Source organism: Paracoccus sp. SCN 68-21 (genome assembly GCF_001724535.1).
In the GTDB taxonomy this organism is placed as follows: domain Bacteria; phylum Pseudomonadota; class Alphaproteobacteria; order Rhodobacterales; family Rhodobacteraceae; genus Paracoccus; species Paracoccus hibiscisoli.
In genome coordinates this window covers 1-51,292 of sequence record NZ_MEES01000016.1, presented here as the reverse complement: position 1 = coordinate 51,292, position 51,292 = coordinate 1, and the positions used below count along the sequence as shown (strand labels likewise).

General features: G+C 66.0%; 60 protein-coding genes and 1 tRNA gene. 42 read left to right on the top strand and 19 right to left on the bottom strand.

Features of this window, described 5'->3' with window-relative positions:
• On the top strand, nt 1-283 hold a 283-nt coding region (locus ABS73_RS07310; protein ID WP_502686049.1), incomplete at its 5' end, for an EF-Tu C-terminal domain-related protein.
• Nucleotides 284-345: 62 nt separating this feature from the next.
• Here ABS73_RS07310 and ABS73_RS07305 read toward each other — a convergent pair.
• The gene (locus tag ABS73_RS07305) at nt 346-1,602 is read right to left on the bottom strand and encodes a glycosyltransferase 61 family protein (RefSeq protein ID WP_286693421.1); all 1,257 of its coding nucleotides are present in this window, start codon (nt 1,600-1,602) and stop codon (nt 346-348) included.
• A gap of 299 nt (nt 1,603-1,901) precedes the next feature.
• Here ABS73_RS07305 and rpsJ point away from each other — a divergent pair, with 299 nt between their 5' ends.
• The 20 genes from rpsJ (at nt 1,902) to rpmD (ending at nt 11,268) form a co-directional block, all read left to right on the top strand.
• Entirely contained in the window at nt 1,902-2,210 is a 309-nt protein-coding gene (gene rpsJ / locus ABS73_RS07300; RefSeq protein WP_042247848.1) for a 30S ribosomal protein S10, read from the top strand.
• Between the two features lie 11 nt (nt 2,211-2,221).
• Entirely contained in the window at nt 2,222-3,112 is an 891-nt protein-coding gene (gene rplC, locus ABS73_RS07295; protein WP_277019978.1) for a 50S ribosomal protein L3, read from the top strand.
• The gene (gene rplD / locus ABS73_RS07290; protein ID WP_136857776.1) at nt 3,112-3,732 is read left to right on the top strand and encodes a 50S ribosomal protein L4; all 621 of its coding nucleotides are present in this window, start codon (nt 3,112-3,114) and stop codon (nt 3,730-3,732) included. Before rplC ends, rplD begins: the two co-directional genes overlap by 1 nt.
• A complete protein-coding gene (locus ABS73_RS07285; protein ID WP_277019981.1) occupies nt 3,729-4,025 on the top strand; it encodes a 50S ribosomal protein L23 in 297 nt (98 codons plus the stop codon). The genes rplD and ABS73_RS07285 overlap by 4 nt, the downstream gene beginning before the upstream one ends.
• A 95-nt stretch (nt 4,026-4,120) precedes the next feature.
• The gene (gene rplB, locus ABS73_RS07280) at nt 4,121-4,960 is read left to right on the top strand and encodes a 50S ribosomal protein L2 (RefSeq protein WP_136857774.1); all 840 of its coding nucleotides are present in this window, start codon (nt 4,121-4,123) and stop codon (nt 4,958-4,960) included.
• Between the two features lie 3 nt (nt 4,961-4,963).
• On the top strand, nt 4,964-5,242 hold the full coding sequence (gene rpsS / locus ABS73_RS07275) for a 30S ribosomal protein S19 (protein WP_131574401.1): 279 nt from the start codon (nt 4,964-4,966) through the stop codon (nt 5,240-5,242).
• Between the two features lie 5 nt (nt 5,243-5,247).
• Entirely contained in the window at nt 5,248-5,628 is a 381-nt protein-coding gene (rplV, locus tag ABS73_RS07270) for a 50S ribosomal protein L22 (RefSeq protein WP_042247864.1), read from the top strand.
• Nucleotides 5,628-6,338, top strand: a complete 711-nt coding sequence (gene rpsC, locus ABS73_RS07265) for a 30S ribosomal protein S3 (protein WP_136857773.1) — start codon at nt 5,628-5,630, stop codon at nt 6,336-6,338. The genes rplV and rpsC overlap by 1 nt, the downstream gene beginning before the upstream one ends.
• Nucleotides 6,339-6,351: 13 nt before the next feature.
• Nucleotides 6,352-6,765 (top strand): 50S ribosomal protein L16, encoded by a 414-nt coding sequence (gene rplP, locus ABS73_RS07260; protein ID WP_045982159.1) that lies wholly within the window; start codon nt 6,352-6,354, stop codon nt 6,763-6,765.
• Nucleotides 6,766-6,958: 193 nt separating this feature from the next.
• Nucleotides 6,959-7,165, top strand: coding sequence for a 50S ribosomal protein L29 (gene rpmC / locus ABS73_RS07255; RefSeq protein WP_277019990.1), 207 nt, complete (start codon nt 6,959-6,961; stop codon nt 7,163-7,165).
• 12 nt (nt 7,166-7,177) lie between these two features.
• The gene (gene rpsQ, locus ABS73_RS07250; protein WP_136857771.1) at nt 7,178-7,423 is read left to right on the top strand and encodes a 30S ribosomal protein S17; all 246 of its coding nucleotides are present in this window, start codon (nt 7,178-7,180) and stop codon (nt 7,421-7,423) included.
• A gap of 77 nt (nt 7,424-7,500) precedes the next feature.
• On the top strand, nt 7,501-7,869 hold the full coding sequence (gene rplN / locus ABS73_RS07245) for a 50S ribosomal protein L14 (RefSeq protein ID WP_022708219.1): 369 nt from the start codon (nt 7,501-7,503) through the stop codon (nt 7,867-7,869).
• Nucleotides 7,869-8,174, top strand: a complete 306-nt coding sequence (rplX, locus tag ABS73_RS07240; RefSeq protein ID WP_136857770.1) for a 50S ribosomal protein L24 — start codon at nt 7,869-7,871, stop codon at nt 8,172-8,174. Before rplN ends, rplX begins: the two co-directional genes overlap by 1 nt.
• Complete coding sequence (gene rplE / locus ABS73_RS07235) at nt 8,174-8,734, top strand: 50S ribosomal protein L5 (protein ID WP_136857769.1); 561 nt, start codon at nt 8,174-8,176, stop codon at nt 8,732-8,734. Before rplX ends, rplE begins: the two co-directional genes overlap by 1 nt.
• A gap of 19 nt (nt 8,735-8,753) precedes the next feature.
• A complete protein-coding gene (rpsN, locus tag ABS73_RS07230; RefSeq protein WP_136857768.1) occupies nt 8,754-9,059 on the top strand; it encodes a 30S ribosomal protein S14 in 306 nt (101 codons plus the stop codon).
• 10 nt (nt 9,060-9,069) lie between these two features.
• Nucleotides 9,070-9,468, top strand: coding sequence for a 30S ribosomal protein S8 (rpsH, locus tag ABS73_RS07225; protein ID WP_286693422.1), 399 nt, complete (start codon nt 9,070-9,072; stop codon nt 9,466-9,468).
• Nucleotides 9,469-9,478: 10 nt separating this feature from the next.
• Nucleotides 9,479-10,012, top strand: a complete 534-nt coding sequence (gene rplF / locus ABS73_RS07220; protein ID WP_136857766.1) for a 50S ribosomal protein L6 — start codon at nt 9,479-9,481, stop codon at nt 10,010-10,012.
• Nucleotides 10,013-10,024: 12 nt separating this feature from the next.
• A complete protein-coding gene (gene rplR / locus ABS73_RS07215; protein WP_277019998.1) occupies nt 10,025-10,384 on the top strand; it encodes a 50S ribosomal protein L18 in 360 nt (119 codons plus the stop codon).
• Between the two features lie 116 nt (nt 10,385-10,500).
• Nucleotides 10,501-11,070, top strand: coding sequence for a 30S ribosomal protein S5 (rpsE, locus tag ABS73_RS07210; RefSeq protein ID WP_136857764.1), 570 nt, complete (start codon nt 10,501-10,503; stop codon nt 11,068-11,070).
• A 12-nt stretch (nt 11,071-11,082) separates the two neighbouring features.
• Nucleotides 11,083-11,268, top strand: coding sequence for a 50S ribosomal protein L30 (gene rpmD / locus ABS73_RS07205; protein ID WP_136857763.1), 186 nt, complete (start codon nt 11,083-11,085; stop codon nt 11,266-11,268).
• Between the two features lie 61 nt (nt 11,269-11,329).
• Here the strand turns inward: rpmD and ABS73_RS07200 are convergent, their stop codons facing one another.
• Complete coding sequence (locus ABS73_RS07200; RefSeq protein ID WP_277020001.1) at nt 11,330-11,959, bottom strand: hypothetical protein; 630 nt, start codon at nt 11,957-11,959, stop codon at nt 11,330-11,332.
• A 228-nt stretch (nt 11,960-12,187) separates the two neighbouring features.
• On the opposite strand from ABS73_RS07200, the gene rplO reads away from it, so the two are divergent.
• From rplO to ABS73_RS07115, 17 genes are all read left to right on the top strand, one after another.
• The gene (gene rplO, locus ABS73_RS07195; RefSeq protein ID WP_136857761.1) at nt 12,188-12,664 is read left to right on the top strand and encodes a 50S ribosomal protein L15; all 477 of its coding nucleotides are present in this window, start codon (nt 12,188-12,190) and stop codon (nt 12,662-12,664) included.
• A 110-nt stretch (nt 12,665-12,774) separates the two neighbouring features.
• Nucleotides 12,775-14,145: a preprotein translocase subunit SecY gene (secY, locus tag ABS73_RS07190; protein ID WP_136857760.1), complete on the top strand. Its 1,371-nt coding sequence runs from the start codon at nt 12,775-12,777 to the stop codon at nt 14,143-14,145.
• Between the two features lie 66 nt (nt 14,146-14,211).
• On the top strand, nt 14,212-14,793 hold the full coding sequence (locus tag ABS73_RS07185; protein ID WP_277020004.1) for an adenylate kinase: 582 nt from the start codon (nt 14,212-14,214) through the stop codon (nt 14,791-14,793).
• A gap of 155 nt (nt 14,794-14,948) precedes the next feature.
• Entirely contained in the window at nt 14,949-15,317 is a 369-nt protein-coding gene (gene rpsM, locus ABS73_RS07180) for a 30S ribosomal protein S13 (RefSeq protein WP_277020006.1), read from the top strand.
• A 12-nt stretch (nt 15,318-15,329) separates the two neighbouring features.
• Nucleotides 15,330-15,719, top strand: a complete 390-nt coding sequence (rpsK, locus tag ABS73_RS07175; RefSeq protein ID WP_042247912.1) for a 30S ribosomal protein S11 — start codon at nt 15,330-15,332, stop codon at nt 15,717-15,719.
• A gap of 114 nt (nt 15,720-15,833) precedes the next feature.
• On the top strand, nt 15,834-16,850 hold the full coding sequence (locus ABS73_RS07170; RefSeq protein ID WP_136857757.1) for a DNA-directed RNA polymerase subunit alpha: 1,017 nt from the start codon (nt 15,834-15,836) through the stop codon (nt 16,848-16,850).
• Nucleotides 16,851-16,958: 108 nt separating this feature from the next.
• Nucleotides 16,959-17,378 carry a 50S ribosomal protein L17 gene (gene rplQ, locus ABS73_RS07165; protein WP_136857756.1) on the top strand — a complete coding sequence of 140 codons (420 nt, stop codon included), beginning with the start codon at nt 16,959-16,961 and terminating at the stop codon, nt 17,376-17,378.
• Nucleotides 17,379-17,664: 286 nt separating this feature from the next.
• Nucleotides 17,665-18,276, top strand: a complete 612-nt coding sequence (locus ABS73_RS07160; RefSeq protein WP_136857755.1) for a helix-turn-helix transcriptional regulator — start codon at nt 17,665-17,667, stop codon at nt 18,274-18,276.
• Between the two features lie 58 nt (nt 18,277-18,334).
• On the top strand, nt 18,335-18,925 hold the full coding sequence (locus ABS73_RS07155; RefSeq protein ID WP_277020011.1) for an acyl-homoserine-lactone synthase: 591 nt from the start codon (nt 18,335-18,337) through the stop codon (nt 18,923-18,925).
• Nucleotides 18,926-18,987: 62 nt separating this feature from the next.
• Nucleotides 18,988-20,304 (top strand): replication-associated recombination protein A, encoded by a 1,317-nt coding sequence (locus tag ABS73_RS07150; RefSeq protein ID WP_277020013.1) that lies wholly within the window; start codon nt 18,988-18,990, stop codon nt 20,302-20,304.
• A 164-nt stretch (nt 20,305-20,468) separates the two neighbouring features.
• Nucleotides 20,469-21,524, top strand: a complete 1,056-nt coding sequence (locus ABS73_RS07145; protein WP_277020014.1) for an RluA family pseudouridine synthase — start codon at nt 20,469-20,471, stop codon at nt 21,522-21,524.
• Complete coding sequence (locus tag ABS73_RS07140; protein ID WP_277020016.1) at nt 21,521-22,177, top strand: HAD-IA family hydrolase; 657 nt, start codon at nt 21,521-21,523, stop codon at nt 22,175-22,177. The genes ABS73_RS07145 and ABS73_RS07140 overlap by 4 nt, the downstream gene beginning before the upstream one ends.
• A complete protein-coding gene (locus tag ABS73_RS07135; protein WP_277020018.1) occupies nt 22,174-22,887 on the top strand; it encodes an ATP12 family chaperone protein in 714 nt (237 codons plus the stop codon). Before ABS73_RS07140 ends, ABS73_RS07135 begins: the two co-directional genes overlap by 4 nt.
• Nucleotides 22,888-23,057: 170 nt before the next feature.
• Nucleotides 23,058-24,083: an amino acid ABC transporter substrate-binding protein gene (locus ABS73_RS07130; protein WP_136857747.1), complete on the top strand. Its 1,026-nt coding sequence runs from the start codon at nt 23,058-23,060 to the stop codon at nt 24,081-24,083.
• Between the two features lie 120 nt (nt 24,084-24,203).
• Nucleotides 24,204-25,460 carry an amino acid ABC transporter permease gene (locus ABS73_RS07125; protein ID WP_277020021.1) on the top strand — a complete coding sequence of 419 codons (1,257 nt, stop codon included), beginning with the start codon at nt 24,204-24,206 and terminating at the stop codon, nt 25,458-25,460.
• Between the two features lies 1 nt (nt 25,461).
• Nucleotides 25,462-26,916, top strand: a complete 1,455-nt coding sequence (locus ABS73_RS07120) for an amino acid ABC transporter permease (protein WP_277020023.1) — start codon at nt 25,462-25,464, stop codon at nt 26,914-26,916.
• 12 nt (nt 26,917-26,928) lie between these two features.
• Nucleotides 26,929-27,714 carry an amino acid ABC transporter ATP-binding protein gene (locus tag ABS73_RS07115; RefSeq protein ID WP_136857743.1) on the top strand — a complete coding sequence of 262 codons (786 nt, stop codon included), beginning with the start codon at nt 26,929-26,931 and terminating at the stop codon, nt 27,712-27,714.
• Between the two features lie 39 nt (nt 27,715-27,753).
• On the opposite strand, the gene ABS73_RS07110 is transcribed toward ABS73_RS07115, so the two are convergent.
• The 10 genes from ABS73_RS07110 to rpmH all read right to left on the bottom strand — a co-directional run bounded on the left by ABS73_RS07110 (nt 27,754) and on the right by rpmH (nt 35,794).
• Nucleotides 27,754-28,272 carry a SixA phosphatase family protein gene (locus ABS73_RS07110; protein WP_277020025.1) on the bottom strand — a complete coding sequence of 173 codons (519 nt, stop codon included), beginning with the start codon at nt 28,270-28,272 and terminating at the stop codon, nt 27,754-27,756.
• An 83-nt stretch (nt 28,273-28,355) separates the two neighbouring features.
• Nucleotides 28,356-29,255 (bottom strand): acetylglutamate kinase, encoded by a 900-nt coding sequence (gene argB, locus ABS73_RS07105; protein WP_136857739.1) that lies wholly within the window; start codon nt 29,253-29,255, stop codon nt 28,356-28,358.
• A gap of 64 nt (nt 29,256-29,319) precedes the next feature.
• Nucleotides 29,320-29,970 (bottom strand): ribosome biogenesis GTP-binding protein YihA/YsxC, encoded by a 651-nt coding sequence (gene yihA, locus ABS73_RS07100; protein ID WP_277020027.1) that lies wholly within the window; start codon nt 29,968-29,970, stop codon nt 29,320-29,322.
• Nucleotides 29,967-30,728 (bottom strand): MOSC domain-containing protein, encoded by a 762-nt coding sequence (locus ABS73_RS07095; protein WP_277020029.1) that lies wholly within the window; start codon nt 30,726-30,728, stop codon nt 29,967-29,969. The genes yihA and ABS73_RS07095 overlap by 4 nt, the downstream gene beginning before the upstream one ends.
• Nucleotides 30,725-32,581, bottom strand: coding sequence for a membrane protein insertase YidC (gene yidC, locus ABS73_RS07090; RefSeq protein ID WP_277020031.1), 1,857 nt, complete (start codon nt 32,579-32,581; stop codon nt 30,725-30,727). Before yidC ends, ABS73_RS07095 begins: the two co-directional genes overlap by 4 nt.
• 150 nt (nt 32,582-32,731) lie before the next feature.
• Nucleotides 32,732-34,015, bottom strand: a complete 1,284-nt coding sequence (locus ABS73_RS07085; RefSeq protein ID WP_277020033.1) for an EAL domain-containing protein — start codon at nt 34,013-34,015, stop codon at nt 32,732-32,734.
• Nucleotides 34,016-34,085: 70 nt separating this feature from the next.
• Nucleotides 34,086-34,973, bottom strand: coding sequence for a tRNA 2-thiocytidine(32) synthetase TtcA (ttcA, locus tag ABS73_RS07080; RefSeq protein WP_277020034.1), 888 nt, complete (start codon nt 34,971-34,973; stop codon nt 34,086-34,088).
• Complete coding sequence (gene yidD, locus ABS73_RS07075) at nt 34,957-35,220, bottom strand: membrane protein insertion efficiency factor YidD (protein ID WP_136857728.1); 264 nt, start codon at nt 35,218-35,220, stop codon at nt 34,957-34,959. The genes ttcA and yidD overlap by 17 nt, the downstream gene beginning before the upstream one ends.
• The gene (gene rnpA, locus ABS73_RS07070; protein ID WP_502686048.1) at nt 35,217-35,609 is read right to left on the bottom strand and encodes a ribonuclease P protein component; all 393 of its coding nucleotides are present in this window, start codon (nt 35,607-35,609) and stop codon (nt 35,217-35,219) included. Before rnpA ends, yidD begins: the two co-directional genes overlap by 4 nt.
• 50 nt (nt 35,610-35,659) lie before the next feature.
• Nucleotides 35,660-35,794, bottom strand: a complete 135-nt coding sequence (rpmH, locus tag ABS73_RS07065) for a 50S ribosomal protein L34 (RefSeq protein WP_042247969.1) — start codon at nt 35,792-35,794, stop codon at nt 35,660-35,662.
• Nucleotides 35,795-36,044: 250 nt separating this feature from the next.
• On the opposite strand from rpmH, the gene ABS73_RS07060 reads away from it, so the two are divergent.
• From ABS73_RS07060 to ABS73_RS07050, 3 genes are all read left to right on the top strand, one after another.
• Nucleotides 36,045-37,466 (top strand): sensor histidine kinase, encoded by a 1,422-nt coding sequence (locus ABS73_RS07060; protein WP_277020037.1) that lies wholly within the window; start codon nt 36,045-36,047, stop codon nt 37,464-37,466.
• Nucleotides 37,467-37,561: 95 nt separating this feature from the next.
• Nucleotides 37,562-37,638: transfer RNA gene (locus tag ABS73_RS07055), tRNA-Arg, on the top strand.
• A gap of 1,106 nt (nt 37,639-38,744) precedes the next feature.
• Entirely contained in the window at nt 38,745-39,941 is a 1,197-nt protein-coding gene (locus ABS73_RS07050; RefSeq protein WP_277020039.1) for a Hint domain-containing protein, read from the top strand.
• A 10-nt stretch (nt 39,942-39,951) separates the two neighbouring features.
• Here ABS73_RS07050 and opgC read toward each other — a convergent pair whose 3' ends face one another.
• From opgC to ABS73_RS07015, 7 genes are all read right to left on the bottom strand, one after another.
• Nucleotides 39,952-41,091: an OpgC domain-containing protein gene (gene opgC, locus ABS73_RS07045; RefSeq protein ID WP_277020041.1), complete on the bottom strand. Its 1,140-nt coding sequence runs from the start codon at nt 41,089-41,091 to the stop codon at nt 39,952-39,954.
• Entirely contained in the window at nt 41,088-43,199 is a 2,112-nt protein-coding gene (gene mdoH / locus ABS73_RS07040) for a glucans biosynthesis glucosyltransferase MdoH (protein ID WP_286693420.1), read from the bottom strand. The genes opgC and mdoH overlap by 4 nt, the downstream gene beginning before the upstream one ends.
• Before the next feature lie 2 nt (nt 43,200-43,201).
• Nucleotides 43,202-44,755 (bottom strand): OpgD/OpgG family glucan biosynthesis protein, encoded by a 1,554-nt coding sequence (locus ABS73_RS07035; RefSeq protein WP_277020045.1) that lies wholly within the window; start codon nt 44,753-44,755, stop codon nt 43,202-43,204.
• A gap of 129 nt (nt 44,756-44,884) precedes the next feature.
• Nucleotides 44,885-47,131 (bottom strand): phosphoenolpyruvate--protein phosphotransferase, encoded by a 2,247-nt coding sequence (ptsP, locus tag ABS73_RS07030; protein WP_277020047.1) that lies wholly within the window; start codon nt 47,129-47,131, stop codon nt 44,885-44,887.
• 57 nt (nt 47,132-47,188) lie between these two features.
• Nucleotides 47,189-48,445 carry an aspartate kinase gene (locus tag ABS73_RS07025; RefSeq protein WP_136857464.1) on the bottom strand — a complete coding sequence of 419 codons (1,257 nt, stop codon included), beginning with the start codon at nt 48,443-48,445 and terminating at the stop codon, nt 47,189-47,191.
• A gap of 72 nt (nt 48,446-48,517) precedes the next feature.
• Entirely contained in the window at nt 48,518-48,925 is a 408-nt protein-coding gene (locus tag ABS73_RS07020) for a DUF1178 family protein (RefSeq protein ID WP_277020049.1), read from the bottom strand.
• Between the two features lie 34 nt (nt 48,926-48,959).
• Nucleotides 48,960-50,135 carry a 3-deoxy-D-manno-octulosonic acid transferase gene (locus ABS73_RS07015; protein ID WP_286693419.1) on the bottom strand — a complete coding sequence of 392 codons (1,176 nt, stop codon included), beginning with the start codon at nt 50,133-50,135 and terminating at the stop codon, nt 48,960-48,962.
• A 283-nt stretch (nt 50,136-50,418) separates the two neighbouring features.
• Between ABS73_RS07015 and ABS73_RS07010 the strand changes: the two genes are divergently transcribed.
• On the top strand, nt 50,419-51,228 hold the full coding sequence (locus ABS73_RS07010) for a hypothetical protein (protein WP_277020053.1): 810 nt from the start codon (nt 50,419-50,421) through the stop codon (nt 51,226-51,228).
• Nucleotides 51,229-51,292: the final 64 nt, after the last annotated feature.

Genomic DNA, 51,292 nt, shown 5'->3' with positions numbered 1-51,292 from the left:
GCACACGACCTTCGAGGCCGAGGCCTATATCCTGACCAAGGAAGAGGGCGGCCGCCACACGCCGTTCTTCGCGAACTACCGCCCGCAGTTCTACTTCCGCACGACGGACGTGACCGGCACCGTCAAGCTGCCCGAGGGCACCGAGATGGTGATGCCCGGCGACAACCTGAAGTTCGAGGTCGAGCTGATCGCGCCGATCGCCATGGAAGAGAAGCTGCGCTTCGCCATCCGCGAAGGCGGCCGCACCGTCGGCGCAGGCGTCGTGTCCAAGATCATCAAGTGATCTGACCCAAAGACAGACGGAAAGGGCCGCCCCAAGGGGCGGCCCTTTTTGCATTCGGGCCGTCAGGCCACGCCCATCCGGGTTAGGACCGCCGACATCCGGTCCAGCGTGGCGACGCGGTCGATGTCGCTGCGCGCCAGAATCGCGTCGCGCCACAGCTGCGCATCGCGGGCCTCTGCTGCGGCAAAGCGGTCGCCGTCCCAATGGGGGGCCAGCTCCACCCCATATCCGCGCAGGATGCCGAACAGGCGCTGCGGCGCAAGGAAGGTGATCCCGTGGGGCAGCATCTCGGACCCGCCCAGATGGATCGGGGCCGCGAATCCGCGGATGACCGGGGCGTAATCCAGCCGGGTGCAGCGCGGCTGCAGCTGGGCGCGGGCCATGGTGCTGTGCGGCCTGCGGCGCAGCACCAGGATGGTCTGATCGACCCGGCCCAGCAGCTGGCGTCCGTGCATCGCCGAGCCTTCGGCAAAGATCAGCAGCCGCGCCCCGGCATAAAGCGCCATCTGGCGCATCAGCCCCTCGCGGCCGGGGTCCATGATCGCCACCCCGGCGGCGCGTAGGGCCTCGACCAGGGCGGCCTCGCCCGCATGGGCGCCGCTGCCGCGGGGCAGCTGCCCCATGCGGGTCACATACAGCGCCCGGTTGGGGACCGGCTCCAGTCCGTGCAACCCCGGCAGCTGGTCCAGCAGATCCAGATGCCAGTCGGGCGGGGGATGGGCGCTCATGTGTTCGGTCTGCGGGGTGACCGTCAGGCGGCCCGCGACCATCGGCCGGGTGACCAGGCGCACCCGGTCGGGGCGCAGGCCGAACCACGCGGTCATGTCCCAGAAATAGCCGGGCACCTCGCGGCCCAGCTTGCCGGGGGGCAGCAGGAACAGCGCCTCGGCGCCGGGGTGGTGATACAGCGCGCCGGGCAGGCGGTTCAGATGCTCGGCCGCGAGATGGCCGAAATGGAACAGGCAGCGCCCGCCCCAGATGACCGGACGGTCCAGCCGCGGTCCGGGCCTGCGCGCGGGCGTCGCGTTGATATCGGCGGGGGTGTCGTGGATCAGGTGTCGGACCAGCGGCGTCGTGTCGAAATCGGGCCAGACGGGGCCGCCGTCGGACAGGACCTCATGGTGCAGGCGGCGGGCCGGCACGACGGGAATGTCGTCCAGCAGCAGGGGCGGGGGCACGGGCAGGCCGGGCGCTGCCCTCCGCCAGTCGATCGGCGCGATGGTCGAAGCCGGGCGCGCCGCCGCGCCGGGCAGCCGCCCCAGCACCGCCACCCGCGCCTGGCGCAGGGCGTCCAGCAGGGCGGGCCTGCGCCGGATCATGCCGATCAGCCTGTGCCGCATATCCGGTCCCCCCGCAGCCTTGTGCGCCCTGCGCGACATAGCGCCCGGCCCCGGGACGCACAATCGCCAGGATAGGCACGCCATGCCTTGACCTGCGGGGGGCAAGCCGTTAAGGCAGCGCAATCGTGACCGGTCTGATGCCTGATGGCAAGAATCGGTCGCCTTGTCACGGGCCGCCACCCAAGGGCGGCCTGCTGTTATTTTTACGGTCCGATGCTGGCCCCGCGCGGTGCGATGTCAGCCTCTCGACTGGAACTCCCCGCAAGAGGGATGTCTTTATGCAAAGCCAGAATATCCGGATCCGGCTGAAGGCCTTCGATTACCGCGTGCTGGATGCCAGCACCCAGGAAATCGTGAACACGGCCAAGCGCACCGGCGCGACCGTCCGCGGCCCGATCCCGCTGCCGAACAAGATCGAGAAATTCACCGTCCTGCGTGGTCCGCACATCGACAAGAAGTCGCGCGACCAGTGGGAAATCCGCACGCACAAGCGTCTGCTGGACATCGTCGACCCGACCCCGCAGACCGTTGACGCCCTCATGAAGCTCGACCTCGCCGCCGGCGTGGATGTCGAGATCAAAGTCTGAGGAGGCCGATCATGTTGCGTACTGGTATCATCGCCAAGAAACTGGGCATGACCCGTCTGTTCCTTGAGGACGGCCGTCAGGTTCCCGTCACCGTCCTGCAACTGGACGGTCTGCAGGTCATCGCGCAGCGCACCGCCGCGACCGATGGCTATACCGCCGTCCAGCTGGGCGCCGGTGAGGCAAAAGCAAAGCGCACGACCGCAGCCATGCGCGGTCACTTCGCCAAGGCCTCGGTCGCGCCCAAGCGCAAGATCGTGGAATTCCGCGTCGCGGAAGAGAACCTGATCAATGTCGGTGAGGAAATCACGGCTGACCACTATTTCTCGGGTCAGTATGTGGACATCGCTGGTATCTCGATCGGTAAGGGCTTTGCGGGCGCCATGAAGCGTCACAACTTTGGCGGTCTGCGTGCCTCGCACGGCGTGTCCGTCAGCCACCGTTCGCACGGTTCGACCGGCCAGTGCCAGGACCCCGGCAAGGTGTTCAAGGGCAAGAAGATGGCAGGTCACCTGGGTGCCGTCCGCGTCACCACGCAGAACCTGCAGGTCGTGCGCACGGACAGCGACCGTGGCCTGATCATGGTCAAGGGCTCGGTTCCGGGCTCCAAGGGTGGCTGGGTCACCGTCAAGGACGCCGTCAAGAAGGCGACGCCCGAGAACCTGATCTATCCGGCCGCCCTGCGTTCCGCCGCGAACGAGGCCAAGCGTCTGGCTGAAGAAGCCGCCGCCGCCGCCGCCGCCGAGGAAGAAGCAGCCCGCGAGGAGGCCGCCCGTCTGGCCGCCGAGCAGGAAGCCGCCGCCCTGGCCGAGGCCGAAGCCTCGATCCAGTCGGACAAGGACGCCGTCGATCCCAACGCGGAAGAGCCGGCCTCCAATGACGACGCGCCGGAAGGAGACAAGTGATGAAACTTGATGTGATCAAGCTGGATTCCGGCGCAGCCGGGTCGATCGATCTGGCCGACGACATCTTCGGCCTGGAGCCGCGCGGCGACATCCTGCAGCGCGTCGTGCGTTGGCAGCGTGCCAAGGCGCAGGCCGGCACCCACTCGGTGCTGGGCCGGTCCGAGGTCAGCTATTCGACCAAGAAGATCTATCGCCAGAAGGGCACCGGCGGCGCACGCCACGGCTCGCGCAAGGCGCCGATCTTCCGCAAGGGCGGCGTCTACAAGGGCCCGACCCCGCGGTCGCACGCCTTCGATCTGCCCAAGAAGGTTCGTGCCCTGGGTCTGCGTCACGCGCTGTCGGCCAAGGCCACCGCGGGTGAACTGGTGATCATCGAGGATCTGAACCTCGCCGACGCCAAGACCGCAGCCGTCGCCAAGGCCGTCCGCGAGAACGGCTGGAAGCGCGTGCTGGTGATCGACGGTGCCGAAGTGAACGAGAACTTTGCCCGTGCCGCCCGCAACATCGAAGGCGTGGATATCCTGCCGTCGATGGGTGCCAACGTTTATGACATCCTCAAGCGTGATACCCTGGTCATCACGCGCGCTGGTGTCGAAGCTCTGGAGGCTCGTCTGAAATGAGCGCGAAAGCCGAACATTACGACGTGATCGTCAAGCCGATCATCACCGAAAAGGCCACCATGACGTCCGAGAACAACGGCGTCGTGTTCCAGGTCGCCAAGGATTCTAACAAGCCGCAGATCAAGCAGGCCGTCGAAGCCCTGTTCGGCGTCAAGGTGAAGGCGGTCAACACCACCATCACCAAGGGCAAGACCAAGCGCTTCCGCGGCCAGCCCGGCCGTCGCAGCGACGTCAAGAAAGCCTATGTGACGCTGGAAGCCGGCCACAACATCGACGTCTCGACCGGTCTCTGATAACCGGACGCGATCAGGCCGCCCCGGAGCGATCCGGGGTGGCCGCATTTGACTGAAACGGACCTCCTCGGTCCAAAGCAACGGAAGACAGAAAGATGGCATTGAAGTCGTATAAGCCGACGACGCCTGGCCAGCGTGGGCTGGTTCTGATCGACCGTTCGGAGCTTTGGAAAGGTCGCCCGGTCAAGAGCCTCACTGAGGGTCTGACCAAGAAAGGCGGCCGGAACAACACCGGACGGATCACCATGCGTCGCCAGGGTGGCGGCGCAAAGCGCCTGTATCGCATCGTCGATTTCCGGCGCACCAAGTTCGACATGGCGGCCACGGTCGAGCGGATCGAGTACGATCCCAACCGCACCGCCTTCATCGCGCTGGTCAAGTACGAAGACGGCGAGCAGGCCTATATCCTGGCGCCGCAGCGTCTGGCCATCGGTGACAAGGTCGTCGCCGGCGCCAAGGTCGACGTCAAGCCCGGCAACGCCATGCCCTTCAGCGGCATGCCGATCGGCACGATCGTCCACAATGTCGAGCTGAAGCCCGGCAAGGGCGGCCAGATCGCACGTTCGGCAGGCACCTATGCCCAGTTCGTGGGTCGTGACGGCGGCTACGCCCAGATCCGCCTGTCCTCGGGCGAGCTGCGTCTGGTGCGTCAGGAGTGCATGGCCACCATCGGTGCCGTGTCGAATGCCGACCACTCGAACCAGAACCTCGGCAAGGCCGGTCGCAACCGCCACAAGGGCATCCGCCCGAGCGTTCGCGGCGTCGCCATGAACCCGATCGACCACCCGCATGGTGGTGGTGAGGGTCGCACGTCGGGTGGCCGCACGCCGGTCACGCCCTGGGGTAAAGACACCAAGGGCAAGAAGACCCGCAGCAACAAGGCGACCGACAAGTACATCTTGCGTTCGCGCCACGCGAAAAAGAAGGGGCGTTGATCCATGGCACGTTCTGTTTGGAAAGGCCCCTTTGTTGACGCCTATGTGCTCAAGAAGGCGGAAAAGGTCAAAGAGTCCGGCAAGTCCGAGGTCATCAAGATCTGGTCGCGTCGTTCGACCATCCTGCCGCAATTCGTGGGTCTGACCTTTGCTGTCTACAACGGGCACAAGCACATCCCGGTGAATGTCAGCGAAGAGATGATCGGCCAGAAGTTCGGTGAATATTCGCCCACGCGGACCTATTACGGTCACGCCGCGGACAAGAAAGCGAAGAGGAAGTAATCGTCATGGGTAAGGAAAACAATCCGCGCCGCGTGGCGGAGAACGAGGCCTTCGCCAAGACGAAGATGCTTCGCACCTCGCCGCAGAAACTGAACCTGGTCGCGCAACTGATCCGCGGCAAGAAGGTGGACAAGGCCCTGGCCGACCTGACCTTCTCGCACAAGCGGATCGCCGGTGACGTGAAGAAATGCCTTCAGTCCGCCATCGCGAATGCCGAGAACAACCACGGTCTGGACGTCGACAACCTGGTCGTTGCCGAGGCCTGGGTCGGCAAGAACCTGGTGATGAAGCGTGGCCGTCCGCGGGCACGTGGCCGCTTCGGCAAGATCATGAAGCCGTTTTCGGAAATCACCATCAAGGTGCGCCAAGTCGAGGAGCAAGCGTAATGGGTCAGAAGGTCAATCCGATCGGCATGCGCCTGCAGGTCAACCGCACCTGGGACAGCCGCTGGTATGCCGACGACAAGGACTATGGCAATCTGCTGCTTGAAGACCTGAAGATCCGGGACTTCATCCACACGGAAGCCAAGCAGGCCGGCATCAGCCGCGTCATCATCGAGCGTCCCCACAAGAAGTGCCGCGTGACCATTCACGCAGCGCGCCCCGGTGTCATCATCGGGAAAAAGGGTGCGGACATCGAGACTCTGCGCAAGAAGCTGGCGAACTTCACCGACAGCGAGCTGCACCTGAACATCGTCGAAGTGCGCAAGCCCGACGTCGATGCGCAGCTGGTCGCCGAATCGATCGCTCAGCAGCTGGAGCGTCGCGTGTCGTTCCGCCGCGCCATGAAGCGTTCGGTCCAGAACGCCATGCGTATGGGTGCCCTGGGCATCCGCGTGAACGTCGCCGGCCGTCTGGGTGGTGCCGAGATCGCGCGGACCGAGTGGTATCGCGAGGGCCGCGTGCCCCTGCATACCCTGCGGGCCGATATCGACTATGCGCTGTCCGAGGCGACGACCCCCTACGGGATCATCGGCGTCAAGGTGTGGATCTTCAAGGGCGAGATCATGGAACATGATCCCCAGGCCCATGACCGCCGCGCCGCCGAAGCCCAGGAGGGCCCTGCCCCCCGCGGCCCGCGCCGCGACGCCCGGTAAGGAGTAGAGAACAATGCTGCAACCGAAACGGACCAAGTTCCGCAAACAGCACAAGGGCCGCATCCACGGCGAGGCGAAGGGCGGTTTCGACCTGAACTTCGGCTCGTTCGCCCTGAAGGCGACCGAACCCGAGCGTGTGACCGCGCGCCAGATCGAGGCGGCCCGCCGCGCGATCACGCGTCACATGAAGCGTCAGGGCCGCGTCTGGATCCGGATCTTCCCGGATGTCCCGGTCTCGTCCAAGCCCACCGAAGTCCGGATGGGTAAGGGCAAGGGTTCCGTCGACTTCTGGGCGGCCCGCGTCCACCCGGGCCGGATCATGTTCGAGATCGACGGTGTCAACGACACCATCGCCCGCGAGGCCCTGCGCCTTGGCGCGATGAAGCTGCCGGTCCTGACCCGCATCGTCGCCCGCGAAGACTGGTAAGCGGCGGCCCGAAAGGGTCATCGCGACGGGGGCCCCGCCGAGCGATCGGCGGGGCCCCTGCCTTTTGTGGCAATCGGGCTTGCCAAACGGGCGCACAGCCTGTATGCGCAGGCCTTCATCACGAAACTCCACCGGAATCAGGGTGGCCCTGGGCATCAGGGGCTCTCCGGTGATGTTGAAAGGAAGACGCGTCATGGACGCCAAAGAACTGCTCTCGAAGACGCCTGACCAGCTGAAGGATCAGCTGGTCGCGCTGAAGAAAGAGGCCTTCAACCTGCGCTTTCAGCAGGCCACCGGCCAGCTGGAAAGCACTGCGCGCATGCGCGTCGTCCGTCGTGAAGTCGCCCGCGTGAAGACGATTCTGAACCAGAAAGCGGCCGACGCCGCGGCCTCGAACTAAGGAGCCCGGTCCATGCCCAAACGCATTCTGCAAGGCCGCGTCACCAGCGACAAGAACGAACAGACGATCACCGTCCTGGTCGAGCGCCGCTTCAAGCATCCCGTGCTGCACAAGATCGTGCGCTCGTCGAAGAAATACCGCGCCCATGACGCGGAGAACCAGTTCAAGATCGGTGATCTCGTTCGCATCGTCGAATGTGCCCCGATCTCGAAGACGAAACGCTGGACTGTCCTGACGGACGAAGCGGCTACCGCCTGAAGTCCATCATCACAGATCAGAAATGATCGAAACCCTGGGGTCGGCGAGGCCGGTCCCCAAAGGTCGGGAGAAACCAAATGATCCAGATGCAGACCAATCTGGATGTTGCTGACAACTCTGGCGCACGCCGGGTTCAGTGCATCAAGGTCCTGGGTGGTTCGCACCGTCGCTATGCGTCGGTGGGCGACATCATCGTCGTGTCCGTCAAGGAAGCCATCCCTCGGGGCCGGGTGAAGAAGGGGGACGTCCGCAAGGCCGTCGTCGTTCGCACCGCCAAGGAAGTGAACCGTGAAGACGGTACCTCCATCCGCTTCGACCGCAACGCCGCCGTCATCCTGAACAACCAGGGCGAGCCGGTCGGTACCCGTATCTTCGGGCCGGTCGTGCGCGAGCTGCGCGCGAAGAACTTCATGAAGATCATCTCGCTTGCGCCGGAGGTGCTGTAATGGCTGCCAAGCTGAAAAAGGGCGACAAGGTCGTCGTGCTGGCCGGCAAGGACAAGGGCAAGCAGGGTGAGATCACCGCTGTCATGCCCAAGGACAACAAGGCCATCGTGGACGGCGTGAACGTTGCCATCCGCCACACCAAGCAGTCCCAGAACAGCCAGGGCGGCCGCGTGGCGAAGGCCATGCCGATCGACCTGTCGAACCTGTCGCTGATGGACAAGGACGGCAAGGCAACCCGCGTGGGCTTCCGCATGGAAGACGGCGCCAAGGTCCGCTTTGCCAAGACCACGGGAGACGTGATCTGATGCTGGACGACGCAAAGTACACGCCCCGCCTGCGTGCGGTGTTCAACGACACCATCAAGGCCGCGCTGAAGGAAGAGTTCAGCTACAAGAACGACATGCAGATCCCGCGTCTGGACAAGATCGTCCTGAACATGGGTGTCGGCGAGGCCGTCAAGGACACCAAGAAGGTCAAGCAGGCAGCAGACGAGCTGTCGCTGATCGCCGGCCAGAAGGCCATCATCACCTATGCCAAGAAGTCGATCGCCGGCTTCCGCGTGCGTGAAGAGATGCCCCTGGGCTGCAAGGTGACCCTGCGCGGCGACCGGATGTACGAATTCCTGGACCGCCTGATCAACATCGCACTGCCCCGCGTCCGCGACTTTCGCGGCGTGAAGCCGACGTCCTTCGACGGCCGCGGCAACTATGCGATGGGCCTGAAAGAGCACATCGTGTTCCCGGAGATCAACTTCGACAAGGTCGACGAAGTTCTGGGGATGGACATCATCATCTGCACCAACGCGAAGACCGACGCGGAAGCGAAGTCGCTGTTGAAGCATTTCAACATGCCGTTCACCAGCTGATCGCGGAGGGAAAGAAGATATGGCAAAGAAATCCATGGTCGAGCGCGAGAAGAAGCGCGAGCGTCTGGTGAAGCAATACGCTGCCAAGCGTGCTGAACTGAACGAGGTCATCCATGACCAGTCCCGCCCGATGGAAGAGCGGTTCAAGGCTACGCTGAAGCTGGCCGAGCTGCCGCGCAATTCGTCGGCCGTGCGCCTGCACAACCGGTGCCAACTGACCGGTCGTCCGCATGCGTATTACCGCAAACTGAAACTGTCGCGGATCATGCTGCGCGAGCTGGGCTCGCAAGGTCAGATCCCCGGCCTGGTCAAGTCCAGCTGGTAAGGGGGCATATATCATGATGAACGATCCTCTCGGCGATATGCTGACCCGCATCCGCAATGCGCAGATGCGCGGCAAATCGACCGTCCGCACCCCCGCCTCCAAGCTGCGTGCCTGGGTTCTGGACGTGCTCAAGAACGAAGGTTACATCCGCGGCTACGAGGAAGTGACCACGACCGAAGGCCACAAAGAGCTGGAAATCGGGCTGAAATACCACGACGGAACCCCGGTCATCCGGGAACTGTCGCGCGTGTCCAAGCCGGGTCGCCGGGTCTATGCCGGGTCCAAGGAAATCCCGAAGGTCCGTCAGGGCCTGGGCGTCTCCATCGTCTCGACTCCCAAGGGCGTCATGACGGATGCAGCGGCTCGCACTGCCAATGTCGGCGGCGAAGTCCTCTGCACCGTGTTCTAAGGAGGGCAGAATGTCTCGTATTGGTAAGAAGCCGGTCGAACTGCCCAAGGGCGTGACGGCCGAGATCAAGGGTCAGACCATCGAAGTGAAGGGGCCGAAAGGCACCCGTCACTTCACGGCGACCGATGATGTGGACCTGGTGCTGGAAGACGGTTCGGTTGCGGTCAAGCCGCGCGGAACGTCCAAGCGTGCGCGCCAGCAATGGGGGATGACCCGCTCGATGATCGAGAACCTGACCGTGGGCGTGTCCACCGGGTTCAAGAAAGAGCTGGAGATCCAGGGCGTGGGTTACCGCGCCACCATGCAGGGCAAGGATCTGAAACTGGCCCTGGGCTATTCGCATGACGTGATCTTCGCGGTGCCGGAAGGCGTCACGGTGTCGTCTCCGAAGCAGACCGAAATCGTTGTGGAAGGCATTGACCAGCAGCTTGTTGGCCAGGTCGCAGCGAACATCCGCGAGTGGCGCAAGCCCGAGCCCTACAAGGGCAAGGGTATCCGCTACAAGGGCGAGTTCGTCTTCCGCAAGGAAGGCAAGAAGAAGTAAGGGGCGCATGAAATGGCACTGAAAAAGCAAGAGCTGTTCCTGAAGCGCCGCCTGCGCGTTCGGAACAAGCTGCGGGCGATGTCGAACGGACGTCCCCGCATGTCGATCCACCGGTCGTCCAAGAACATTTTTGTTCAGGTGATCGACGATCTGAAGGGCGTGACCCTGGCCTCGGCCAGCACGCTGGAGAAGGATCTGGGCCTGATCGGCAAGAACAACGTCGAGGCCGCGGCCAGGATCGGCGCGACTATCGCCGAGCGTGCGAAGGCTGCAGGCGTCGAAGAAGTCGTGTTCGATCGCGGCGGCTTTATCTTCCACGGCAAGGTTAAGGCTCTGGCCGACGCCGCCCGTGAAGGTGGCCTGAAGTTCTGATCCTGTGGGCGGCGTCAGCGCCGCCCCGATGATCCGGGGACGTGCCCGCCTGCGGGCGCGTCCACCAAGGGTCGAGACAACCGGCGCCGCGCGCGCCACCCAAGAAGGAATGCCTCATGGCAGAACGTGACAACAATCGCCGGGGCGGTCGCAACGACCGCGAAGAGAACCCGGAATTCCAGGACCGCTTGGTTGCCATCAACCGCGTGTCCAAGACTGTCAAGGGCGGCAAGCGCTTTGGCTTTGCGGCTCTCGTCGTCGTCGGCGACCAGCGCGGCCGCGTCGGTTTCGGCAAGGGCAAGGCCAAAGAGGTCCCCGAGGCGATCCGCAAGGCGACCGAGCAGGCCAAGCGCGGCCTGATCCGCGTGCCGCTGCGTGACGGCCGCACCCTGCACCACGACATCGAAGGTCGTCACGGTGCCGGCAAGGTCATCATGCGCACCGCCGTTCCGGGCACCGGCATCATCGCGGGCGGCCCGATGCGCGCCGTGTTCGAGATGCTGGGCGTGCAGGACGTCGTGGCCAAGTCGCAGGGGTCGCAGAACCCCTACAACATGATCCGCGCCACCCTGGACGGTCTGAAGAAAGAGTCGAGCCCCCGCTCGGTCGCGACCCGTCGCGGCAAGAAGGTCGCCGACATCCTGCCCTCGAACGACAAGCCGGCTGACGCCGCTGTCGAAGCGTAAGGAGCGAGACGCATGGGAACCATCGTCGTCAAGCAGATCGGCAGCCCGATCCGCCGTCCCAAGGACCAGCTGGCCACGCTGAAGGGTCTGGGACTGAACAAGATGAACCGCACCCGCGAGCTGGAGGATACCCCCTCCGTGCGCGGCATGGTCAACAAGATCCCCCACATGGTGGTGATCATCGAAGAAAAGAACTGAGCCTTACCGCCGGTTCGTCGAAACGCCCCGCCATGTGCGGGGCGTTTTGCGTTTCACGGGGTCATTCGCCCTCGCGGCAGGCATAGAGCGTGCCGCCCACGGCCACGACCGACACCGCCGCGCCGGTCAGCAGCACGGGCGAGGCCGCGACCGCCGCAGCCGCCCCGCCAAGCGATGCCAGCGCCCCCGACACCGCCGTGCCCGCTCCGCTGAGGATGACCGCGCCCGAGGCGTCCGGCAGGGTCTGCAGCCCCTGGACCGAGCGGCGTGCGGCGGCCCCGGTCAGGGCTCCGGCGGCGGCGGTGGTCTGGTTCACGCGGCGGCAGACGGCCCGCGACTGTTCGCGGCACTGGCCCCAGGCATCGCGGGTGCCAAGGTCATAGCCCATGACCGAATCGGTCTGCTTGTCAAAGCGCAGGCAGAAGGGCAGGCGCTCTTCGTCGCTCAGTTCGGGGGTCAGGCTGCGCAGCACGACATAGCTGGGGCAGTCGTGCCGCCCGATACGCGTGGCCAGCTGTTCGCGGCGGGAATAGGTGATGGACAGGCGCGCCTCGGCCCGGTCATAGCCCATGACCACGTCGCGGTTGTTGATGCGGGCGGTGCAGAAGGTCGGATCGGCCTCCTGCGCCAGGGCAGGGGCGGCCCAGAGGGCGGTCAGAAGGGCCAGGGGAGCGAGGGACAGGCGGGACATGGCGGTTTCCGGGGTTCGTTGCCCATCCTGCCTAGCAAGCGGGCGGGCGCACTCAAGTCACAACACGGTGTCGGACGCGATTGCGCCGGGCGCTGTGGCGGGATCGCTTGAATGATGCGGGGTTTAGGCGTATAGCGCCCCGGTGCCGATGGCACTGTGATTCAACAAGCAAGAAAAGCCGTGGCCCCCTGTTTCGCTTCGAGGGTGTGTCCGGCAAGGAGAAGCGACATGAAACTGCACGAAATCCGCGACAACGACGGCGCGAACAAATCCAAGAAGCGCGTTGCGCGCGGCCCCGGTTCGGGCAAAGGCAAGACCGCAGGCCGCGGCATCAAGGGTCAGAAGTCGCGCTCGGGCGTGGCTTTGGGCGGATACGAGGGCGGCCAGATGCCGCTGTACCGCCGCCTGCCCAAGCGCGGTTTCACCGCGCCCAACGCGAAATCCTTTGCCGTCGTGAACCTGGGCATGATCCAGGGCTTCATCGATGCCGGCAAGATCGACGCGAAGGCCGAACTGACCGAGGACGCACTGGTCGCTTCGGGCCTGGTGCGCCGCAAGCTGGACGGCATCCGTCTGCTGGCCAAGGGTGAGCTGAAGGCCGGTCTGACCATCACCGTGACCGGCGCGTCCAAGGCCGCAGTCGAGGCGGTCGAGAAGGCCGGCGGCAAGGTCCAGCTGCCCGCAACCGCAGCGGCGGCCGAATAAGCTGTTGAACGGGGCATGTCTGCCCCTATAGATAGCATCTAGGTTTTCAGGCGCCGCCGGTCCCCGCGAAAACGGGTCGGCGGCGCTGTCATGACACGGGACGGAACAGCATGGCGTCAGCCGCAGAACAGATGGCCGCGAACCTCTCCTGGGGGCAGCTCGGTCGGGCCACGGAACTTCGCCAGCGGATCTGGTTCACGATCGGCGTGCTGATCATGTACCGCATCGGCACCTATATCCCGGTGCCGGGCATCGACGGCGCGGCGCTGCGCAACTTCATGGAGCAGGCCTCGACCGGCATCGGCGGCATGCTGTCCATGTTCACCGGCGGCGCGCTTGGCCGGATGGGCGTCTTCGCCCTGGGCATCATGCCCTACATCTCGGCCTCGATCATCGTGCAGCTTTTGACCTCGATGGTGCCCACGCTGGAGCAGCTGAAAAAAGAGGGCGAGCAGGGCCGCAAGAAAATCAACCAGTACACGCGCTACGGCACGGTCGTGCTGGCGCTGTTCCAGGCCTATGGTCTGGCGCGCAGCCTTGAGGCGGGCGGTCTGGCGCATGAGCCGGGGCTGTTCTTCCAGGCCTCGGTCGTGATCACGCTGGTCGGCGGCACCATGTTCCTGATGTGGCTGGGTGAGCAGATCACCGCGCGGGGTGTGGGCAACGGCATCTCGCTGATCATCTTCGTGGGCATCCTGGCGGAAATTCCGGCGGCGCTCGCGACCTTCTTCCAACAGGGCCGCACGGGCGCCATCTCGACCCCGGTGATCCTGTTCGTGATCGTGATGCTGATCGCGATCATCGCCTTCGTCGTGTTCATGGAACGCGCGCTCCGAAAGATCCGCATCCAATATCCCCGGCGCCAGGTCGGCATGAAGGTCTATGACGGCCAGACCAGCCACCTGCCGGTCAAGGTCAACCCGGCGGGCGTGATCCCGGCGATCTTCGCCAGCTCGCTGTTGCTGCTGCCGATCACCATCTCGACCTTCTCGGGGAACGAGACCGGCCCGATCATGTCGATCGTGCTGGCCTATTTCGGGCCCGGACAGCCGCTCTATCTGCTGTTCTTCGCGGCGATGATCATCTTCTTCACGTATTTCTATACGCAGAACGTGTCGTTCAAGACCGATGACGTGGCCGAGAACCTGAAGAACCAGGGCGGCTTCATCCCCGGCATCCGGCCGGGCAAGCGGACCCAGGACTATCTGGATTACGTGGTGAACCGCCTGCTGGTCATTGGCTCGGCCTATCTGGCCCTGGTCTGCCTGATGCCCGAGATCCTGCGCGACCAGTTCTCGATCCCGGTCTATCTGGGCGGCACGTCGGTGCTGATCGTGGTGTCGGTGACGATGGACACGATCAATCAGGTCCAGAGCCATCTGCTGGCGCACCAGTACGAGGGGCTGATCGAGAAATCCCAGCTGCGCGGCAAGCGCAAGCCGGGCACCGCCAAGCCACGCCGGTTGCCGTCGCGCCGCTGAGGCGCGACCGGCAATCGACGAGACGACAAGGCCGCATGAATGGCCAGCCTGAGGGGGACAGACGCCATGACCATCAACATCATCCTGTTGGGACCGCCGGGGGCGGGCAAGGGAACCCAGGCCAGCCGCCTGGTCGAGGAAAAAGGGATGGTCCAGCTGTCCACCGGCGACATGCTGCGCGCCGCCCGGTCCTCGGGGACCGAGATGGGCCAGCGCGTCGCCGAGGTCATGGATCGCGGAGAGCTGGTCACCGACGAGATCGTCATCGGCCTGATCCGCGAGCAGCTGGAGAAGGGCGGCAAGGGCTTCATCTTTGACGGCTTTCCGCGCACCCTGGCGCAGGCGGATGCGCTGGACCGCCTGCTGGCCGAATCCGGCATGGCGCTGGATGCGGTGATCGAGCTGCAGGTGGACGACGAGGCACTGGTTGGCCGCATCGTCAAGCGCGCGGACGAATCGCGCGCCGCGGGTCAGCCCGTGCGCCGCGACGACACGCCCGAGGTCTTTGCCGACCGCCTGCGCGAGTATTACAAGAAGACCGCACCGCTGCTGGGCTACTATTACGCCAAGGGCAATCTGAAGACCGTGGACGGCATGGCCGCCATGGATCAGGTCTCGGCGCAGATCGCGGCGGCGCTGCCTGCTTGACGGCGCGGCGATCTGCCGCTAATCCACGGCATCTCGCAAGAGAATCACCCGGTTCGCGGGTGGACCATCGATTTGGCCCGAAGGCACAGCTTTCGGGCCTTGCGTTGTGAAAAAAGGTTCCGGCGTTACGGAACCGCAACTGAAAAGGAAAACGCGTGGCTCGTATTGCTGGCGTCAATATCCCAACGGGGAAACGCGTCCCCATCTCTCTGACCTATATCCACGGCATCGGATCGCTCTATGCCGCGCAGATCTGCGAAGCCACGGGCATCGACCCGACGCGCCGCATCAACGATCTGTCGGATGCCGAAGTTCTGGCTATCCGCGAGTACATCGATGCCAACCTGACCGTCGAGGGCGACCTGCGCCGCGAAGTCCAGATGAACATCAAGCGCATGATGGACCTGGGCTCGTATCGCGGTCTTCGTCACCGTCGCGGCCTTCCGGTCCGTGGCCAGCGCACGCATACCAATGCGCGCACCCGCAAGGGCCCAGCCAAGCCGATCGCCGGCAAGAAGAAATAAGGGGCAAGCGACATGGCACGTGACAAGACCCGCATGAAGCGCAAGGAACGCAAGAACATCGCCACCGGCGTTGCTCATGTGAACTCCAGCTTCAACAACACCAAAATCCTGATTTCCGACGTTCAGGGCAACGCCATCGCCTGGTCCTCGGCCGGCACGATGGGCTTCAAGGGGTCGCGCAAATCGACCCCCTACGCCGCCCAGATGGCCGCCGAAGACGCCGGCCGCAAGGCGCAGGAACACGGCGTCCGCACGCTGGACGTCGAAGTCCAGGGCCCCGGTTCGGGCCGCGAATCGGCTTTGCGCGCACTGGCCGCCGCCGGCTTCAACATCACGGCCATCCGTGACGTGACGCCGATCGCGCATAACGGCTGCCGCCCGCCCAAGCGCCGTCGCGTCTGATCCTGGATCATCATTGACCGGCCCCTGCATGTCTGCGGGGGCCGGACATTCGCATTTCACCTCGGGCGTTTCCGGCCACGGTCATGGGCAGGAAGCAAGTATGGAGGAAAATCCATGATCCACAAGAACTGGGCCGAACTGATCAAGCCGACGCAGCTGGCGGTCAAGCCGGGTGCCGACGCGACCCGCACGGCAACGCTGATCGCAGAGCCGCTGGAGCGGGGCTTCGGCCTGACGCTTGGCAATGCGCTGCGCCGCGTGCTGATGTCGTCGCTGCAGGGCGGTGCCATCACGGCCGTGCAGATCGACAACGTCCTGCACGAGTTCAGCAGCGTCGCCGGCGTCCGCGAGGACGTGACCGACATCGTGCTGAACCTCAAGGGCGTCACCCTGAAGATGGACGTCGAAGGCCCCAAGCGCCTGACTCTGTCCGCCAAGGGTCCGGGTGAGGTCAAGGCCAGCGACATCCAGGAGACGGCCGGCATCACCGTGCTGAACCGCGACCATGTCATCTGCCATCTGGATGACGGCGCCGAGCTGAACATGGAACTGACCGTGCAGACGGGCAAGGGCTATGTCGCCGCTGACAAGAACCGTCCCGAGGATGCGCCCATCGGCCTGATCCCGATCGACGCGATCTTCTCGCCGGTCAAGCGCGTCAGCTATGAGGTTCAGCCCACCCGTGAGGGGCAGGTGCTGGACTATGACAAGCTGACGATGAAGATCGAGACGGACGGATCGCTGACCCCGGAAGACGCCGTGGCCTATGCCGCGCGCATCGTCCAGGACCAGCTGTCGGTCTTCGTGAACTTCGACGAGCCGGAATCGGCGACCCGTCAGGACAGCGACGACGGTCTGGAATTCGACCCGCGCCTGCTGAAGAAGGTCGATGAGCTGGAGCTGTCGGTTCGTTCGGCCAACTGCCTGAAGAACGACAACATCGTCTATATTGGCGATCTGATCCAGAAGACCGAAGCGGAAATGCTGCGGACCCCGAACTTTGGCCGCAAGTCCTTGAACGAGATCAAGGAAGTGCTGTCGGGCATGGGCCTGCATCTGGGCATGGACGTGGTCGACTGGCCGCCGGAGAACATCGAGGACCTGGCCAAGCGTTTCGACGACCAGTTCTGAGATCAGGGCGGGGGGCAACCCCCGCTGACCACCGGGCATCCGCCCCAAGGAGAGCGGCCCGCACGCATGGGCTGCCGGACAAAGCAAAACACGCTGTAGGAGATCATCATGCGTCACGCTCGCGGTTACCGCCGCCTCAACCGTACCCACGAACACCGCAAGGCGCTGTTCGCCAACATGTCCGGCTCGCTGATCGAGCACGAGCAGATCAAGACCACCTTGCCCAAAGCCAAGGAACTGCGTCCGATCGTCGAAAAGCTGATCACGCTGGCCAAGCGCGGCGACCTGCACGCGCGCCGTCAGGCGAATGCGCAGCTGAAGCAGGACATGCACGTGGCCAAGCTGTTCGACGTCCTGGGCGAGCGCTACAAGGACCGCCAGGGTGGCTATGTCCGCATCATGCGGGCCGGCTTCCGGTATGGCGACAACGCGCCGATGGCGATCATCGAGCTGGTCGACCGCGACACCAGCGCCAAGGGTGCCGCCGACCGCACCCGCCTGGAAGCGGAATACGCCGCCGAGGAGTGATCTCCGGATCACGACCCCAAGCATCGACCCGCCGCGTGCCAGCGCGGCGGGTTTTTTCATGGCCGCCTGCTTTACCTTTACGTTAGGGAAGCTACCATTCAGCATCTTCCGCGCGTGCTGCAGGCTCTGTATCATCGCCTGGTGGAAACGGTTGAAGGTTCAATCGATTCCGGGGGGAGGGCATGGTTTTTTTCATCGCATCAAAGTCGTTAACCAAATTGAAACTTAATCGGGTGAATGCTTTCAGCACCGTTGACCGAAACCATTTCAAGCTGTCCAAAAAGCCATGTCATCACGTGCAGACATAAATGCGGCTCTGAGAAAGCTGGGCAAGCACGCCCTGTCCGGCTATTTCGTGGGTTTGCACATCCGGTTTGCTGCACCGCTGATGCAGTTTCAGACCTATGCCGAGGAATGGTCCGAGTTCTATTCCCAGAACGGCTATGCCCTGCGCGATCCGACGATCGCGTGGGGGTTCTCGACCACAGGGTCCTGCCGGTGGTCGGCGCTGCCGATCCCGGACCCGTTCAACATCCTCAAGGATGCGGCCGATCACGGTCTGATCTTTGGTCTGACCGTCTCGCACGGTCCGATCGCCTCGCGCACCATCGCGTCCTTCGCACGCGCCGACCGCGAGTTCACCGATGCCGAGATCGAGGATATCTCGACCACGGTGCGGCGGCTTCACGAAATGACCGAGCCGCCTGCGAGCCTGACCAAGGCTCAGAAAGAAGCCCTTCGTTGCATTGCGGAGGGCGATCGTCATGCAGCAGCGGCTGCCAAGCTTGGCATCACCGAAAGCGCGTTCAAGGCAAGGTTGATTTCTGTCCGGGAACGCCTGAAGGCGCGGACGACGGCCGAGGCGCTGCAGAGGGCCAAGGAATACCGTTTGTTGTAGATGTCGCCCAGGGGTCCGCGTGGCAGACAAGGGTGCCCTCACACCCCAGGAGTATCAGATGCAGATGACGACCCTTTCCTTTTCAAATCTTCATAACCACGGTGAATTGTTCGCGAACCTGTTCCGCGCCCGCAAGCAGAGCTTCATCATCCAGAAGAACTGGGACCTGCCCGAGTCCGAGGATATGGAGTTCGACCAGTACGACACGCCGCAAAGCCGCTGGATCGCCATTCACGACCGCACGGACATCCTGGCCGGCATCCGTCTGACGCCGACGACCGCGCGCTGCGGCATCTATTCCTACATGATCCGCGACGCGCAGGAGGGGATTCTGGGCGGGGCGATTCCGCAGGACCTGCTGTATGCGCCCGCACCGGTCGATCCGCATGTCTGGGAATGCTCGCGCGTGTTCGTCAGCCATTCGATCCCGCAGATGTATCGCCGCAAGGTGCATTTCAAGATGGTCGAAGCGATGACCGGATCGGCCCGCGACATGGGCGCCACGCGGCTGATCGCGCTGACCGGGGCCAACTGGCCGCGCTGGTACGGGCGCTGCGGCCTGACCGCCGAGGCCCTGGGCTGCGAGATGCAGATCGAGGATGGCCAGTTCCAATGCGTCTCGATCGACCTGACCGCCAAGATGCACTGACCGTCATCGCCGCGCGGAACGGGGCTGTCGCAGCGCCGCGGTCCGGCCTAGAATAGGCCCTCATGGCAGATCTGTTCGACACCGCGCCGCAGGCAGACCCCCCGTCCGGAACGGGGAACCGGCCCCTGGCCGATCGCATTCGGCCGTCCCGCCTGTCCGAGGTCATCGGACAGGCCAAGGTGCTGGGCCCGGATGGACCCCTGGGCAGCATGCTGGCGTCGGGTAGCCTGTCGTCGCTGATCCTGTGGGGGCCGCCCGGTGTGGGCAAGACCACCATCGCGCGCCTGCTGGCCGATGAGACCGACCTGGCCTTTGTCCAGATCAGCGCGATCTTTACCGGCGTGCCCGACCTGCGGAAGGTGTTCGACGCCGCGCGGCTGCGCCGCAGCCAGGGGCGCGGCACGCTGCTGTTCGTCGATGAGATCCACCGCTTCAACAAGGCGCAGCAGGACAGCTTTCTGCCGCATATGGAGGACGGGACGATCCTGCTGGTCGGCGCCACGACCGAGAACCCCTCGTTCGAGCTGAACGCCGCCGTCATGTCGCGGGCGCAGGTCATCGTGCTGGACCGTCTGTCGCCCGCCGATCTGGAACTGCTGGCGCAGCGGGCCGAGCGTGAGCTGGGCCGTGCCCTGCCGCTGACCGGGCCCGCGCGCCAGGTCCTGTTGGACATGGCCGATGGGGATGGCCGCGCCGCCCTGAACCTGATCGAGCAGGTCGCGGCGTGGAAAGTCGACGGCCGCATCGACCCCGACACCCTGGCGCAGCGGCTGATGAAGCGGGCGCCCAAATACGACAAGTCGGGCGAGGAGCATTACAACCTGATCTCGGCGCTGCACAAAGCGGTGCGGGGCAGCGACCCGGATGCGGCGCTGTACTGGCTGGCGCGCATGCTGGAGGGGGGAGAGGACCCGCGCTATCTGGCGCGGCGCATCACCCGCATGGCGATCGAGGATATCGGCCTTGCCGATCCGGCGGCCGCGCGGCACTGCCTGGATGCCTGGGCGCTGTACGAACGGCTCGGCTCCCCGGAGGGGGAGCTGGCATTGGGGCAGGCGGTGATCTATCTGGCGCTGGCCCCGAAATCCAACGCGGGCTATGCCGCCTACAAGAACGCGCGGGCCGAGGCGCGGCGCACCGGCAGCCTGATGCCCCCCGCCCATATCCTGAACGCGCCGACCAAGATGATGAAGGATCAGGGCTATGGCGCGGGCTATGCCTATGATCACGATGCCGAGGACGCCTTCAGCGGCCAGAATTACTTCCCCGACGGGCTGAAGCGGCCAGTGCTGTATGTCCCGGTCGAGCGGGGTTTCGAGCGTGAGTTGAAGCGGCGGCTGGACTGGTTCGTCAGCCAGCGGCTGAAGCGCGGCGGTTGACTTTGGGGGCCAGCCGCCACACAGACGCGCAACAATGAACCGCGCCCCGCGCGCCCGTTGCGCAAGGCCGGATCGGGCGGTGGGTGCGGGACGCGGGGGCTTTCGGTCCTGCGATTGCCGGGGGGTCGTCAGGCCGGACCGGCCTTGGGACAAGGAATTTGGGCATGAGTGCCGTGCAGACGATCATGGTCGGCGATGATGACGCAGAGATGCGGCTGGATCGCTGGCTGAAGAAACGCTTTCCGCAGCTGTCGCAGGTGGCCATCGAGAAGATGTGCCGCAAGGGAGAGCTGCGCGTCGACGGGGGCCGCGTCAAGGCCGCCACCCGGATCGAGCCGGGCCAGCAGGTCCGCATCCCGCCGCTGCCCGAGCCGGGGGACATGCCCGAGCGCGCGGAACGCCCCCTGGGCCCGCGCGTCAGCGACAGCGACGAGGAGATGATCCAGTCCGCCGTCCTGTGGAAGGACGAGCATATCATCGCCCTGAACAAGCCCCCCGGCCTGCCCAGTCAGGGCGGCAGCGGTCTGGGCGGTCGCCATGTGGACGGGCTGACCACCGCGCTGCTGTTCGGCTTCAAGGAGCGGCCCAAGCTGGTGCACCGTCTGGACAAGGACACGTCGGGTGTCCTGCTGCTGGCGCGGACCGACCGCGTGGCACGCGCCCTGTCCGAGGCGTTCCGCTCGCGCACCACGCGCAAGATCTATTGGGCGGCGGTGGCGGGCGTCCCGCATCCGCGGATGGGCACGATCCGTTACGGCCTGGTCAAGGGCGGTTCGGGGCGCGGCGGCGACAACGAAAAGATGATCGCGGTCCACCCCCGCGACATTGACAAGACCGAAGGCGCCAAGCGGGCCACCACCGATTACGCGGTGCTGGACGCGCTGGCGACGCGGGCCAGCTGGTGCGCGCTGGTGCCGATCACCGGGCGCACGCACCAGCTGCGCGCGCATATGGCCGAACTGGGCCATCCGATCGTGGGCGACGGCAAGTACGGCGGCTCGGGGCAGGAGAACCTGGGCGATGGCTGGGGCGCACAACTGGGCGGAGAGATCAGCAAGAAGCTGCACCTGCACGCGCGGTCGATCACCTTCGACCATCCGATCACGAAAAAGCGCATGACCATCACCGCGCCGCTGCCCGAACACATGACCCGCACCTGGAAATCGGTGGGCTGGCACGAGAACGACGTGCCGGACGATCCGTTCGCGGATGACGAATGAGACTGGTCGTCTTTGACGTCGACGGCACGCTGGTCGACAGCCAGAACCACATCACCCACGCGATGGGGTTCGCCTTTGACCAGGTCGGGCTGACGCCGCTGCCCAAGGCGCAGGTGCTGTCCATCGTCGGCCTGTCGCTGCCGGTGGCGGTGGCGCAGCTGGCCCCGGAGGTCGATGCCGACACGCAGGCGCGGATCGTCGCGGCCTACAAGGACAGCTTCATGCGGGCGCGGCTGGACAGTGCCGCGCCGTTTTATGACGGGGCGATGGCCTGTCTGGACCGGCTGGCCGATCACGACAACCTGCGGTTGGCAGTGGCCACGGGCAAATCGCGGCGCGGGCTGGATGCGATGATCAAGGCGCATGGGCTACAGGGGCGGTTCCTCAGCCTGCAGACGGCGGATGGGCATCCGTCCAAGCCGCATCCCTCGATGCTGTACGCGGCGCTGGCCGAGACGGGGACGCAGGCGGACCGGGCGGTGATGATCGGCGATACCAGCTTTGACATGCTGATGGCGGGTGCCGCCGGGCTGGCAGGCTTTGGCGTCAGCTGGGGCTATCACCCGATCGATGCGCTGCACGGGGCAGGGGCCGTGCGTGTGCTGGACGATTTCGCCACCCTGACACAGGCCATCGAGGAGTGGGCGGCATGAGCGAATGGAAGGCCCGGCGGTTTTGGAAGACCGCCGATCTGCGCCCGGCCCAAGGCGGGTTCGAGGTGATGCTGGACGACCGCGTCCTACGCACCCCCGGCAAGCACCCGCTGGTCCTGCCGACCGAAGGGCTGGCGGCCTCGATCGCGGCGGAATGGCAGGCGCAGGACGATTTGATCGTGCCGCAGACCATGCCGCTGACCCGGGCCGCGAACTCGGCCGTCGAAAAAGTCGCACCGCAATTCGATGCGGTTGCTGCGATGCTTGCCGAATATGGCGGCACTGACCTGCTGTCTTATCGGGCAACCGAACCCGAGGTGCTGATCCGCCGCCAGGCGCAGGGCTGGGACCCGCTGATCGACTGGTCGGCCACCCATCTGGCCGCGCCGCTGCGCATCACGCACGGGGTGATTCCCGTCGATCAGGACCCCGCCGCGCTGGCGCGTCTGCATGCCCGGGTGCGGGCGCTGGACCTGTGGGGGCTGACCGCGCTGCATGATCTGGTGACGATTCCCGGTTCGCTGATCCTGGGCCTGGCGGTGGTCGAGGGGCGCATCGACGCCCCCGACGCGCATCGCCTGTCCCGCATCGACGAGGATTTCCAGGCCGAGCGGTGGGGCAGCGACGAGGAGGCTGCGGAGGCCGCCGAAGGCCGCCTTGTGGCGATTCTTTCGGCAGAGCGGCTGTGGCACCTGTCCCGCCGGGGTTGAAAGCGGTTGCGGACCCGGACGGGGTTCTTGACGTGGCAACTTGTATCGGCACAATACCGCCTAATAGGACGGCACACCGCGCCGTGCTATGCCGACAAGGGCTCCGCGAAGGGTCCGCATCGTGTCCGCCGCCCGTCAGGGGGGCAGGGCGCTCCAACACAGAGGTAACAATGAAAAAATCGGTTTTCCTGGGGACGGTGACCGCAGCGACCCTGCTGGCGGGCATGGGCATGGCCCAGGAGGGGTCGACCCTGGCCCAGGTCAAGGAACGCGACGAGCTGAATTGCGGCGTCAACACCGGCCTGGTCGGATTCGCGGCGCCCGACGCCAGCGGCAACTGGACCGGCTTCGACATCGCCTATTGCCGCGCACTGGCCGCCGCCGTGCTGGGTGACCCCAACAAGATCAAGTTCGTCCCGACCACCGGCCAGACGCGCTTTACCGCGCTGTCCTCGGGCGAGGTCGACGTGCTGGCCCGGAACTCGACCTGGACCTATTCGCGCGACACCGACCTGAAGCTGGATTTCGTGGGCGTCAACTATTACGACGGCCAGGGCTTCATGGTGAACCGTGACCTGGGCGTGACCTCGGCCAAGGAACTGGACGGCGCGACGATCTGCATCCAGACCGGCACCACGACCGAGCTGAACCTGGCCGACTACTTCCGTGCCAACAACATGGCCTACACGCCCGTCAACATCGACAGCAATGCCGAGGGCGAGCAGCAGTACATGGCCGGCGCCTGCGACGCCTACACGACCGACGCGTCGGGCCTGGCTGCGACCCGTGCGGCCTTTGCCGACCCCGAAAACCACATCATCCTGCCCGAGATCATCTCCAAGGAGCCGCTTGGGCCGGCCGTGCGCCATGGCGACAGCAACTGGGGCGACATCGCGCGCTGGACGCTGAACGCGCTGGTCGCCGCCGAGGAATACGGCGTCACCTCGCGCAACATCGAGGAGCTGGTCCGCTCCTCCGAGAACCCCGAGGTCCAGCGCCTTCTGGGCACCACGGACGAGCTGGGCGCCATGATCGGCCTGGACGCCGAATGGGCACGCCGCGCGATCCTGGCCAACGGCAACTATGGCGAGATCTTTGCCGCCAATATCGGCGAGCAGACCCCCATCGGCCTGGCCCGCGGTCTGAACGCGCAATGGACGCAGGGCGGCCTGCTCTACGCCCCGCCGTTCCGCTGATCGGCTGACGCGATCGGGGCCGGACCTGTCATGGGTCCGGCCCCACCCTCTCCAGCAACGATAAACCTGCCTCAATAAAAAACGGCGCAAAGCCGGTGGCGGGCGACAGGGGTATTCAAGATGACGGACATCCGGGCAACGGCGACACCGCCGTTCCGGCTGAGCATGCTGGTCAATGACCGGCGGTATCGGTCCCTGACTTTTCAGGTCATCGTGTTCATTCTGGTCATGGCCGCCGCCTGGTGGCTGATCGACAACACGATCCGCAACCTGGCCCTGATGGGCAAAAGCTTCGATTTCGGGTTCCTGTTCCAGCGGGCGGGCTATGACATCTCGCAGACGCCGATCCCCTACACGGCCGATGACACGCATCTGCGCGCCTCGGTCGTGGGGCTGCTGAACACGCTGATCGTGGCTGTCCTGGGCTGCATCGCGGCGACCGTTCTTGGCGTGATCGTGGGCGTGGCGCGGCTGTCGAGGAACTGGCTGTTCGCACGGCTGATGACGGTGTTCGTGGAGATCTTCCGCAACATGCCGCTGCTGCTGTGGATCCTGATCGTTTACGCGGTCTTCACCGAGATCCTGCCGCCGCCCAACGCCTTTCGCGGCGACGAGGCCAGCGCCGGCATGATCCTGTTCGACAATGTCGCGCTGACGAACCGCTACACCGCGCTGCCGACGCTGGCCATGACCAACGATCCGGGCAGCCTGGACTTGGGCGCGCGCATCACCTTCAACTGGGCCACCATCGCCTTTGTCGTGGTGCTGGTCGGCGGCTGGATCGTGCGGCGCATGATCCGGGCCTGGGCGCAGGACGTTCAGGACCGCACCGGCAACCGCCCCGTGACCTGGTGGAAGACCCTGGCCGTGATGACGCTGCCGTCGCTGTTCCTGATCTGGTTCTTTGGCCTGCACCTGGAGGCGCCCAGCCTGCAGGGGTTCAACTTTACCGGCGGGCTGAACGTCTCGAATTCGCTGGTGGCGCTGTGGCTGGCGCTGACGCTGTACACGGCGGCCTTCATCGCGGAAATCGTCCGCGCGGGCATCCTGGCCGTCAGCCGCGGCCAGTCCGAGGCGGCCTTTGCCCTGGGCCTGCGCCCGAACCGCACCATGAGCCTGGTGATCCTGCCGCAGGCTTTGCGGGTCATCATTCCGCCGCTGATCTCGCAATACCTGAACCTGACCAAGAACAGCTCTCTGGCGATCGCGGTGGGCTACATGGACCTGCGCGGCACCCTGGGCGGCACCACGCTGAACCAGACCGGCCGAGAGCTGGAGGCCATCGTGCTGATGATGCTGACCTATCTGGCGCTCAGCCTGATCATCTCGGCGGGCATGAACGTCTTCAACGCCCGCGTCAAACTGAAGGAGCGGTGAGATGAGCGACACCCACGCCCAGACCGTCGCCTTCGTGCGCGACACCATGCTGCCCGCCGCCGCCCCGCCGATCCGCGAATCGGGCGCCGTGCGCTGGCTGCGCGAGAACCTGTTCTCGGGGCCGGTCAATTCGATCCTGACCGTCCTGGGCCTGCTGATCCTGTGGTTCCTGGTCGCCACCTTCTGGGACTGGTTCGCGCATTCCGTCTGGAACGCGTCCAGCCTGACCGAATGCCGTGAGATCATCAGCGCCACCTGGGGCCCCGATGCGCGCGGCGCCTGCTTTGCGGTGATCCGCGAGCGCTGGAACCAGTATCTGTTCGGCTTCTATCCCCAGCACCTGTACTGGCGCCCGACGATGACCTTTGGTCTGCTGATGGTCGCGCTGGCGCCGGTGCTGTTCAGCGCATCGCTGACCATCCGGCGGGTCGTGCTGGCCATCACCACGCTGGTGACCCTCTGGGCGATGGTCGTGCTGGGCGCGCCTGCGGGCTGGCTGGTCTTTGCCGCCATCGTGCTGGCCACTGGCCTGATCCTGTCCGAGCGCAACATCGCCTGGATGCTGCCCTTTTCCATCGTCTATCCGCTGCTGGGGGTGTGGTTCCTGTGGGGCGGCACCCTGTGGGGCCCGATCTTCGTGCTGGTCGGCCCGGCTCTGGGCTGGGTCGCCTGGCGGCTGCTGTCGCGCGTGTCGCCGCTGGTGGCGACGGTGGCGGCGATCGTGGTCACGCTGATCTTCTGGCTGGTGCTGGCGGGGGACGCGGCCCGCGATGCCGAGGGGCTGCTGTCGCTGTCCATCGAATCGGTCCGCTCGGACCGCTTTGGGGGGTTCCTGCTGTCGCTGACCATCGGCGTCGCGGGCATTGCCCTGTCGCTGCCTTTGGGCATCGTGCTGGCGCTGGCGCGGCAATCGGACATGTTCCTGATCAAGTCGCTGTCGGTGGTCTTCATCGAATTCATCCGGGGCGTGCCGCTGATCACGCTGCTGTTCGTAGCCTCGCTGCTGCTGAACTACTTCCTGCCGCCGGGGACGACCTTCGACATCATCCTGCGCGTCATCATCATGGTCACGCTGTTCGCCGCCGCCTATATGGCCGAGGTGATCCGCGGCGGCCTGGCAGCCCTGCCCAAGGGCCAGTACGAGGCCGCCGACGCCCTGGGCCTGGATTACTGGAAGGCACAGCGGCTGATCGTGCTGCCGCAGGCGCTCAAGATCAGCATCCCGGGGATCGTGTCGACCTTCATCGGCATGTTCAAGGACACGACGCTGGTGACCTTCGTGGGCCTCTATGACCCGCTGAAATCCATGTCCGACGCCGTTCGCGCCAATGTCGAATGGAAGGGCATCTATTGGGAGCCGTTCATTTTCGTCGGCGGCATCTTCTTTCTCATCTGCTTCGGCATGTCGCGATACTCGATGTATCTGGAACGCCGCCTGCAACGCGACCACAGGTAAGGACCCCCTCCCATGGAAACCATCGAACGTCCGATCGACCGCAGCCAGATGACGGTCAGCGACGAGGTCGCCATCGAGATCCGCGACATGAACAAGTGGTACGGCACGTTCCACGTTCTGCGCGACATCGACCTGACCGTCCATAAGGGCGAACGCATCGTCATCGCCGGGCCGTCGGGTTCGGGAAAATCGACGCTGATCCGCTGCATCAACCGCCTAGAGGAGCATCAGGCCGGTCACATCTCGGTCGACGGGGTCGAATTGACCAGCGACATCAAGAACATCGATAAGGTCCGCTCCGAGGTGGGCATGGTGTTCCAGCACTTCAACCTGTTCCCGCATCTGACGGTGCTGGAGAATTGCACGCTGGCGCCCATCTGGGTGCGCAAGGTCCCGCGCAAGCAGGCCGAGGCGACCGCCATGCGGTTCCTGGAGAAGGTCAAGATCCCCGAGCAGGCCGACAAGTATCCCGGCCAGCTGTCGGGCGGCCAGCAGCAGCGCGTGGCCATCGCGCGGTCGCTGTGCATGCAGCCCAAGATCATGCTGTTCGATGAGCCGACCAGCGCGCTGGACCCCGAGATGATCAAGGAGGTCCTGGACACCATGATCGAGCTGGCCGAGGAGGGGATGACGATGATCTGCGTCACCCACGAGATGGGCTTTGCCCAAGCCGTGGCGAACCGCGTGATCTTCATGGACCAGGGTCAGATCGTCGAGCAGAACAACCCGACCGATTTCTTCAACAACCCGAAATCCGAACGGACCAAGCTGTTTCTCAGCCAGATCCTGGGGCACTGAGCGTCAAAGGGGGCAGGGGGGTCGCCCCTGCCCCTGCGGTCAGATGCGGCCGTCCAGGCGCACGAAATCCATGACGCTGCCCTGACCAGGTGCGATCTGGTCCCATGCGTCGACTTGGAAATCGACCACCAGGGTCGCGCCGGTGGGATAGCGGCGGAAATCCGGGTCGGTCGGCGCCCGTGCGGGCAGCATCGCGGCGAATTCCGAAATGCCCGGATTATGCCCCAGCATCATCACGGTCGGCATCGTGGCCGATTTCAGGACCGCCATCATCCGCTCCGCCCCGGCCTGATAGAGGCTTGGTTCGATGCGCATCAGGGGACGAACCTCCAGCGGTGCCCCGGCGATGACCGCCCAGGTCTCCTGCGTGCGCGCGGCCGAGGAGCAGAGCACCTCCTCCGGCTCGTATCCGCGGCTGGCCAGCCAGTCGCCAAGGGCCCGCGCCGAGCGCCGCCCTCGGTCGTTCAGCGGCCGGTCATGGTCGTCCAGCGTGGGATCGTCCCAGGCCGATTTCGCATGGCGGGTCAGGATCAGGCGTCGGTGTCCGAGTGGGGTCATGAGATAGCGGCCTCCTGTGCCATGCCGTCAGTTTCGGCAGCCTGCCACAGCCATCGTCGCAGGAGCAAGCGCTTCGCGACCGGTCACAGCGGGCTGGGGGTCTGGCGCAATCCGCGCGGCGTCACCCGCGGTTCGGTCGTGCGGATCAGCGAACCGGCGCCGTGTTCGGTGAACAGCTCCAGCAGGCAGGCATTGGGCACCCGCCCGTCCAGGATCACGACGGCGCGGACACCGTCGTCCAGGGCCTTCAGTGCGGTCTCGGTCTTGGGGATCATGCCGCCGGCGATCTGGCCGTCGGCGATCATCGCGCGCACCTGGTCAGGATGCAGCTGCGTGACCACCTGCCCCGAGGCGTCCTTGACCCCCGTCACATCGGTCAGCAGCAGCAGGCGGTCGGCCTTGAGCGCGCCCGCGATGGCACCCGCCGCGGTGTCGCCGTTGACGTTGAAGGTCTCGTTATCCTCCATGCCGGTGGCGACGGGGGCGATGACCGGGATCATGCCGGCGCCGTACAGATCGCGGATGATCTGGACGTTCATCTCGACCGGGCGACCGACAAAGCCCAGTTCGGGGTCGTCGGCCTCGCAGACCATCATGTCGTCATCCTTGCCCGAGATGCCGACCGCGCGCCCGCCCGCATCGTTGATGGCCTGGACGATGCGCTTGTTGACCAGGCCCGACAGCACCATCTCGACCACCTCGACGGTCTCCTTGGTAGTCACGCGCTTGCCACGGACAAAGCGGCTCTCGATGCCGAGGCGGGCCAGCAGGTCGTTGATCATCGGGCCGCCGCCATGGCAGACGACCGGGTTCATGCCGACCTGCTTCATCAGAACGATGTCGCGGGCGAATTCGGCCATGGCCTCGTCGTCGCCCATGGCATTGCCGCCGAACTTGACCACCACGACAGAGCCGGAATAGCGCTGCAGGTAGGGCAGGGCCTCGGACAAGGTGCGGGCGGTGGCGATCCAGTCACGATTCATGGTCTGTGTTCTCATCCTTGGGGGCCCCTGTCTGACGGGGCGGACCCTAGGACGCGGGGCGCGATCAGTCCAGCCCGGCGATGATCGCGCGCAGCGTGGCTATGCCGTGGCCCTTTTCCGAACTGGTCACGACCAGCTCGGGATAGGCGGCGGGATGCTTTTGCAGCGCCTCCTGGACCTGCTCCAGCACGGGTTGCAGTGCGTTGGGGCCCAGCTTGTCGGTCTTGGTCATCACCACCTGAAAGGGCACGGCGGACCGGTCCAGCAGGGTCATGATCTCGTGATCGACATCCTTCACGCCGTGGCGCGAATCGATCAGGCAAAAGGCCCGGCGCAGGGTCTGGCGCCCGGCCAGATAGGATTTCAGCAGCGCCTGCCATTTGGCGACCACGGCCACGGGGGCCTTGGCAAAGCCATAGCCGGGCAGGTCGACCAGATAGCCGTGGGTGCCCAAGGCGAAATAGTTGATCTCTTGCGTGCGGCCCGGCGTGTTCGAGGCGCGGGCCAGGCTGTTCCTCCCGGTCAGCGCGTTGATCAGGCTGGATTTCCCGACATTCGAGCGTCCGGCAAAGCAGACCTCGGGGCGGTCGGCAGGGGGCAGGCCGTCCATGTGGACGACCCCCTTCACGAAATCGACGGGGCCAGCAAACAGCAGGCGCGCGGCCTCAGCGGCGGCGGCTTCGGGTTCGGGGGCGGTTGGAAAGGCGACTTTCATGCGTGGACCTGATCCTGAAGGCGGATCGTGCCGCCGGTGACGACCTCGGCAAAGACGCCGAAATCGGTATGGCCATACAGGCCGGAAAGCGTGGCGACCATATCACGGTCGCGCAGACCGGTGGCCGTGTCCGCGCTGGTGGCGTCACAGCGCCCGATAGGCTCGGCGATCCGCAGCGCGACCGCGCCGATGCGGATCGTTCGGCCGATCAGGTCGCGTTCCGCGAAGGCGGCCCAGCCTGCGACCCACAGGTTGCCGCGCCAACGATGCGTGCCAAGCGTGCCGCCCGTCCGCGTCTCCACCTCGGCCAGGCTGGACAGGGACAGGACCGAGATCAGCGGCGATTTCTGGTCGGTCCAGACGCCCGCCCCGCGCACCAGACGCGTGGGCCCGGGGGCGTCGGCGGGCCAGAGCGGGCGCAGCCAGTCGATCAGCCGCGCCCCGTCGCGGGCGGGGTCCAGCGTGATGCGGCTTCGGGCGGGGTGGTCAAGAACCAGCTGGTCGCCCTGCCAGCCGCCGGTGACGGCCTGCAGCGCAGGGGACGCGACCCCGCGCAGAAAGCAGGATTTGGGCAGCCAGCGGTCCGGCTGCCCCTCGGTCTGGCTGGTCAGGGCGTGACGCTCTCCGGCCTCGGTCAGGATGGCCCATTCCCGGTCGCCGGGCAGGCGCTGGCCTGCCTGCAGGGTGACTTGCTCCAGCCCCTCTCCGCCGACCGACTTGATCGGATGGCGGCGGATCAGGGCCAGATACGCGGTCACTTTCCGGCGCCTCCCTTGCCGGGCTTGTCGCCGGGGCGCTTGCGCACCGGGATCGAGGACTTGACGTTGCCCAACAGGTCGGGCCGCGCGCCGTGCATGGTCATGATTGTGTATTGCTGCAGGATCGTGATCACGTTGTTGGTGATCCAGTACAGGACCAGACCCGAGGCAAAGCCGCCCAGCATGAACATGAAGATCCACGGCATCCAGGCAAAGATCATCTTTTGCGCAGGATCGGTGGGCGCCGGGTTCAGCTTTTGCTGGAACCACATGCTGAGGCCCAGGGCGATGGCCAGCGCGGGCAGGGTCAGCGAATGCAGCAGCGTTCCCTGTGCCGGCACGCCGAAGGGCAGCAGGCCGTAAAGGTTCAGCAGGCTGGACGGATCGGGTGCCGACAGATCCTGGATCCAGCCGAACCACGGCGCGTGGCGCAGTTCGATCGTGACGAAGATCACCTTGTAGAGCGAGAAGAAGATCGGGATCTGCAGCAGGATCGGCAGACAACCCGCGGCGGGGTTCACCTTTTCGCGCTTGTAAAGCTCCATCACCTCTTTCTGGAACTTCATGCGGTCATCGCCGGTGCGCGCCTTGAGCTCCTCCATCTGCGGCTGCAGCTCCTTCATCTTGGCCATCGAGATGTAGGATTTGCGGGCCAGCGGGAAGACCAGCGTCTTGAGCACGAAGGTCAGCGCGATGATCGCCCAGCCCATGTTGCCGATGATGCCATGCAGCCAATGCAGCAGCTGGAAGATCGGCTTGGTCAGGAAGAAGAACCAGCCCCAGTCGATCGAATCGACGAAACGCTGGATGCCGGGGCTCTCCTCATAGCTGCGGATGACCTCCCAGACCTTGGCACCGGCGAACAGATAGCTGTCGGCGCTCAGCTGGGTGCCGGGCTGGACGGTCTGCATCGGAAAGCGGGCTTCGGTCTGATAGATGTCGGCGCCATCGGCGTATTTCACCACCGCGGTGAAGGCTTGGCCCGGCGCGGGCGCCAGCGAGGTCATCCAGTACTTGTCGGTGAAGCCGATCCAGCCGTTGCCGCTGACCTCGAACACCTGGGCGCGGCCCTCGCGCTCGATCGGGTCCAGTTCGGCGATGCGGTCGTACTTCATCTCGATCAGGGTGCCGTCATGCATGCCCACCACGCCCTCGTGCAGCACGAAGAAGTTCTGCGTGTCGGGACGGCCGTGGCGCGCGATGATGCCGTAGGGCGCGGCCGAGAAGGCGGCGTCGCCGTCGTTCTGCAGGCTCTGGCCGATGGTGAACAGATAGTTCTCGTCCAGCGCAAAGGTCCGGCGGAAGATCTGGCCCGCGCCATTGTCCCAAGCCAGCGTCACCGGCTGGCCAGGTGCCAGCGTGTCGCCCGATTCCAGCGTCCAGACGGTCGCGGGGTTGGGCACCAGCGCCGCGTCCACGCCCGGACCCGGGGTCCAGCCATAGACCGCGTAATAGGGGCGGGTCACGTTGATGTTCACGCTGTCATCGGCGGTCGCCGAAGAGGGCGACAGCAGACGCACGTCGGGCGACCCCTCGTCCAGGGTCTCCTGATAGCGGGTCAGCAGCAGGTCGTCGATGCGCCCCCCCGCCAGCGAGATCGAGCCCGACAGTGCCGGCGACTGGATCGCGACGCGGCCCACCGGCTCGCCCGCGGGCGGTGCCTCGGCCAGATCGGCGGGGGCGGTCGTGCCCGTCGCGGGGGTCAGCGGCTGGTCGCCGATGCTCTGTTCGGCCAGCGGAACGCCGGACGGTTGATCGGATACGGGTTCCGGGGCGAAGACCGTGTACCAGACCAGGATCACCAGAAACGACAGAACCGTCGCCAGGATCAGATTGCGGTTGTTGTCTTCCATTCCCTCACCACTGTCATCGCGTCAGTCGGGCCGGTTCAACAGAACGCACCCCGAAAGGTCAAGCGGATTTGCCGTTTGGCAAGCGAATGCAGGGAAAACGCCGCGCCCGGTCGCGGTTTTGCGCGGCCGGGCGGGCGTGGGCCGGGTCGGTCAGCGCCGCTTGGCCAATGTCGGCAGACGGGCCGCCGCATCGGCATGGCGCTTGAGGAAGTCCAGACTGTCGCTCAGCGGCATCGGCTTGGCGATGGCATAGCCCTGAACCTCGTCGCAGCCCATCTGCGCCAGAAAGGCGTATTCCTCGCGCGTCTCGACGCCCTCGGCCAGGGCGGCGATGCCAAGCCGTTCGGCCAGGGCCAGGATCGCCAGGATCATGCGCTGCTGCGCGTCATCGATATCGCAGGCAGTGACAAAGCTGCGGTCGATCTTGATGCGGTTGATGCCGAACTGACGGATCGCATCCAGGCTGGCATAGCCGGTGCCGAAATCATCCAGGTCGATCTGGCACCCCGCCTTGGCCAGTTTGCGCAGGTTGTCGCGCGTCTCGCCACTGCTGGTGACGGGGCCGACGCTTTCCAGCACCTCGACCACAAGGCGGCTGGGGGCGATCTCGTGGCGGTCCAGTTCCCACAGCAGGCAATCGGCAAAGCCCCGGCCGGACAGTTCGCAGTTCGAGATGTTGATCGACACGGTCGGCACGTCGAACCCGGCCTGATCCCAGGTCTTCAGCGCGGCCATGGATTGGGCCAGCATGAACAGCGTCAGCGTGTTGTGATCGGCCGCCGACATCTGCGGCATGAAGGCCCCGGGGGCCAGTACGCCGCGCGTGGGGTGGTTCCAGCGGGCCAGAGCCTCGAACCCGGTGATCTGGCCGGAGTGGCAGCTGATCTGCGGCTGGAACCAGGCCTGCATCTGGGCTGCGGCCACGGCGTCGCTGACGGTGGCGATCAGGCCGGGGCGGGTCAGCGCCCGGTCATGCGGAAACAGCTGAAGCTGGCCTAGAAAGGCATCCTGCACCATGTCCATCCGCTGGCGGGCATTCTCGACCAGCTCGGGGATCGAGGGCAGGTCGGGGGCCTCGGCATGGATCAGCACGCCGGTCATCACCGGGGTGACGTGCTGGCCCGCCAGGGGCACCGGGGCCTGACCCTGCTGGTGCAGGCGGCGTGCCACCTGCAAGGCATCCCGGTCCGTCCGGTCGCGCAGCACAAAGGCGAACAGGCCCGGCGCCAACACCTGCACCGGGTCATAGGGGCGCACCGCGCGGCCGAGCGACATGGACAGCTGGACCAGCAGATGCCCCATGGCGACCTTGTCGAGGATGGTTCCCAGGGTCTCGGTGTTTTCCACCCGCAGCAACAGCAGGCTGCGTGACAGATCCTGTCTCCGGTTCACGCCGCAAAGCAGGTTGCGCAGGGGCGAGAGCAGACGGCTCACATTCATTGACATACCGGACCTTTCACGGAATCACCGGTATCAGAATTAGATCAAATTGCTTGTCGTACCGTTAATGGAGGTCGTCCCGATCACGCAGGATCGGGGGTTCCGTGCCCTGGTTCCCGTCCTGCAGGGGGAAAAGCGATGAAAAACCGAACAGTCCGGTGTCCAGCAGATGCGACGGGCGCACATTCATCAGGGCCCGGAACATCACCTGCCGCCGCCCGGGGGTCCGCGCCTCCCATTCGTCCAGCAGGCGCTTCACCTGAACGCGCTGCAGGCCCTCCTGGCTGCCGCAGAGGTCGCAGGGGATGATCGGATAGGCCATCGCCTGCGAGAACCGCTCGCAATCGGCCTCGGCCACATAGGCCAGGGGGCGCAGGACGGTCAAATCGCCCTCCTCGTTCAGCAGCTTGGGCGGCATGGTTGCCAGCCGGCCACCATGAAAGAGGTTCATGAAGAACGTCTCGAGGATGTCGTCGCGGTGATGGCCCAGCACGACGGCCGAACAGCCCTCCTCGCGGGCGATGCGATAGAGGTTGCCGCGCCGTAGCCGCGAACACAGCGCGCAATAGGTGCGCCCGGCGGGGACCTTTTCCTTCACGATGGAATAGGTGTCCTGATATTCGATCCGGTGGGGCACGCCGCGCGCCTGCAGGAATTCGGGCAGCACGGTCGCCGGAAAGTTCGGCTGGCCCTGATCCAGATTGCAGGCCAGCAGATCGACCGGCAGCACGCCGCGCCATTTCAGCTCATGCAGGATCGCCAGCAGGGTATAGCTGTCCTTGCCACCCGACAGGCAGACCAGCCAGCGGTCGCCGGGCCGCACCATGCCGTAATCGTCGATCGCCGCGCGCGTCTCTCGGACCAGCCGCTTGCGCAGCTTGCGGAACTCGGTGCCCTGGGGGGCGCCGGAGAAGAGGGCGTGGATCTCGGTGTCGTCAGCGTCGTCCAGCATCGCGGGCCTCGTCATGGTCGGGGTCGGCGCCGGGCACCGGGTCATAGCCGTGGCCGCCCCAGGGGTGGCAGCGCCCGATGCGCCGCAGGGTCAGCAGGCTGCCCCGCCAAGCGCCGTGGCGCGCCAGTGCGTCCAGCGCATAGGCCGAGCAGGTCGGCTGGAACCGGCAGCCATGGCCGACCCAGGGCGATGCGATCAGCCGGTAGCCGCGCACCGGCAGCGCGACCAGACGCGCCAGCGGGCTCATGCGTGGATCTTGGTGATGGCGCGGGCGAAATCGTCCTGAAGGGCGGCGAAATCGCGCGCGATGGTGGCCTCGGGCCGGCCGATCAGGACGTAATCCCACCCCGCAATGCCGCGGCCGGGCAGGCCAAGCCGCGCGACCTCGCGCAGGCGGCGCTTGGCGCGGTTGCGTGCGACCGCGTTGCCGACCTTCTTGGAACAGGTGAATCCCACGCGGACGGGCCCGTCATCGTCCCGCCGGCGCGCCTGCAGCAGAAATCCCGGCATGCCCTGACGGCGTGCGCGGGCGGCGGCCAGGAAATCGGCACGCTTTTGCAGAACAGGCGGCATGCGAAATGCCGCCGTGCCGACATCCTGGGGCTGATCGTCAGCAGGATGGGGCAGAGGCGGCATGTCGAAAGCCTTCATGGGGCGGCCGTGACCGCCGGCAGGATCAGGGTTGATCAGGCCGACAGGCGCTTGCGGCCCTTGGCGCGGCGGCGGTTCAGCACCAGACGGCCGCCTTTGGTGGCCATGCGGGCGCGGAAGCCGTGACGGCGCGCACGAACGAGGTTCGAAGGTTGGAAGGTGCGCTTCATGGTCAGTCTCCGGATCGGTTCTTGCGGGGCGGTCCGGGACGGGGCAGGTTGCAGTCATCTGCCCTGCGCCACGGCGCCGGTTGTTCGAAGCCCGCTGGATAGTGGACCGACAGGCCCGCGTCAACCGCTCAAACCCTTAAATTCGGGCATTCGGGCCAAGGGAACCCTGCCTTGATCACATTCGTTTGATGTGCAAACCCGCAATCGCTTGGCTGACAAGCGGTCGTCGCCCCACCATAACCCGGACACGATGCGATTGAACACGATCTCTGGCCGATTCGCCGCGTTGACGACCATGTTCGTCATCCTGGCAGAGCTGTTCATCCTGCTGCCGTCCTTGGCGGGGTTTCGGCTGGACTATCTGGAGAGCCGGCTGGAGCGGGCGCAGATCGCCAGCCTGGCGCTGCTGGCGACCGACGAATCGCTGGCCTCCGACCTGGAATCCGAGCTGTTGCAGAACGCGGGCGTGTTCAACGTCGTGCTGCGGCGCGACGATATTCGTCAGTTGGTCCTGTCCTCGCCGATTCCCGGCCCGATCGACGCAACCTATGACCTGCGCTCCGAAGGCGTGCTGCAGACCATCGACGATTCGCTTGTGGCGCTGGCCGACGGCCGCAACCGGGTGATCCGGGTGATCGGCGCGCCCGTCAACCAGGCGGGGCAGCTGATCGAGATCACCATGGAGACGGCGCCCCTGCGCGAGGCGATGATCGACTATGGCCTGCGCCTGTTGTTGGTGTCGGCGGCATTCTCGATCCTGACGGCAGTGCTGCTGTTCCTGGCGGCGCAGCGGCTGATCCTGGTGCCGATTCGCCGGGTGATCAGCCACATGACCGCTTATGCCAGCGCCCCCGAGGATGCGCGCCACATCATCATCCCCGACGCCCGCTTGGCCGAGCTGCGCGACGCCGAGACCGCGCTGCAATCCATGCAGCGCACCGTTACGTCATCCCTGAAGCAGAAGGAGCGGATGGCCCAGTTGGGACAGGCGGTGGCCAAGATCAGCCATGATCTGCGCAACATCCTGACCACGGCGCAGATCTTTGCGGACCGGCTGGAGGACAGCGCCGACCCCAAGGTCCGCCGCGCCGCGCCCAAACTGGTGAACTCGATCACCCGCGCGGTGAACCTGTGCGAGACGACGCTGGCCTTCGGCAAGGCCGAGGAACCCGCGCCCACGCTGTCGCGCTTCAACTTGGCGCAGCTGGCCGCCGAGGTCATCGAGGCCGAGAGCCTGGCCGGAGAGGCCGCGGGCCAGGTCGAGTTCCTGACCGACATCCCGCCCAGCCTGGTGATCCGCGCCGACCGCGATCAGCTGTATCGCGTGCTGGCCAACTTGGCGCGCAATGCCCGTCAGGCCATCGAGGGTACCCGCCAGCCCGGGACCGTCGAGATCGGCGCTGGCGAATCCGAGACCGATTGGTGGATCAAGGTCTGCGACACCGGCCCCGGCCTGCCCGACCGTGCGCGCGAATACCTGTTCAAGCCCTTCACCGGCAGCACGCGCCGCGGCGGCACGGGCCTGGGCCTGACCATCGCCGCTGATCTGGTGCGCGGGCATGGCGGTCGCCTTGATCTGCTGCGCAGCGATGCCGAGGGCAGCCAGTTCTGCATCCACATCCCCCGCGGCATGGCCGATCTGGCCCTGCGGACGAATGCGTCACTGGCCTGAACGGCGCGCCGCTGAGTCGGGCAAAAAAGGTTTCGGATTTTTGTGTTTTCGGTCTTGCATCCCCCGGACGTGCCCGTTAATTCCACCCTCATGTTGCACCCGTAGCTCAGCTGGATAGAGCACCAGACTACGAATCTGGGGGCCGGGCGTTCGAATCGCTCCGGGTGCACCATTTCCTCCTTGTGAACACCAAGCAAGACTTTCGTTTGCGTCACGGCTTTGCGTTTTGGTGGTCGCACATCTCCGCCCGCTCCTTCCTGTTCCGCCAGTGGCGAAGCCCACCCTGCGGCCGGACGGTGATCTGACACACGGGGCCGGAGCGGTGAAATTGGGAGGGGCCCGCGCGCCACGCGCGTGGGAGGAACCGGATTTCTCCGTGGAGGCTGACGCGCAGCGGGACCAGAGCCCGTGTTCGGATCGCCGGCCGGATAACAGGCGGAAAAACGAAATGAAAAATCGTCAGGCGTGCCAGAGCGAAGCGGAGGCGCGGCTGTCCGTTGGATCAGCGATCGCGGCGCCCGCGATCACCATATCCCTGAAAAACTAGCTTCTCGACTGCTAGGCAGCATCGCCGCGAAGAGTTCTGTTCCGATGCTTGTCCTGAAAGACCCTCAGACGTTGCAAGCTATGCGGAACGTCTGAGACACGCGCCACGACTTGATGCCATTGGCGTAGGTCATGATGAACCTCGTGTCCGGCTCTCCGCGCTCGATCACCCGATAGCCTTGCGTGCATAGCCTGACTGCACGCGCGCATCCAAGACACTTCAGCGATCACCCCCGATAACATCGATATATCCGGCCAAAATGCGACAGTGGTATCCGGAGACTGCCTTACTTTGTCACCATGTGAGCGGTTGGAGGCGAAACAACCGTGATTGACGAACTTACCGTAAGTCTCCCCCGCGCGGCAGCGCGACCCGAAGCGGCGTTGCGTCGGGCAGGAGGGGGAGCAAAGTCTATTGTGCCAACAAAAATACGGTATGAACCGTTTGGTTCTTAAAATTGTAGACATATGATGCTATAGAGAATCGGCGGGCCTTGCGGCCTGTAGGGTCAGCCGTCCGATCGGGCCTTTGGACCGCAGGAGCGCTGATCCCGGACGTGGCGTTTTCCCGGGCGGCAGGGTGATGTTCCTGTCCCAAGAAAGCGCGCTCCGGTGCCATTGTCTGCCGGTCGCGCGGGTCCCTGACCTGCGGCCAGATCGCCTCCCTTGTGTCTGTCCGACCCGCCACGGTTTGCGGGACTGCGGACCTATGCCTTCAAGAAGGAAATGCCCATGCCCGTCCTGACCGAACTGCAAGGTACGACCATCACCGGATCGGTCGATTCGCCCGTCCTGACCCTGCCGCCGACGCTGGTGCTCAATGATCTGGGGCCGGGGCAGACCATCGACAGCTATAATGTCCAAGACGATGCCGCGGGCCCGAACGAGGTGGTGGACGGCGATTTCCTGGCGCCCGTCGTGGGTGGCACCCCGGTGCCGGGAACCTATCTGGGCAGCGCCACCATCTCGACCGCCAGCGTATCGGTCGGCGTGCTGGGCACGGGGCTGTCGGTGCAGCTGAACCCGCTGGAGGGGCATCTGATGCAGGGCGCGGATGGCCAGGCGTATTTCATCAGCGACACGCCCCTCAACGCCTCGAACCTGGGCGTCTCGATCACCGGAGAGGTGCTGGGCCTTCCCATCGCCACGGTCGATGGCGATCTGGACAGCGTATTCGCGCAGCTGCCCGGACCGCTGCGCGCGCTGTTCACCGATTCCGCCGATTTCATCCAGCAGGTTCTGAACACCGTGGTCATCAGCGTGGATGTCGACCCGGATGGTCGTCTGATCTTGGATGACGAGATCATCGATATCGTCTGCTTTGCCCAAGGCACGCTGATCGAGACGCCGGACGGCGCGGTGCCCGTCCAAGACCTGCGGGTGGGCGATCTGGTCATGACGCGCGATCACGGACCGCAGCCGCTGCGCTGGACCGGCTCTCAGCACCTGTCGGCGGCCATGCTGCGGCGGCATCCGCGGCTGGTGCCGGTGCGCATCCGGGCCGGCGCCCTGGGTGCGGGGTCGCCCGCGCAGGATCTGGTCGTGTCGCCGCAGCATCGGGTGCTGGTGCGCTCGCGGATCGCGCAGCGCATGTTCGGCACCACCGAGGTTCTGGTGGCGGCCAAGCAGCTGCTGGTCCTGGACGGGTTCGACCTGGCGACCGATCTGACCGAGGTCACCTATCACCACGTCATGTTCGACCAGCATGAGGTCGTGACCTCGAACGGGGCGGAAACCGAATCGCTGTATGCCGGGGCGCAGGCGCTGCGCATGGTCGGCCCCGCCGCGCGGGACGAGCTGATGGCCCTGTTCCCGCAGCTGGCCTTGCCCGATCATCAGCCCAGCCCGGCGCGCGAACTGCCGCCCAACCGCATGGTGCGCCAGATGGCCGAGCGTCACCGCCGCAACGCCCGCGCGCTGGTGGGCTGAGGCGGGACGCCTAGCGCGTTCGCAGGGCGGCGCGCCGCTCCTTGCGGGCGCGCAGACGGGGCGCGCCCTTGTCCAGCCACAGCGCGGACACCCACCACAGCGCCAGGCAGGCCCACAGATCGACCAGCAGCCGCCGCCCCATCGGCTGTTCGGCCGGGGTCATCTGGAACGCGTCGCCCAGCACCGACAGCAGCACGCAGGCGACAAAGGCGAACAGCCCCCCCTTGCCGATCTGTTGCAGGGCCACGCCGGGGCGGGTGGCGGCCAGCCAGGCCATCGGCCGCGCCAAGGGGGCCGCGACCAGCCAAGCGGCGGCGACGATGGCCAGATAGCGGGTGCCGTCCAGGCTCCATTTGTCGATGCTGCCATAGACCAGCTTCAGCGCCTCGCGGAAGGCCAGCGCCGGTTCCCCGATGCGCGCGCCGATGACGATCGCGCTGCCAAAGGCGAACATCCCCAGGGCCAGCACCGTCAGCAGGTGCCGCCACGGCCACAAGGCCGCCATGATGCGCTGGCGGAACAGGCCCATCGCCACCCCGGTAAAGAACAGCATCTGCCAGCCAAAGGGGTTGAACAGGAACCCGCCCTGGGTGCGGTGATTGGGGATCATCGCGTTCAGCGCCGGCGCGTGCCACCACAGCAGGACCGACCCCACCGCCACCAGCCAGGGCCAGCGCACCATCAGCGGCACCACCGCCAGCGCGGCCACCATCAGGATCACATACAGAGCCAGCACGTCGATGATGTTGGGCTGGACCCAGAAGGTCGCGACCGTGCCCAGATAGCCCAGGGGGTTCTCCAGCACCCAGACCGCGTACTGGTTCCAAATCGCGGTATGCGGACGATCCAATGCCAGCAGCGCCGCTGACAGCAGCGCCATCAGCAGCGCGCCGACCAGCATCGCGCGCCAGACCTCGAAGGCGCGGCGGGCAAAGCGGCGCTGCGCCGCGCGGCGGCCGTCGCGGGCCTCGATGCTGCGCCAGACCAGGCCGACCAGAAAGCCCGACAGCAGCACGAACAGCTCTGACGCGTCGAAGATCGAGAAATTCGGCAGCGTCCAGCCCCGCATGACCGAGATGGGCATGTGGTTCACCATGATGCTGACCAGGGCATAGCCCCGCAGCATGTCCAGAGCGATCAGCCGATTCATGCGGGCAGCCTGCTCCAGCGCGTCAACAGGGCCGGGTCCAGCAGCATGGCGTCGGTTTCGGCGCGGTCCATATCGGCCAGCGCCTGGCGCTGATCGGGGGCATGGGCAATCTTGGCCTCGGCGGTGATCCGCGCCAGATGCACCGAACGCGGCAGCGCCTCTGGCAGCGGCGCCAGCATCGCGACATGGCGGGCCAGCAGACCCGCGTCGCGGCCAAGGCGCAGCAGGCTGTCGGGACCGGTATCGGCCTGGGGCAGGCCGCGGGCGATGGCGGTGGCCTCGGTCAGGATGGCGGGCGGGTCGCGTTCCTCGGGGGTGACCAGCAGGCCGCGCATCCGGGCCCACCGGCCAAAGACCGGGCTGGCCGACAGACGCGAGGTGACCGGCGACAGGATCAGCCCCGCCAGGATCGGCGACAGCCAGATCAGCTGCGCGGGCGAAAAGCTGGCCAGCACGATCAGCGTCCCCGCGCCCAGGGCGACATGCGCCCAGTGATGGCGCAGCACGACGCCCCATGTCGGCATCGACCCCGCGCGGGTCTGCGCGTTCCAGCCGCTGTCGCGGCCCGACAGGATCTCGAAGATCTGGCGGGTCTGGACCAGCATCTGCACCGGCGCGATCAGCGCCGACAGGATCGTCTCGAAGATGGCGCTGGCAAAGATGCGCACGCGGCCGCCCGAATTGCGCGCCAGGGGGCGCGCCCAGGCCCGGAAGGTGGCGATGAACTTGGGCAGCAGCAGCAGCGCCATGGCCAGCGCGAACAGCCACAGCATCCGGCGGCTGTCAAAGACCGGCCAGTCGGGGAACAGCTGATAGGCGTTGGGAAAATATTCCGGCGTGGACAGCAGCACGGTCGCCGACAGGATCAGGCCGACCAGGATCAGCGCCAGCCACAGCGGGCTCATCAGGAAACCCATGATGCCGATGATCATATGTGCCCGGCTGATGCCGCGCAGCCCCTTGACCCCTAGCAGGCGGGAATGCTGCAGGTTGCCCTGCGCCCAACGCCGTTCGCGGACGGCCATGTCCAGCAGCGTGGGCGGACAGCCCTCATAGCTGCCGCGCAGGTCGTGATCCAGGCGCACCGACCAGCCCGCGCGACACAGCGCCGCCGCCTCGACGAAATCGTGGCTGAGGATCGTGCCGCCAAAGGGCGGCGTGCCGGGCAGGCGCGGCAGCCCGCAGGCCTGCGCAAAGGCGGTCACGCGGACGATCGCGTTATGGCCCCAGTAATTGCCCGTATCGCCCGACCAGGCGGCGACGCCGCGCGCGATCATCGGACCATAGACCCGGCCCGCGAACTGGGTCAGGCGGGCAAAGATCGTCTCTCCGCCGACCAGCATCGGCATGGTCTGGATCAGCCCCACGCGGTCATCGGCGGCCATGCGGGCGGACAGGGCGCGGATGGTCGCGCCCGACATCACGCTGTCGGCGTCCAGCACGACCATCTGGTCATAGCGCCCGCCCCAATGGCGCACGAATTCGGCCAAGTTGCCCGATTTGCGGTCGTCATTCGTCAGGCGGCGGCGATACCACATCGGCAAGGGCGACAGGGCGCGCGCGGCATGGACCACCAGCGTCTCATTGACGGCGATGGCCGGGTCGCGGGTGTCGGACAGCACGAAGATCTCGGTCCGCTGGGCCATGCCCTCGGCCTCCAGCTCGCGCGCCAGCGCAACCAGCAGGGCGGTGCTGGTGGCGACATCCTCGTGATAGATCGGCATGACCACGACCACGCGGGCGTCGTTCGGGCCGTCCGGCGTGGTCAGGCGCGGGGCCAGAAACCCCGCCAGCGTCCCGCAGAACGAGAATCCGACCCAGGCGAATGTCGGCACGAACAGCACCAGCAGCGCGATCTGCATCGGCTTGGGGTCGGCGCCGAACGCCGCCAGCATCTGCGAAAAGCCATAGACCGCCAGCGCCGCCGTGCCGCCAAAGGCGATCAGGCGCGCCATCCAGACCCGCAGGCTGTTCTGGCGGCGACCCGGCCCGCCCTGGGGCGCGCGGGCGAAATCCTGCACCGGCATGGTCAGGGGGGCGGCGGGCGGCACGATGGGGTCGGCCGGTCGGGCATCAGTCCCTCCGGCGGTCGGCATGTCGGTCGCCATGCTCATGCCGTCCAGCGGGTCAGCCAGGTCTCGCTGAGGGCGAGGCCTTCGGGGGTGGTCAGCACGGCCTGCAGCTCGGACAGCTGGATGCGCCCCGGCTCGAACTCGAAGGCCAGGCGCAGCACGTCCTGATCGGGCAGCGGCTTGATATAGGCATGCACGACCCGGCCGGCCGAAGCGCTGACCTGAAAATTCGGCAGCGTCTCGCGGAACAGGCCCAGGTCGAAATCGATGACATAGCTCCGCGTCGTCTCGACATTGACGGACCGCCCCGACCGGACCTGCCGCACCTTGGCCAGCGGCAGGCTGCTGGGCGGCAGCGCACCAAAGCTGAGGCGGTATCGGAACTCGGTCCGCTCGCCGCGCGGGATGGTGGCGGCTGGCAGCCAATAGCTGACGATGTTGTCGTTGAACTCGTTCTCGACCGGGATCTCGATCAGGCGGACCTCGCCCTCGCCCCAGGTCCCCTCGGGTTCGATCCAGGCCGAGGGGCGCAGGTGATACATCGCCTCGGCATCCTGATAGGTCTCGAAGTCGCGGGCCCGCTGGACCAGGCCAAAGCCGCGCGGGTCGCGGTCGACAAAGCTGCTGATCTGCAGGTTGCGCGGCGACATCAGGCCGCGCCACAGCGCCTGGTTCGCGCCGGTCTGCATCTGCAACCCATCGCTGTCATGGCAGGCGGGGCGATAGTCGTCGACCACGCGGCGCGAGGCCGGGCTGAACCAGAACATCGAGGTCAAGGGCGCCAGCCCCGTCTCGCGCAGGTCCACGCGTGGGAACAGCGCCACGCGCGTGCGCACCATGGTGACCGCGCCGGGGGTCACGTCGAACTGGAAGGCCGCCGCGACAGACCGGCTGTCCAGGATCGCATAGATCCGCACCGACTGCGCGCCGGGCTCTGGCTCGACGACCCAGAAATCGGTGAACAGGGGGAATTCCTCGCCGTCCGGGCTGCCGGTCTTGATGGCAAGGCCGCGCGCCGACAGGCCGTAAAGCGTGCCCCGCGCCACCGCGCGGAAATAGCTGGCGCCCTGAAAGACGATGAACTCGTCCATCACGCCGGGGCGGTTCAGCGGGGTGCGCATCCGAAAACCCGACCAGCCCATGTTGCCGATGGTGGTCACATCGCCGCCATCGGGGAAATACCGCTCGTCGAATTCCAGCAGCGCCGGGTCGAAGGGAATCGGACGCGTGATGCCGCCCCGGACCAGGTTGATCTGCACCGGTTCGTAAAAGATCGAGCCGGGAGACAGCAGGTCCACGCGGAAATCGGGGTTCTGCGCCAGCGGGTCATGTTCGCGCCGGAACCGGATGCCGCGATACTGGTCATAGTTCAGGTTGGCAAAGCTGCCCGCCAACTGCGAGATGGGCTGAACATAGACGCGGGCGGACCGCTCCTGGGCCAGGGCCGCCACCGTCTCGAACCCGAAGGGTTCGGGCATGGTGGGGCCAAAGCCCGTTGGTTCCTGGGCCTGCTGGGCCTGGGCGGGCACCGCCAGCAGGGACCCGCCGGCAGCCAGGGCGGTGGCAGCATTGAGAAATTGGCGACGCTTCATATCCGGGGATGTCTCGACAGGGATGGTGGATTATAGCAGGCCGCCGCAGTGCAGCAACGCTGCTGTCCGGCTTAAGCTCTTATCAGCCGATAAGCGCCATCCGGGCAAGCCGCAAGTGGCCCGGGCGGTTCACTGCCGCGCCAGCCAGGCCGTGACCGGGCCGCGCACGCTGGTCAGGCCCTCGGCCTCGGCATCGGCGATGACCTGAGCCAGATCGGTGATGCTGACGCGGCGGATCAGGTGCTTGACAGGCCCGATGGACGCCGGGCGCATTGACAGGCGCCGGATGCCCAGGGCGGCAAAGACCAGCGCCTCGATGGGGCGGCCCGCATCCTCGCCGCAGAAGGACAGCGGCACGCGCGCCTCGTCGCAGCGCTGCACGATCTGGCGCAGCAGCGCCAGGAACGACAGGTTCAGCGTGTCATAGCGGCGGCGCACGCGCTCGTTCTCGCGGTCGGCGGCGAAGAAGAACTGTTTCAGGTCGTTGCCGCCGATCGACACGAAATCGCACATCTCGAAGAAGCGGCGCGGCGCAAAGGCCATCGACGGCGTCTCCAGCATGGCGCCCACGCGGATGTCGCTGGGCATGGAATGCCCCAGACGCTGCTCGCGCGCCATCTCCTGCATCAGGATGCGGTGCGCGGCCTCGTATTCGGTGATGTCCGCGACAAAGGGGAACATCACGTGCAGCGGCCGGCCCACACTGGCGCGGATCAGCGCCTGCAGCTGCATCCGCAGCACGCCGCGCTTGTCCAGGCCCACGCGGATCGCGCGCCAGCCCATTGCAGGGTTCGGCTCGTCCTGCGGCTTCATGTAGGGCAGCACCTTGTCGGACCCGATGTCCAGCGTGCGGAACATCACCGGCTTGCCCTGGGCGTTGTCCATGACGCGGGCATAAAGACCCGCCAGCTCGGCCCGGCGCGGCACATGGTTGCGCACAAGGAACTGCAATTCGGTGCGGAACAGGCCCACGCCCTCGGCGCCCGACCCCTCAAGCGAGGGCAGGTCGGCCATCAGACCCGCGTTCATGTACATCTGGATCGTTGTGCCGCAGGTGCCGATGGCGGGCAGGTCGCGCAGGTCGGCATAGCGGTCCTGCGCCTCGGCCTGCATGGCGATCTTGTCCAGGAACGCCTTGTGGACCGATTCCTCGGGGCGCAGATGGACGACGCCCTGATCGCCATCGACCAGGATCGGGTCGCCGTTCAGCGCCTCGGTGGTGATGCGGGTGGCGTGGATGACCAGCGGAATGGCCAGCGCGCGGGCGACGATGGCCGCGTGGCTGCCGACCGACCCCTCCTCCAGAACCACGCCCTTCAGGCGGCGGCCATATTCCAGCAGCTCCGCCGGGCCGATGTTGCGGGCGACCAGAATCGGGTTCTCCGGCATCTCGGCGCCGGTGTCGCGGCCCTGGCCGGTCAGGATGCGCAGCAGCCGGTTCGACAGGTCGTCCAGATCGTGCAGCCGGTCGCGCAGATAGGGGTCGGAGGCCATCTCCAGCCGGGCGCGGGCGGTGGACTGCTCCTTTTCGACGGCGGCCTCGGCCGAGAGGCCAAGGCGGATGCCCTCCTCCATGCGCTTCAGCCAGCTGCGCGAATGGGCGAACATGCGATAGGTCTCCAGCACGGCGGCATGCTCGCCCTCGCCGACCATGTCGGCGGCGGCGACCATCGTGTCGACGGTGCTGCGCAGGCGGTCCACGCCCTCATGCAGGCGGATCAGCTCCTTGTCGGGGTCGTCGCCGACGGGGTTGGCGATCACCACGCGCGCCTCGTGCAGCCAGACGCGGCCCTGGGCGGCGCCCTCCTGTCCGGTCCCGCCGCGGATCATCAGCGGAAAGCGATGCGCCAGCGGCATGCTGTCCGAGGTGCTGCCCTGGAAGGCGCCCAGCTCGGTCATCTCGGCCAGAACCATGGCGACGACCTCAAGGCCATAGACCTCGTCCTCGCTGAACTGGCGGGCGGTGGCGCATTGCACGACCAACACGCCCAAGCGTTCGCCGACCCGCTGGATGGGCACACCCAGAAAGGCGGGAAAGACCTCCTCGCCGGTCTCGGGCATGAAGCGGAAGCCGGGCTGGGACGGCGCGTCGGCGGTGTTCACATAGCGGCCGGTGCGGGCCACGCGGCCGACCAGACCCTCGCCCAGACGCAGGCGGGTCTGGTGGACGGCCTCGGGGCGCAACCCCTCGGTCGCGCACAGCTCCAGCGTGTCGGCATCGCGGAACAGATAGATCGAGCAGACCTCGGTCCCCATCGAATCGGCGATGTGATGGGTGATCTGGTCAAGCCTGTCCTGGCCCCCGCCCGCGGCGGCCAGGATTTCCTTGAGCCGCCGCAGCAGCTTGCGCGAGTCGCTGTCGGTGCGATCCTGCATCGCTTGGCCCGCCTTCTGGTTTTGCGGTTCCCCGGTCAGGGACCCGACCGGAAGGCGTTACGCCTTGTCCAGTTCAAAGGCATCATGCAGCGCCTGCACGGCCAGTTCCATGTATTTCCGGTCGATCAGCACCGAAATCTTGATCTCGGAGGTCGAGATCACCTTGATGTTGACGTTTTCATCGGCCAGCGCCTTGAACATGCGTGCGGCGACGCCCGCATGGCTGCGCATGCCGATGCCCACGACCGACACCTTGGCGACCTCGGTATCGACGACCAGCTCGTCATAGGCGATGTGGCCGGACTGGCGAGCCTCTTCCATGGCGCGTTTCGCACGCTCGACCTGATTGATCGGCACCGAGAAGGTCATGTCGGTCACCGAACCCGGATGATCGTCGTAATCCTTCTCCGAGATGTTCTGCACGATCATGTCGACGTTCACGCCCGCATCGGCCAGCGGCGCAAAGATGGCGGCCGAGATGCCGGGCCGGTCCTCGACCGTGACCAGCGTGATCTTGGCCTCGTCGCGCGACGAGGCGATGCCGTTGACGACTTTCGATTCCATGATTTCATCCTCATCGCAGATCAGCGTGCCGGAAGTTTCGTCGGTCTCCTCAAAGGAGGACAGCACCCGCAACCGCACCTTGTAACGCATCGCCAGTTCCACCGACCGCGTCTGCAGCACCTTGGCCCCCAGGGATGCCAGCTCCAGCATCTCCTCGAAGGCGATGCGGGGCAGCTTGCGGGCGCGCGACGTGATGCGCGGATCGGTGGTATAGACCCCGTCCACATCGGTATAGATGTCGCAGCGTTCCGCCCCGAAGGCCGCGGCAAAGGCCACCGCCGTCGTGTCCGACCCGCCGCGCCCCAGCGTCGTGATGCGGCCCTCGGGCGACACGCCCTGGAACCCCGCGACCACCGCGACCTTGAAACCTTCGGCGAATTTCTGGTCCAGATTCTTGCGCGGGATGTCCACGAAACGCGCGGCCGAATAGGCGGCGGTCGTGTTGATCGGCACCTGCCAGCCCTGCCAGCTGCGCGCGGGTACGCCCATCTCCTGCAGGGTCAGGGCCATCAGGCCCGCGGTCACGTTCTCTCCGGAACTGACGACGGCGTCGTATTCGCGCGCGTCGAACATCGGCTGCGTCTGTTCGACCCAGCCCACAAGCTCGTTCGTCTTTCCGGACATGGCGCTGACGATGACGATGACGTCATAGCCGCGATCGACCTCGCGCTGCACCTTGCGGGCGGCGTTCCTGATCCGGTCCAGATCGGCCACCGAAGTGCCGCCGAATTTCATTACCAGAAGCGGCATCAAGGGCCTCCAGCCAAAGGATGTGCGTCGGCGGGGCTTTTAGGGGCGGGTGCGGCAAACCGCAAGGGGGCGTCAGTTGGCCTTCTGCCGGGGACGGAAGGGCAGGGGGGCGACCGGCACGCCATCCTCGATCAGCTTGCGGGCCTCCTCGGGGCGGGCCTCGCCGTGGATGGCGCGAGCGGGGCGCTTGCCCTCATGCATCGCGCGGGCCTCCTCGGCAAAGCTGAGGCCAACGTAATCGGAGTTTTCCTCGACCTTGCGGCGCAGGGCCTCCAGCGCGGCCTCAGCAGGGTTGCGGGGCGCGGTCAGGGGACGATTCTCGGCCACGGCGGGTGCCATCAGGGCGCGGTCCACGCGAGTCGTGCCGCATTGCGCACAGGTGACATGGCCCGCATCGCGCATCGCCTCGAACCCATCCGAGGACCGGAACCAGCCGTCGAAATCATGGCCCTCGTCGCAGCGCAAGGCATAGCGGATCATCGAAACGCTCCTGTCATGTGCTTGATATATCGGGTCAGGCGGGCGCCTTCGCAAGGCCATCCAGCCGTTCGATCAGCGCGTCGGGGTCGCCCGCCCGCGTCTCCAGCACGGCGCGGGCGGCGCGACCCATGGCGCGGGCGGCCTCGGGGCGGTCGATCAGCGGCGCCAGACCGTCCTCCCAAGGTCGCGCCGCGCCCTGCGCGTGCAGCGCGTCAAAGGCCTCGATGAAATTGCCCAGATGCGGCCCGTGCAGCAGTGCGCAGGCATGGGCGGCGGGTTCCCACGGCGTATGGCCACCATGATCCGCGATGCTGCCGCCGATGATGCACAGGCCCGCGCGGGCATACCAGCGCGCCATCTCTCCCAGGGTGTCGGCCAGCAGGACGCCGCCCTGGGGCGCGTCATCGGCCCCGGCGCTGCGCCGCGCCATGGGCAGGTCGCGGGCCGCGATCAGCGCCGCGATGGCATCGGCCCGGTCGGGATGGCGGGGTGCCAGGATCAGCCGCAGGTCGGGCCGCGTAGCGCGCAGCGCGGCAAAGGCGTCCAGCACCGGCCCATCCTCGCCCTCATGGGTCGAGGCCGCCAGGATAACCCGGTCGCGTGCCGCACCCTGTGGCGTGGCGGGCTGAGCCGCGGGGGCCAGCAGCTTCAGGTCCAGCCGCGGCAGCAGCGCGCGATGCGGCAGGCCCAGGGTCAGCAGGCGCGCCTCGCTGCCCTGATCCTGCGCCGACAGGGCGGCGATGCGGCCCAGCATCGGGCCGATGATGCGCGGAAACCGCCCCCAGGTCCCGGCAGAGCGTTCCGACATCCGCGCCCCGATCATCGCCTGATGCACCCCCCGCTCGGCCAGCAGCCGTGATCGCAGGGGCCAGAACTCTCCCTCCACGGTCAGCGCCAGGCGGGGGCGGGTGGCGTCCAGGAACCGCGCCAGCGCGCCGGGCAGGTCCAGCGGCGCCAGCCGCGCGGGCAGGCCCCAGTCCTGCGCCAGCGCGCGGCCCGTCTCGCTGTTGGTGGTGACGGTCAGGGGGTGGCGCGCGGCCAGCGCCGCGATGACGGTGCGGGCCGAGGTCAGCTCTCCGACGGATGCCGCATGGACCCAGATCGCGGCCGGGCCGTGTGCCGCAGACCAGCCGTTCGCGCAACGCCGCCGATCCGCCCATGCGCGCGCGCAGACACAGCGCAGCCTCGGCGATGCGGGTCGTGGCGTCATAGATCATGCAGGGTGGCCCCTCGCTCAGGGAGTGTTGGAGGCGGGTACCGGAATCGAACCGGTCTTCACGGATTTGCAATCCGAACAATTGCATTGAAATCAATGAATATTCCCGTAAACGCACCCGGTTTCCCTATAGTCTGATATCAACGGGTTACAGCAAGGCTGTAAACGATTTTGAGCATAAATCAGGTTTCCAGTTTTATTGCAAATTTGCCCGGGATAGGTCGTTCGTTGCTCGAAATGCCCGCTCTAATGCCAGCTCCATCCATGGAGGCGAGCTATGAGTTGGAAGGTCGCCAACCTCTGTGCCGAGCGTCGCTTTGGTAGCCCTGTGCGCAAGCAGATCATCATGCTCCTTGCCGACAAGGCCAGTGACGATGGCTCTGGCATCTGGTGTAGCAAAGGTACCATCGCCCGACAGACTGAGCTCGGCGACACCACTGTCAAGCGGGCGATCTCCGGCTTTATTGCAGAAGGGATACTGATCGAATCGGGTCGCCGAGCATGCGTGAACGGGTACACCGCGATTTACCGGATTAACCTCGAGGCGGTGACGCAGCTTGAGACAATCCATGACCCAGATAAGGGCACCGGGGCCAGAGCGGACGGGGTCCAGAACGACCCCCGTACCGGGTCCGCAGAGGACGGGGGACCGGGGCCAGAGCGGACCCCAAACCACCCTAGAACCATCCAGAAACCACCTACGCGCGACAGCGCTCTACAGGCGGAGGGTGAAAGTTTCGAGAAAGTATGGACCGCATTCCCGGAAGACCGCCGTCGGGGAAGGACCGCTTGCATCGAACACTTTCAGGCAGCATTAGCGGCAGGCTTCCAGCCGGACGAGATCAGGAAGGCAGTACTAGCTTACGCGCAGGAAACGGCAGGGTTCACCCGTTCGAAGGTCAGCTTTGCGGATAACTGGTTTCGGCAGCAACGCTGGCGGGCGAGCGTCGAGGCATCGCGCGCGCAAGACACCGCCACCAAAGCCAATGCCGAATCCAACATTGAGGAGCAATGCGAGCGCATGGCCGGCTGGGTGAAAAGCCGTAGTGTGCTGGGCGTTGTTGCAGAACTCGGCGTTGAGGCGTGATTTCCCCTTACCCCATTAAGCTCATGCCACGCGCTCGATCTCGGCGGTGCCGAGGGCGTTGAAG

What these genes read in the sequence shown, in the direction of transcription:
- ABS73_RS07305 (WP_286693421.1), bottom strand. Translation starts at nt 1,602, where the DNA reads ATGATCCGGCGCAGGCCCGCCCTGCTGGACGCCCTGCGCCAGGCGCGG.
- rpsJ (WP_042247848.1), top strand. Translation starts at nt 1,902, where the DNA reads ATGCAAAGCCAGAATATCCGGATCCGGCTGAAGGCCTTCGATTACCGC.
- rplC (WP_277019978.1), top strand. Translation starts at nt 2,222, where the DNA reads ATGTTGCGTACTGGTATCATCGCCAAGAAACTGGGCATGACCCGTCTG.
- rplD (WP_136857776.1), top strand. Translation starts at nt 3,112, where the DNA reads ATGAAACTTGATGTGATCAAGCTGGATTCCGGCGCAGCCGGGTCGATC.
- ABS73_RS07285 (WP_277019981.1), top strand. Translation starts at nt 3,729, where the DNA reads ATGAGCGCGAAAGCCGAACATTACGACGTGATCGTCAAGCCGATCATC.
- rplB (WP_136857774.1), top strand. Translation starts at nt 4,121, where the DNA reads ATGGCATTGAAGTCGTATAAGCCGACGACGCCTGGCCAGCGTGGGCTG.
- rpsS (WP_131574401.1), top strand. Translation starts at nt 4,964, where the DNA reads ATGGCACGTTCTGTTTGGAAAGGCCCCTTTGTTGACGCCTATGTGCTC.
- rplV (WP_042247864.1), top strand. Translation starts at nt 5,248, where the DNA reads ATGGGTAAGGAAAACAATCCGCGCCGCGTGGCGGAGAACGAGGCCTTC.
- rpsC (WP_136857773.1), top strand. Translation starts at nt 5,628, where the DNA reads ATGGGTCAGAAGGTCAATCCGATCGGCATGCGCCTGCAGGTCAACCGC.
- rplP (WP_045982159.1), top strand. Translation starts at nt 6,352, where the DNA reads ATGCTGCAACCGAAACGGACCAAGTTCCGCAAACAGCACAAGGGCCGC.
- rpmC (WP_277019990.1), top strand. Translation starts at nt 6,959, where the DNA reads ATGGACGCCAAAGAACTGCTCTCGAAGACGCCTGACCAGCTGAAGGAT.
- rpsQ (WP_136857771.1), top strand. Translation starts at nt 7,178, where the DNA reads ATGCCCAAACGCATTCTGCAAGGCCGCGTCACCAGCGACAAGAACGAA.
- rplN (WP_022708219.1), top strand. Translation starts at nt 7,501, where the DNA reads ATGATCCAGATGCAGACCAATCTGGATGTTGCTGACAACTCTGGCGCA.
- rplX (WP_136857770.1), top strand. Translation starts at nt 7,869, where the DNA reads ATGGCTGCCAAGCTGAAAAAGGGCGACAAGGTCGTCGTGCTGGCCGGC.
- rplE (WP_136857769.1), top strand. Translation starts at nt 8,174, where the DNA reads ATGCTGGACGACGCAAAGTACACGCCCCGCCTGCGTGCGGTGTTCAAC.
- rpsN (WP_136857768.1), top strand. Translation starts at nt 8,754, where the DNA reads ATGGCAAAGAAATCCATGGTCGAGCGCGAGAAGAAGCGCGAGCGTCTG.
- rplF (WP_136857766.1), top strand. Translation starts at nt 9,479, where the DNA reads ATGTCTCGTATTGGTAAGAAGCCGGTCGAACTGCCCAAGGGCGTGACG.
- rplR (WP_277019998.1), top strand. Translation starts at nt 10,025, where the DNA reads ATGGCACTGAAAAAGCAAGAGCTGTTCCTGAAGCGCCGCCTGCGCGTT.
- rpsE (WP_136857764.1), top strand. Translation starts at nt 10,501, where the DNA reads ATGGCAGAACGTGACAACAATCGCCGGGGCGGTCGCAACGACCGCGAA.
- rpmD (WP_136857763.1), top strand. Translation starts at nt 11,083, where the DNA reads ATGGGAACCATCGTCGTCAAGCAGATCGGCAGCCCGATCCGCCGTCCC.
- ABS73_RS07200 (WP_277020001.1), bottom strand. Translation starts at nt 11,959, where the DNA reads ATGTCCCGCCTGTCCCTCGCTCCCCTGGCCCTTCTGACCGCCCTCTGG.
- rplO (WP_136857761.1), top strand. Translation starts at nt 12,188, where the DNA reads ATGAAACTGCACGAAATCCGCGACAACGACGGCGCGAACAAATCCAAG.
- secY (WP_136857760.1), top strand. Translation starts at nt 12,775, where the DNA reads ATGGCGTCAGCCGCAGAACAGATGGCCGCGAACCTCTCCTGGGGGCAG.
- ABS73_RS07185 (WP_277020004.1), top strand. Translation starts at nt 14,212, where the DNA reads ATGACCATCAACATCATCCTGTTGGGACCGCCGGGGGCGGGCAAGGGA.
- rpsK (WP_042247912.1), top strand. Translation starts at nt 15,330, where the DNA reads ATGGCACGTGACAAGACCCGCATGAAGCGCAAGGAACGCAAGAACATC.
- ABS73_RS07170 (WP_136857757.1), top strand. Translation starts at nt 15,834, where the DNA reads ATGATCCACAAGAACTGGGCCGAACTGATCAAGCCGACGCAGCTGGCG.
- rplQ (WP_136857756.1), top strand. Translation starts at nt 16,959, where the DNA reads ATGCGTCACGCTCGCGGTTACCGCCGCCTCAACCGTACCCACGAACAC.
- ABS73_RS07160 (WP_136857755.1), top strand. Translation starts at nt 17,665, where the DNA reads ATGTCATCACGTGCAGACATAAATGCGGCTCTGAGAAAGCTGGGCAAG.
- ABS73_RS07155 (WP_277020011.1), top strand. Translation starts at nt 18,335, where the DNA reads ATGCAGATGACGACCCTTTCCTTTTCAAATCTTCATAACCACGGTGAA.
- ABS73_RS07150 (WP_277020013.1), top strand. Translation starts at nt 18,988, where the DNA reads ATGGCAGATCTGTTCGACACCGCGCCGCAGGCAGACCCCCCGTCCGGA.
- ABS73_RS07145 (WP_277020014.1), top strand. Translation starts at nt 20,469, where the DNA reads ATGAGTGCCGTGCAGACGATCATGGTCGGCGATGATGACGCAGAGATG.
- ABS73_RS07140 (WP_277020016.1), top strand. Translation starts at nt 21,521, where the DNA reads ATGAGACTGGTCGTCTTTGACGTCGACGGCACGCTGGTCGACAGCCAG.
- ABS73_RS07135 (WP_277020018.1), top strand. Translation starts at nt 22,174, where the DNA reads ATGAGCGAATGGAAGGCCCGGCGGTTTTGGAAGACCGCCGATCTGCGC.
- ABS73_RS07130 (WP_136857747.1), top strand. Translation starts at nt 23,058, where the DNA reads ATGAAAAAATCGGTTTTCCTGGGGACGGTGACCGCAGCGACCCTGCTG.
- ABS73_RS07125 (WP_277020021.1), top strand. Translation starts at nt 24,204, where the DNA reads ATGACGGACATCCGGGCAACGGCGACACCGCCGTTCCGGCTGAGCATG.
- ABS73_RS07120 (WP_277020023.1), top strand. Translation starts at nt 25,462, where the DNA reads ATGAGCGACACCCACGCCCAGACCGTCGCCTTCGTGCGCGACACCATG.
- ABS73_RS07115 (WP_136857743.1), top strand. Translation starts at nt 26,929, where the DNA reads ATGGAAACCATCGAACGTCCGATCGACCGCAGCCAGATGACGGTCAGC.
- ABS73_RS07110 (WP_277020025.1), bottom strand. Translation starts at nt 28,272, where the DNA reads ATGACCCCACTCGGACACCGACGCCTGATCCTGACCCGCCATGCGAAA.
- argB (WP_136857739.1), bottom strand. Translation starts at nt 29,255, where the DNA reads ATGAATCGTGACTGGATCGCCACCGCCCGCACCTTGTCCGAGGCCCTG.
- yihA (WP_277020027.1), bottom strand. Translation starts at nt 29,970, where the DNA reads ATGAAAGTCGCCTTTCCAACCGCCCCCGAACCCGAAGCCGCCGCCGCT.
- yidC (WP_277020031.1), bottom strand. Translation starts at nt 32,581, where the DNA reads ATGGAAGACAACAACCGCAATCTGATCCTGGCGACGGTTCTGTCGTTT.
- ttcA (WP_277020034.1), bottom strand. Translation starts at nt 34,973, where the DNA reads ATGCTGGACGACGCTGACGACACCGAGATCCACGCCCTCTTCTCCGGC.
- yidD (WP_136857728.1), bottom strand. Translation starts at nt 35,220, where the DNA reads ATGAGCCCGCTGGCGCGTCTGGTCGCGCTGCCGGTGCGCGGCTACCGG.
- rnpA (WP_502686048.1), bottom strand. Translation starts at nt 35,609, where the DNA reads ATGCCGCCTCTGCCCCATCCTGCTGACGATCAGCCCCAGGATGTCGGC.
- rpmH (WP_042247969.1), bottom strand. Translation starts at nt 35,794, where the DNA reads ATGAAGCGCACCTTCCAACCTTCGAACCTCGTTCGTGCGCGCCGTCAC.
- ABS73_RS07060 (WP_277020037.1), top strand. Translation starts at nt 36,045, where the DNA reads ATGCGATTGAACACGATCTCTGGCCGATTCGCCGCGTTGACGACCATG.
- ABS73_RS07050 (WP_277020039.1), top strand. Translation starts at nt 38,745, where the DNA reads ATGCCCGTCCTGACCGAACTGCAAGGTACGACCATCACCGGATCGGTC.
- opgC (WP_277020041.1), bottom strand. Translation starts at nt 41,091, where the DNA reads ATGAATCGGCTGATCGCTCTGGACATGCTGCGGGGCTATGCCCTGGTC.
- mdoH (WP_286693420.1), bottom strand. Translation starts at nt 43,199, where the DNA reads ATGGCGACCGACATGCCGACCGCCGGAGGGACTGATGCCCGACCGGCC.
- ABS73_RS07035 (WP_277020045.1), bottom strand. Translation starts at nt 44,755, where the DNA reads ATGAAGCGTCGCCAATTTCTCAATGCTGCCACCGCCCTGGCTGCCGGC.
- ptsP (WP_277020047.1), bottom strand. Translation starts at nt 47,131, where the DNA reads ATGCAGGATCGCACCGACAGCGACTCGCGCAAGCTGCTGCGGCGGCTC.
- ABS73_RS07025 (WP_136857464.1), bottom strand. Translation starts at nt 48,445, where the DNA reads ATGCCGCTTCTGGTAATGAAATTCGGCGGCACTTCGGTGGCCGATCTG.
- ABS73_RS07020 (WP_277020049.1), bottom strand. Translation starts at nt 48,925, where the DNA reads ATGATCCGCTATGCCTTGCGCTGCGACGAGGGCCATGATTTCGACGGC.
- ABS73_RS07015 (WP_286693419.1), bottom strand. Translation starts at nt 50,135, where the DNA reads ATGACGCCACGACCCGCATCGCCGAGGCTGCGCTGTGTCTGCGCGCGC.
- ABS73_RS07010 (WP_277020053.1), top strand. Translation starts at nt 50,419, where the DNA reads ATGAGTTGGAAGGTCGCCAACCTCTGTGCCGAGCGTCGCTTTGGTAGC.